At 66.9% G+C, this 57,671-nt stretch carries 44 protein-coding genes (2 of these 44 cut by a window edge); 20 read left to right on the top strand and 24 right to left on the bottom strand.

What is annotated here, in order from left to right:
• Positions 1 to 5,239, bottom strand: partial view of a translocation/assembly module TamB domain-containing protein gene (locus tag Q8T13_16840; GenBank protein MDP3719431.1) — the 5' portion only. 1,385 nt of this gene lie to the left of the window's left edge; only the first 5,239 of its 6,624 coding nucleotides appear in the window; its start codon is at positions 5,237 to 5,239; its stop codon lies off the left edge, out of view.
• A 160-nt stretch (positions 5,240 to 5,399) separates the two neighbouring features.
• Here Q8T13_16840 and Q8T13_16835 point away from each other — a divergent pair, with 160 nt between their 5' ends.
• The gene (locus tag Q8T13_16835; GenBank protein MDP3719430.1) at positions 5,400 to 5,843 is read left to right on the top strand and encodes a redoxin domain-containing protein; all 444 of its coding nucleotides are present in this window, start codon (positions 5,400 to 5,402) and stop codon (positions 5,841 to 5,843) included.
• Here the strand turns inward: Q8T13_16835 and Q8T13_16830 are convergent, their stop codons facing one another.
• On the bottom strand, positions 5,844 to 6,680 hold the full coding sequence (locus tag Q8T13_16830; GenBank protein MDP3719429.1) for a maleylpyruvate isomerase family mycothiol-dependent enzyme: 837 nt from the start codon (positions 6,678 to 6,680) through the stop codon (positions 5,844 to 5,846). It abuts the gene before it with no gap.
• Positions 6,681 to 6,841: 161 nt separating this feature from the next.
• Here Q8T13_16830 and Q8T13_16825 point away from each other — a divergent pair, with 161 nt between their 5' ends.
• Entirely contained in the window at positions 6,842 to 9,685 is a 2,844-nt protein-coding gene (locus Q8T13_16825) for a TonB-dependent receptor (GenBank protein MDP3719428.1), read from the top strand.
• 21 nt (positions 9,686 to 9,706) lie between these two features.
• On the opposite strand, the gene Q8T13_16820 is transcribed toward Q8T13_16825, so the two are convergent.
• Positions 9,707 to 10,312, bottom strand: coding sequence for a DUF1697 domain-containing protein (locus tag Q8T13_16820; protein MDP3719427.1), 606 nt, complete (start codon positions 10,310 to 10,312; stop codon positions 9,707 to 9,709).
• Between the two features lie 221 nt (positions 10,313 to 10,533).
• Between Q8T13_16820 and Q8T13_16815 the strand changes: the two genes are divergently transcribed.
• Positions 10,534 to 11,859, top strand: a complete 1,326-nt coding sequence (locus Q8T13_16815; GenBank protein ID MDP3719426.1) for a serine hydrolase domain-containing protein — start codon at positions 10,534 to 10,536, stop codon at positions 11,857 to 11,859.
• Positions 11,860 to 11,883: 24 nt separating this feature from the next.
• On the opposite strand, the gene Q8T13_16810 is transcribed toward Q8T13_16815, so the two are convergent.
• On the bottom strand, positions 11,884 to 12,072 hold the full coding sequence (locus Q8T13_16810) for a hypothetical protein (protein MDP3719425.1): 189 nt from the start codon (positions 12,070 to 12,072) through the stop codon (positions 11,884 to 11,886).
• 92 nt (positions 12,073 to 12,164) lie between these two features.
• On the opposite strand from Q8T13_16810, the gene Q8T13_16805 reads away from it, so the two are divergent.
• Positions 12,165 to 12,983, top strand: coding sequence for a GGDEF domain-containing protein (locus tag Q8T13_16805; GenBank protein MDP3719424.1), 819 nt, complete (start codon positions 12,165 to 12,167; stop codon positions 12,981 to 12,983).
• A gap of 2 nt (positions 12,984 to 12,985) precedes the next feature.
• Here the strand turns inward: Q8T13_16805 and Q8T13_16800 are convergent, their stop codons facing one another.
• The 4 genes from Q8T13_16800 to Q8T13_16785 form a co-directional block, all read right to left on the bottom strand.
• Positions 12,986 to 13,507 (bottom strand): pyridoxamine 5'-phosphate oxidase family protein, encoded by a 522-nt coding sequence (locus Q8T13_16800; protein ID MDP3719423.1) that lies wholly within the window; start codon positions 13,505 to 13,507, stop codon positions 12,986 to 12,988.
• A gap of 4 nt (positions 13,508 to 13,511) precedes the next feature.
• Complete coding sequence (locus Q8T13_16795) at positions 13,512 to 13,772, bottom strand: DUF4242 domain-containing protein (GenBank protein MDP3719422.1); 261 nt, start codon at positions 13,770 to 13,772, stop codon at positions 13,512 to 13,514.
• Between the two features lie 23 nt (positions 13,773 to 13,795).
• On the bottom strand, positions 13,796 to 16,087 hold the full coding sequence (locus Q8T13_16790; protein MDP3719421.1) for a DNA topoisomerase IV subunit A: 2,292 nt from the start codon (positions 16,085 to 16,087) through the stop codon (positions 13,796 to 13,798).
• A 224-nt stretch (positions 16,088 to 16,311) separates the two neighbouring features.
• On the bottom strand, positions 16,312 to 17,670 hold the full coding sequence (locus Q8T13_16785) for an FAD-linked oxidase C-terminal domain-containing protein (protein ID MDP3719420.1): 1,359 nt from the start codon (positions 17,668 to 17,670) through the stop codon (positions 16,312 to 16,314).
• Between the two features lie 22 nt (positions 17,671 to 17,692).
• On the opposite strand from Q8T13_16785, the gene Q8T13_16780 reads away from it, so the two are divergent.
• Complete coding sequence (locus Q8T13_16780) at positions 17,693 to 18,394, top strand: DUF2461 domain-containing protein (protein MDP3719419.1); 702 nt, start codon at positions 17,693 to 17,695, stop codon at positions 18,392 to 18,394.
• A gap of 24 nt (positions 18,395 to 18,418) precedes the next feature.
• Here the strand turns inward: Q8T13_16780 and Q8T13_16775 are convergent, their stop codons facing one another.
• Together Q8T13_16775 and Q8T13_16770 are read right to left on the bottom strand one after the other, a co-directional pair.
• Positions 18,419 to 19,756, bottom strand: coding sequence for an APC family permease (locus tag Q8T13_16775; protein MDP3719418.1), 1,338 nt, complete (start codon positions 19,754 to 19,756; stop codon positions 18,419 to 18,421).
• Entirely contained in the window at positions 19,740 to 22,712 is a 2,973-nt protein-coding gene (locus Q8T13_16770) for an ATP-binding protein (protein MDP3719417.1), read from the bottom strand. The genes Q8T13_16775 and Q8T13_16770 overlap by 17 nt, the downstream gene beginning before the upstream one ends.
• A 45-nt stretch (positions 22,713 to 22,757) precedes the next feature.
• On the opposite strand from Q8T13_16770, the gene Q8T13_16765 reads away from it, so the two are divergent.
• Positions 22,758 to 23,897, top strand: a complete 1,140-nt coding sequence (locus Q8T13_16765) for an aromatic ring-hydroxylating dioxygenase subunit alpha (protein MDP3719416.1) — start codon at positions 22,758 to 22,760, stop codon at positions 23,895 to 23,897.
• A gap of 15 nt (positions 23,898 to 23,912) precedes the next feature.
• Here Q8T13_16765 and Q8T13_16760 read toward each other — a convergent pair whose 3' ends face one another.
• On the bottom strand, positions 23,913 to 24,737 hold the full coding sequence (locus Q8T13_16760) for a nitrilase-related carbon-nitrogen hydrolase (GenBank protein MDP3719415.1): 825 nt from the start codon (positions 24,735 to 24,737) through the stop codon (positions 23,913 to 23,915).
• A gap of 113 nt (positions 24,738 to 24,850) precedes the next feature.
• On the opposite strand from Q8T13_16760, the gene Q8T13_16755 reads away from it, so the two are divergent.
• Entirely contained in the window at positions 24,851 to 25,213 is a 363-nt protein-coding gene (locus Q8T13_16755) for a hypothetical protein (protein ID MDP3719414.1), read from the top strand.
• A gap of 89 nt (positions 25,214 to 25,302) precedes the next feature.
• Here the strand turns inward: Q8T13_16755 and Q8T13_16750 are convergent, their stop codons facing one another.
• The gene (locus Q8T13_16750; GenBank protein MDP3719413.1) at positions 25,303 to 26,499 is read right to left on the bottom strand and encodes an aminomethyltransferase family protein; all 1,197 of its coding nucleotides are present in this window, start codon (positions 26,497 to 26,499) and stop codon (positions 25,303 to 25,305) included.
• Between the two features lie 78 nt (positions 26,500 to 26,577).
• Here Q8T13_16750 and Q8T13_16745 point away from each other — a divergent pair, with 78 nt between their 5' ends.
• The 5 genes from Q8T13_16745 (at position 26,578) to Q8T13_16725 (ending at position 33,661) form a co-directional block, all read left to right on the top strand.
• Entirely contained in the window at positions 26,578 to 28,158 is a 1,581-nt protein-coding gene (locus tag Q8T13_16745; protein MDP3719412.1) for an NAD(P)/FAD-dependent oxidoreductase, read from the top strand.
• The gene (locus Q8T13_16740; protein ID MDP3719411.1) at positions 28,155 to 29,735 is read left to right on the top strand and encodes an NAD(P)/FAD-dependent oxidoreductase; all 1,581 of its coding nucleotides are present in this window, start codon (positions 28,155 to 28,157) and stop codon (positions 29,733 to 29,735) included. The genes Q8T13_16745 and Q8T13_16740 overlap by 4 nt, the downstream gene beginning before the upstream one ends.
• Before the next feature lie 238 nt (positions 29,736 to 29,973).
• Positions 29,974 to 31,614: a carboxypeptidase-like regulatory domain-containing protein gene (locus Q8T13_16735; protein ID MDP3719410.1), complete on the top strand. Its 1,641-nt coding sequence runs from the start codon at positions 29,974 to 29,976 to the stop codon at positions 31,612 to 31,614.
• 93 nt (positions 31,615 to 31,707) lie between these two features.
• Positions 31,708 to 33,429: a carboxypeptidase-like regulatory domain-containing protein gene (locus Q8T13_16730; protein ID MDP3719409.1), complete on the top strand. Its 1,722-nt coding sequence runs from the start codon at positions 31,708 to 31,710 to the stop codon at positions 33,427 to 33,429.
• A 7-nt stretch (positions 33,430 to 33,436) separates the two neighbouring features.
• Complete coding sequence (locus Q8T13_16725) at positions 33,437 to 33,661, top strand: hypothetical protein (GenBank protein ID MDP3719408.1); 225 nt, start codon at positions 33,437 to 33,439, stop codon at positions 33,659 to 33,661.
• A gap of 23 nt (positions 33,662 to 33,684) precedes the next feature.
• Here the strand turns inward: Q8T13_16725 and Q8T13_16720 are convergent, their stop codons facing one another.
• On the bottom strand, positions 33,685 to 34,656 hold the full coding sequence (locus tag Q8T13_16720; GenBank protein ID MDP3719407.1) for a GNAT family N-acetyltransferase: 972 nt from the start codon (positions 34,654 to 34,656) through the stop codon (positions 33,685 to 33,687).
• Between the two features lie 119 nt (positions 34,657 to 34,775).
• On the opposite strand from Q8T13_16720, the gene Q8T13_16715 reads away from it, so the two are divergent.
• The 6 genes from Q8T13_16715 (at position 34,776) to Q8T13_16690 (ending at position 41,334) form a co-directional block, all read left to right on the top strand.
• On the top strand, positions 34,776 to 36,257 hold the full coding sequence (locus Q8T13_16715) for a DUF1800 domain-containing protein (protein MDP3719406.1): 1,482 nt from the start codon (positions 34,776 to 34,778) through the stop codon (positions 36,255 to 36,257).
• A gap of 61 nt (positions 36,258 to 36,318) precedes the next feature.
• Positions 36,319 to 37,569: a DUF1501 domain-containing protein gene (locus Q8T13_16710; protein ID MDP3719405.1), complete on the top strand. Its 1,251-nt coding sequence runs from the start codon at positions 36,319 to 36,321 to the stop codon at positions 37,567 to 37,569.
• 49 nt (positions 37,570 to 37,618) lie between these two features.
• Positions 37,619 to 38,482, top strand: coding sequence for a hypothetical protein (locus tag Q8T13_16705; GenBank protein ID MDP3719404.1), 864 nt, complete (start codon positions 37,619 to 37,621; stop codon positions 38,480 to 38,482).
• A complete protein-coding gene (locus Q8T13_16700) occupies positions 38,479 to 39,612 on the top strand; it encodes a hypothetical protein (protein ID MDP3719403.1) in 1,134 nt (377 codons plus the stop codon). The genes Q8T13_16705 and Q8T13_16700 overlap by 4 nt, the downstream gene beginning before the upstream one ends.
• Before the next feature lie 135 nt (positions 39,613 to 39,747).
• Positions 39,748 to 40,962 (top strand): alanine racemase, encoded by a 1,215-nt coding sequence (locus tag Q8T13_16695; protein MDP3719402.1) that lies wholly within the window; start codon positions 39,748 to 39,750, stop codon positions 40,960 to 40,962.
• A 105-nt stretch (positions 40,963 to 41,067) separates the two neighbouring features.
• Entirely contained in the window at positions 41,068 to 41,334 is a 267-nt protein-coding gene (locus Q8T13_16690) for a BMC domain-containing protein (GenBank protein ID MDP3719401.1), read from the top strand.
• Positions 41,335 to 41,667: 333 nt separating this feature from the next.
• On the opposite strand, the gene Q8T13_16685 is transcribed toward Q8T13_16690, so the two are convergent.
• From Q8T13_16685 to Q8T13_16650, 8 genes are all read right to left on the bottom strand, one after another.
• Complete coding sequence (locus Q8T13_16685; GenBank protein ID MDP3719400.1) at positions 41,668 to 42,090, bottom strand: PIN domain-containing protein; 423 nt, start codon at positions 42,088 to 42,090, stop codon at positions 41,668 to 41,670.
• Positions 42,090 to 42,383, bottom strand: coding sequence for a type II toxin-antitoxin system prevent-host-death family antitoxin (locus tag Q8T13_16680; protein MDP3719399.1), 294 nt, complete (start codon positions 42,381 to 42,383; stop codon positions 42,090 to 42,092). The genes Q8T13_16685 and Q8T13_16680 overlap by 1 nt, the downstream gene beginning before the upstream one ends.
• 31 nt (positions 42,384 to 42,414) lie before the next feature.
• Entirely contained in the window at positions 42,415 to 42,948 is a 534-nt protein-coding gene (locus Q8T13_16675) for a MerR family transcriptional regulator (GenBank protein MDP3719398.1), read from the bottom strand.
• A gap of 152 nt (positions 42,949 to 43,100) precedes the next feature.
• Positions 43,101 to 43,415, bottom strand: a complete 315-nt coding sequence (locus tag Q8T13_16670) for a 4a-hydroxytetrahydrobiopterin dehydratase (GenBank protein ID MDP3719397.1) — start codon at positions 43,413 to 43,415, stop codon at positions 43,101 to 43,103.
• Positions 43,416 to 43,436: 21 nt separating this feature from the next.
• Positions 43,437 to 44,552, bottom strand: coding sequence for a glycine oxidase ThiO (gene thiO / locus Q8T13_16665; GenBank protein ID MDP3719396.1), 1,116 nt, complete (start codon positions 44,550 to 44,552; stop codon positions 43,437 to 43,439).
• A gap of 148 nt (positions 44,553 to 44,700) precedes the next feature.
• Positions 44,701 to 47,385, bottom strand: a complete 2,685-nt coding sequence (locus tag Q8T13_16660) for a carboxypeptidase regulatory-like domain-containing protein (GenBank protein ID MDP3719395.1) — start codon at positions 47,383 to 47,385, stop codon at positions 44,701 to 44,703.
• A 47-nt stretch (positions 47,386 to 47,432) separates the two neighbouring features.
• On the bottom strand, positions 47,433 to 47,654 hold the full coding sequence (locus Q8T13_16655) for a hypothetical protein (GenBank protein ID MDP3719394.1): 222 nt from the start codon (positions 47,652 to 47,654) through the stop codon (positions 47,433 to 47,435).
• Positions 47,651 to 48,415: a hypothetical protein gene (locus Q8T13_16650; protein ID MDP3719393.1), complete on the bottom strand. Its 765-nt coding sequence runs from the start codon at positions 48,413 to 48,415 to the stop codon at positions 47,651 to 47,653. The genes Q8T13_16655 and Q8T13_16650 overlap by 4 nt, the downstream gene beginning before the upstream one ends.
• 190 nt (positions 48,416 to 48,605) lie before the next feature.
• Here Q8T13_16650 and Q8T13_16645 point away from each other — a divergent pair, with 190 nt between their 5' ends.
• Together Q8T13_16645 and Q8T13_16640 are read left to right on the top strand one after the other, a co-directional pair.
• Complete coding sequence (locus tag Q8T13_16645; protein MDP3719392.1) at positions 48,606 to 50,681, top strand: HAMP domain-containing sensor histidine kinase; 2,076 nt, start codon at positions 48,606 to 48,608, stop codon at positions 50,679 to 50,681.
• 3 nt (positions 50,682 to 50,684) lie between these two features.
• Positions 50,685 to 51,377: a response regulator transcription factor gene (locus tag Q8T13_16640; protein ID MDP3719391.1), complete on the top strand. Its 693-nt coding sequence runs from the start codon at positions 50,685 to 50,687 to the stop codon at positions 51,375 to 51,377.
• Positions 51,378 to 51,462: 85 nt separating this feature from the next.
• Here Q8T13_16640 and Q8T13_16635 read toward each other — a convergent pair whose 3' ends face one another.
• The 3 genes from Q8T13_16635 to Q8T13_16625 form a co-directional block, all read right to left on the bottom strand.
• A complete protein-coding gene (locus tag Q8T13_16635; GenBank protein ID MDP3719390.1) occupies positions 51,463 to 52,044 on the bottom strand; it encodes a TIGR00730 family Rossman fold protein in 582 nt (193 codons plus the stop codon).
• 148 nt (positions 52,045 to 52,192) lie between these two features.
• Positions 52,193 to 55,705, bottom strand: coding sequence for a UvrD-helicase domain-containing protein (locus Q8T13_16630; GenBank protein ID MDP3719389.1), 3,513 nt, complete (start codon positions 55,703 to 55,705; stop codon positions 52,193 to 52,195).
• Positions 55,702 to 57,671, bottom strand: partial view of an exodeoxyribonuclease V subunit gamma gene (locus tag Q8T13_16625; protein MDP3719388.1) — the 3' portion only. 1,288 nt of this gene lie beyond the right edge of the window; 1,970 of the gene's 3,258 nt are visible here — the last part of the coding sequence; its start codon lies off the right edge, out of view; the stop codon is at positions 55,702 to 55,704. Before Q8T13_16625 ends, Q8T13_16630 begins: the two co-directional genes overlap by 4 nt.

Genomic DNA, 57,671 nt, shown 5'->3' with positions numbered 1-57,671 from the left:
CGACCCGGAGGCGGGCGGCGCTGACCTCGGTGGCCACGTACGGCGCAGGTGTCTGCATAGCGGCGGCCTTCTGGATGGCCGCCAGCCGGCGCTCGGGCACGCCCTCGAACTGGACACTCGTCACCTGCGTCTGCGGGCCCTCGACAATGGTAATGGGCAGCACGCCGGTGTCGCCGTCGATGGTCAACGGGCCACCCGTCACCTGGGCCTTGAGGTACCCGGCCGCGTGGTAGGCGGTGACGAGCAGTTCCTCGACCGGCCTGCGGTTGAGCCACGCCTCTACGTCCAGCCCTTGCGCCTCGATCGCGTCCAGCAGCCGGTCCCCGTCCAGCGCCTGGTGACCGGTGACCCGAATCTCGCGGCCGCTGACCCGCACGCCCTCGGTCACCTCGATGGTCAGCCGCTTGGTATTCGGCAGCGGCCGATCGACCGTGCCCACCACGACGCTGCCCAACTCGTTGGTGCCGACCAGGTAGCGGCGAACCCGGTGCGTGAGATCGTCGATCAGGAACTGATCAAAGGCGTTGCGATGCCAGGCCTCCTCGAGGTCCTCGGTGAGGCTCGACGGCAGGGTCGCACCGATGACCTCGAGGACCGTGCGCGGGCCGCGGTCCACCGTGTACTCGACCACCACGGTGCCTGACTCAGGCACGTCGACGCGGCGGGTCCGCACGCGCGCCTCGAAATAGCCCTGTTTCTTGAAGCGATCGCGGACCCGGTCCACGTCGCGTTGCAACACCAGGAAATCGAAGTCGTCGCCGGGATCGAGCGAGATCTCGGCGCGCACCTCCCGCTCAACGGCGGGCTCGACGCCCGCGAACGTAATCGCCGACACCTTCTGCTTCACGCGCAGCTCCGTGGGCTTGCGGCCGACGCCGCCGCCGAACGTCACCTGATGGCGAATGCCGACGCTCGCGGTGTCGTCGTCACGCGACAACCCGCGAATCTCGATGGTCGGCGTCACGTAGTAGCTGATGACGAAGGTGGTGTTGCCGCTCTCGCGCAAGTTCTGCGACACCGTGAACTCGACCTTGCGGCTCAACCGCTTCGATAGCGTCAAGCGCGTGGTCGGGTCCGTTCGATCGTTGCCGATCAACGACGGGTCGTCGCGGAAGTCGGGATCCTCGAACTCGCCGCGCTCGACGCGGAAGGTGTCGAGGCCAATCGCCCGCCCGGTCACGCCCAGCAGGTCGGCCGACAGCAGCGTGAGCGCGGTGCCGGTGTTGGTCTGGCCCAGCAGTTGTGCCGCCAACTCGCCCGGCGTCCGCGACCCGTCTTCCGACGTCAGGTCGATCGACGGCCGTTCCAGCGTCCCGGTCAAGGTGAGGGTGGCCATGTCGCCACCACCGAGCGGCGCCTCGGCGACGATGTTGAACTCGGGCCGGATGCGGCGCAGATCGGTGAACGAAATGTCGCCGCGGGTGATGCGGAAGGTCCGGCCGGCCAGGAAGATCTCGCCACCTTCGCGCAGCGTGATGCGCCCGTCCATGCCGGGTGCCGCCGCGGTGCCGGTGACACGCACGTTGACGGCAGCCGCGAGCCGGCCGTAGTTGTTGTCGACGGTCATGTCATCGCTGGTCGTGACGTTCAGGTTCAGCCGCACGCGATCGAGATACGGCTGCTGCTGCGTTGGCGAGACCGGTAGCGTCGCGCGGCGGGCCAATGCCGCGAGCGTGATGGTTTCGGCGTAGGCGCTCTGCACCACCCGGATGTCGCCGGTGATGGTCGGCCCCTTGGGGTCGGGGCGAAACGTGATCAGCGCGTCCAGTTCGCTGCGCAGCCCGTCGATCAGTTCGATCGCGACGCCCTTGGCCTGGATGTTGACGACGCCGTCGATGGCGTCGACGCCCGACACCTGCAGCGATCCGTCAAGGCCCAGCGTGCCACCATTGGCCAGGCCGCTAATGCCGTCGAGCACTACGCGCTGGCCGTCGAGCAGGATCACTCCGTTGAGGTCCGACAGCACCAGGCGCGGTTCCGCGATCGCGATTTCGGCGTCCCGCAGGGCCACCTCGCCGTCGAACAGCGGGCGCGACACGGTGCCGCCGATCAAGGTGTTGAGGTTGGCGTTGCCGTCGAACGCCAGCGTGCTGACGAAGGCCGACAGCACGCGCAGGTCAATCAGGCCTTGCACCGACAGGTCGAGCGGCGGGTCCTCGGCGGCAAAGCCCACCGACCCGTCAATCACCAGCGGGTTGTTGGCCACCATCCACGAGATGTCGGCGACCGCCAGCGAACCGCGCGCGAACTCGACCCGCGACGGCCGCTGCTGCTCGACCGGGATCCCAGAGAACGTGAACTTGGCGGCATCGACGGTGAGCTCACCGACGATGGCCGACAGTTCGAGGACCGGGACCTCGGCTTGCGCGGTGGCGGCAAAGCTGCCCACCACGCCGCCGCTGGCCACATCGCCGGAGAGCCGCGACACGGTCAGCGACTCGCCCTGCAGCACGGCCTCGAGGTTCAGGTTCGTGACCGCTGGCGGACCCCCGCCCCAGTTGAAGGTGCCGGCCTTGAGCGACAGCGTCGCGAGGGTGCCGGCGCGGCTGCCGTTCGATCGGAGGTCCAACGACAGCGGGCCCGAGCCGTCGAAGGTGACCGGCACGCCCACGGCGCGGCCCATGCGGATGGCGTCCTGGAACTCGCCGATGAACTGTCCCTGGAACGCACCGTCGAGTTTCGTGTTCCACTCACCCGCCGCCGTCAACCGGCCCGCGCCGATGCGGACATTCAGGTCCTTGAGCGTCACATCGTCGCCGCGCAACACGACGTGGACCGGCGCGTTCAAGCTCACGGGCACGCCGCCAATCCCGGCGTCGAGCTCGGTCAGGTTGACAATGGCGACGCGGTCGCGGGCGTCGGCGAAGCGGCCCGACGCCGTCACCGTGCCGCTGGCGAAGCCAAGGATCTCGGATTCGACGGCGTCGAGGAACGGCGCCAGCCTCGCCAGTTCGAGGCGATCGAGGATGGCCGTCGCCTTGTAGTCGTAAGGCGAGGCGGTGGCCACGTCGGCGTTGACCAGTGCGCCAATCGAGGGCAACCGGACGACGACGCGCGCGTGATCGCCCATCAGGTCCGCCGTCATTTCACCCGCGCCGATCAGGGTGCCGGCGTCCCCGCCGGTCAACGAGAAGTCCACGCGCCCCTGCCCACGCGGCTGGGCAGTGGTGCCCTTGCCGTCGAACTGCATCGAGAACACGGCCTGCGTGTCGTTGGGCGCAAGCAGGGCGCCCTGCCACGACAGCCGGTCGCCCTTCAGGCTGGCGTCGTACGCGCCGGTCTCCCAGGCGTAGCGCACGCGGCCGTCGAGCAAGCCCACGCCCTGCCGCAGTTCGAGCGACGTCACGTCGATGGCATCGGGGGTCACCACGGCCTTTGCGTTCGCGGTGTCGATGGTCTGCCCGGCCCACGTCAGCGCCGAACCGGTGATGGTGGTGTCGAGCCTGTAAACGTCGAAGGTGCCGCCAAGCGTCGCGCCGACCGTCAGCGGACCAGCCACGCGCCACGCCTCGGGCACATCGGCCTGCAACTCTTCGGCGCGGGGGGCATCGACGTTGAACTGGCCGGTCCAGGTGCTCTCGGTGATGTTGGCGACCGCGTTGCCGGTGATGAGCGACGAGCCCTGGCGCACCTCGAGATTCGTAATGTCGGCGCGCGTGGTGTCAGCGACCAGGTGCGTCGTGAGACGGACGCGGCCCAGCAGCGGCACGTCCACGTCATCGCCCGACACCTGCGTCTCGATCTGCGGCAGCTTGTAGGAACCCGCCAGGGTCATGGGCACGTCGATCGCGCCATGCACGTCGGCGGCGATCTCGGGGACCGGAAACCCCAGCATCGCCAGGCCTTGCGCCGCTGTGGCGACGTCGCTCACCCGCGCATGCGCGGGGCCGGTCATGGTCGACAGCAACGCCGAATCGCGGTTGATGCGGCCCGCCATGCGGCCCTCGATTGCCGCACCTGGCAGCGTGTGATTGTGATCGAAGCGGTAGTCGTCGCCGACGATCGTCGCCCGGAGGGTGCCGGTCATGGCCACGTGGTTCCGCTTGGCGCGACCGGTGGCGCGGTTGGTGATCGCGAAGCGGCGCGGCTCGCCGAACTCGAACGTGCCGCTGCCGTCGAAACCGGCGGCAATCGCCTGCGGGGTGACGTTGGCCATGTCGAGCGCGGTTTGCGCGTCGAGCGCCCGCCACGAGGCGGTGGCCGTGCTGATCGCGGTGCCGCCCCAGGGCACGTTGAAGTCGGCGCGAATCTCGCCGCCCGATCGCGGGACGATGGCGAGCGCCGTGCCCGAGAACGATTCGAAGGTGACCAGCACGGGACCCGACAGGGTGAGCTCGCGCTCGCGCCCGACCGCGAGCGTGTTGCTCGACACGCGCAGCGTCGTCACGACGTCGCTGGTCGGTCCGGCGATGGTGCCGTCGATGGTGACCAGGCCGCCGACCGGCACGGGCGGCGGCGGGATCCATTTGGTGGCGTGCTCGAGAGCGACGGTGCCCTTGAGCGTGAGGGCCAGGCTTGGCGAATCCAGCACGCGGTGGATCGTGCCGCTCAGAAAGGCGTTCAGTTCCGACGAGACCAGCCGGGCGTCGGCCAACGTCACGTCGGAACCATCGAAGGTTATCACCGTGTCGAAGGGGGCCATGGTCAAGGTGCGCTCGCGCAGTCGCACGGCAAGCGGGCCCCGCACGGCGAACGCGCCCTCGGCGCCGAGCGCGCCGCTGGTGAGCGCTGACTCGATCTGCGGAATCTTGACGCCCCAGTCGCGGACCAGGTCGGCGTACTGCACGTCGAGGCCGCGCAGCGTCAGGCCGCGCAGGTCGAGGCGGCGCGCCGTCTCCGGCGTGGGCTGGTCAGAGCCCGGCGGCAGGTTGGTCACGCCGTTCTCGTCGCGAACGATGTCGACAATGCCGTTGTCGATGCTGAGATGATCGATGGCGAAGCGGCCGCGGAACACCATCCACGGCAGCGTGACTTCGACGCGTTGGGCGACCAGGAATGGCCGGTCGTCGTGGCCCTCGGCCGCGAGGCGCACGCCGGTGAGCGTAATGCGGCGGGTCAGCGCGTTGTAGCTCAGGGCGTCCGCGCTGAGTACCAGGTCGTAGCGGGCGACGAAATCGCCGGCCCAGGACAGGGCACGACTGCGCGCCCACGGGGTGTGAATGAGTAACAGGGCGCCCAACGTCATCCCCGCGGCTATCGCCGCCGGAATGACCAGCCCCCGTCGCACCCAAACTCTCACAGTATCGATTCTAGTCCCGCAATTGGGGTACCATTCGCCAGTGGAGGATCAGCTCATGCGTATGAAGTCATGGCTCAAGATTGGCGTCGGCGCCGCCTTGAGCCTGGTGACGAGCGCGGCGGGCATGGCCCAGGCACCAGCGGAATTGAAGGTTGGTGACATGGCCCCCGCGTTCTCGGCACCCGGATCGGATGGTAAGACCCACACGCTCGCCGAGTCGAAGGGCAAGCAGGCGGTGGTACTCGCGTGGTTCCCGAAAGCCTTTACCGGTGGTTGAACGGCCGAATGCAAGTCGCTCCGTGAGAGCGGCGATCTCATCCGGCAGTACAACGTCGCGTACTACATGATCAGCACGGACGCGATTGAGGACAACACGAAGTTCGCCCAGATGCACGAGGCGGACTATCCGATCCTGAGCGATGTCACCAAGGAGATCGGCGCCAAGTACGGCGTCCTCGGCGCCACCGGCATGGCGCGGCGGTGGACGTTCTACATCGACCCGGACGGAAAGATCCTCCACATCGACACCGCGGTGAAGGCCACGTCGGCTGGTCCCGATATGGTCGCCAAGCTCGGCGAACTGAAGATCGCAAAGAAGAAATAACTACACAATGACCGACCTGGCTCGCAGCAACGGCGCGGCCAGGTCGGCATCTCCCGCCACCGTCACGCGCCGCCGCAGTGCGTCTCCCGCCAGCGCGTTGTAGAACATCCGCCACACATCATCGGCCGCGATCGTGACCATCGCGTCTGGCGCCGCCGGCCGACCGCGCCAGATCTGCCAGCGGTCGTCGACGCGCACGAGCGTCCAGCTGCCGGTCGTTTCACCGGTGACCGCGAGCGTGATGGTGGTGCCGGGCGCCGCGCGCACGCCGGCATAGGCATAGGGCAACGCCCGCACGGAGATCGCGAGCAACGGCTCGAGCCATCGCGGCGCCAGCAACCGCGGGCGGCCGGTGGCGTCGCGGATTTGCATCTGGTGGTGCCAGTGCTCGGTGTATTCGCGCCCGGTGTCCATCCAGTTCTCGGACTGCTGCTCGCCGGCCCAGCTCACGGCGTAGATCGCCGGCCCATGGGGGTCGAGGCTGGTCACGAGGTCGGCCAGTTGCTCGCCGGCGTGCTGGAGCAGGTCGGTCAACACCGCGGTGCTCAGGCGCGCGCCAAAGGCCACGCCGGCGGCGTTGACCGCGTTGATGAACCGCGCGAGGTCCTGGTCCGACTGGATGGGGCGATCGGGCGGGGTGAGGTGGACGTCGCGCTGGGCCGAGAGCTTGCGTAGCTGGCCGTCAAGCAGGTGGGCCGCCACGTCGCGCACCCGCCAGGCGCCCGCGACCGTGGGCCGGAGCCAGTCGTCGGCCGGCAATGCCCGCAACAAGCCCACCAACTGCCGCGACAACGGACGGAAGAGAGGGGCGGTGTCACAGGACGTAAGGGGCGTCATGCCGGGCCATGATATTCCGGGCGGCGTGTATCCAATTGTCTTGACACCACGGCCAGTCCCCCTTAATGTCCGCGACTGATGCACGGCATCACTTCGTCAATCCATCGAACCCGAGGGAGTCGAACATGCGTCGAGTTGTGTTGTGCGCAGCAGTCCTCTGTGTGGCGTTGTTCATCACGTCCAGGGAGGCCAGTGCGCAGGCCTCAATCGCCGGCGTGGTCCGCGACGGATCCGGCGCCGTGTTGCCCGGGGTCACGGTCGAGGCGTCCAGCCCGGCGCTGATCGAAAAGGCCCGCACCGTGGTCACCGACGGGTCCGGGCAGTACCGGATCGTGGACCTCAGCCCAGGGCGCTATCAGGTCGTGTTCACCCTGCCGGGGTTCAAGACGGTGCGGCGCGAGGACGTGGTGCTCGAGGGCGCCTTCTCGGCGCAGATTAACGTTGGGCTCGAGGTCGGCGCGCTCGAAGAGTCGGTCACGGTCACCGGCGCGACGCCGACCGTTGACGTGACCAACAACCGGACCCAGTTCGTGGCCAACCGCGACATTCTCGATTCGATTCCCACGCCCATCCGCAACACGCCGGCCCGGGCGCTGCTGCTGCCGGGCACGACGGTGACGCCGTTCGTGCTGGGGCAATACAGCATGAGCGTGCACGGCTCGAACACCGCCGACATGGTGATCGCCATCGACGGCTTGCGCGTCAACAACCTGTGCGGCAGCGGCCAGTACAGCGGGTTCTACATGAACGACGCCAGCATCCAGGAAGTCACCTTTACCACCGGCGCCGAGTCGGCCGAGATGCAGAACGGCGGCTTGCGCATCAACAGCACGCCGAAGGACGGCGGCAACACCTTCTCCGGCACGTTCTTCGCCTACGGCATGAACGGTGGGTTGCAGGCCGACAACCGGTCGGACGAGGTGAGGGCGGCAGGCGTGCCGCAGCCCAGCATCGCCTATACCTACCAGATCAACCCGTCGTTCGGCGGCCCAATCAAACGCGACAAACTGTGGTTTTACTTCACCTACAAGTACGAGGACAACAAGACCTACGTCGCCAGCTCCGCGTTCGACGACGGCAGCCAGGCATATCGCCAGGCCATGGGGAACTACAGCGCGGTGACGAGGCTGACCTGGCAGGCGTCGCAGAAGGACAAGGTCCGCTTCTATCTCGACCGCCAGTACAACGGCGAGTTCTTCAACGGCTTCAACACCCTGCCGACCACATCGCCCGAAGCCTCGACCGACGCGTTCGGGTTGGGTTGGGTTCCGCAGCTCAAGTGGACGCAGACCACCACCAACAAGCTGCTGCTCGAGGCCGGCATCTCGTATTACACGCAGGACTACGAACAGAACTGCCGTGAAAGCGTCGGCCCCACAGACTTGCCCCGCCTGGAACAGACCACCGGCAGGTTGACGGTGGCCTGCGGCAACACGATTCCGCCGTATACGAGCTGGACCAAGAGCTACAATTCCGCGGCGTCGGCCAGCTACATCACCGGCTCGCACGCCTTCAAGACCGGCGTCACCATGCAGTGGGGCACCAACTCGAGGACGTTCTCGTCGAACGCCCAGATCAACACGCTGGTGTTCAACAACGGCCTCCTCGGCGCGCCCGCCAGCGCCACCAACCCGATCCCGTGCACCGCGCTGCCCTGCCCGATCGCCGTCGTCGTGCACAACGGCCCCACCACGGCCCAACAGAAAGTCAAGAACGACTTTGGCTTCTTCATCCAGGACACCTGGACGATCGACAAGCTCACGCTCAACCTCGGCGGCCGTTTCGACCACTTCAACGCGATGGTCCCCGCCCAGTCGGCGCCGGCGAGCACGTGGATCCAGGCGCGCAGCTTCGCCGAGATCAAGGACGTTCCCAACTGGAATGACTGGTCGGTGCGCATGGCCGCGGCGTACGACGTGTTCGGCAACGGCAAGACCGCCCTCAAGGTGAATGCGAGCAAGTACATCGCCTCAGCCGCGGCCGGCTACGCTGCGATCTTCAACGGCATGACCTATTCGACGCAGCCCCGCGCCTGGATCGACCTCGACCGCAACAAGTCCCTCTACGATGCCGCCGGCAACGTCCAGACGGGCGAGGTGTTCGGCGGCACGTCGAACTTCGGCGGCATCACCAGCCGGCCCGATCCGGATCTGCTGCGCGGCTACAACTGGGAATACAACGCGACCGTGCAGCACCAGCTGTTGGATCGCCTGTCGATGACCGCCGGCTTCTACCGGCGCCAGTTCTACAACCTGGATGTGACCGACAACACCAACCTGGCGGTCACCGACTGGTCGCCGTTCTCGATTGCCACCCCGACCGATCCGCGGTTGCCGGCCTCAGGCGCCGCCATCACCATGCACTCGCTGAACGCGAACAAGCTCGGCGTGGCCACCGACAACCTCCGGACGTTCTCGGACATCAACACCTCGGTCTACAACGGCTTCGAAGTGAGCGCCAACGCGCGGTTCACCAAGCTGTTGCTGTTTGGCGGCATCACCACCGACCGCCGGGCGACGACCTCGTGCGACGAGCGCGACAACCCGAACAGCGCGCGCTTCTGTGACGCGGTGCCGCCGTTCCGCACCACGTTCAAGATGTCGGCCGCGTATCAGCTGCCGTATGAGTTCCAGCTGAGCGGCTCGTTCCTGTCGCGGCCGGGGCCGAGCGTGGCCGCCAACTACACGGTGACCGCCGGCATCGCCGGCCGGCCGATCGTTGGCTCGACGGCCGGCGCGACCACGATCGGGGTCAACCTCGTTCAACCTAACACCGTGTTCTTGGACACCTTCAACCAACTCGACCTGCGTCTCGGCCGCACCTTCCGTGTCGGCAACCGCACCCGCATCCAGGGCTTCGCCGACTTCTTCAACATCCTGAACGCGGGCACCGTGACCAGGGTCAACGAAACGTATGGTGCCAACCCAGCGACCAACGCGTGGATGAGACCGACCGCCATCATGGACGCGCGCTATATCCGCTTCGGCATGCAGATGTCGTTCTGATCAGGGATCAGGGATCAGGGATCAGGGAACGGGGAACGGGGAACGCCCTGATCCCTGATCCCTGATCCCTGATCCCTGATCCCTGATCCCTGATCCCTGATCCCTGAGTTTGAGCACGGTGTTCCAGTTGCGGGCCGTGCCGGTCGTGCCGAGCTTCTTCTCAATCAGCGTCATCGTGACTTTCGACGTGCCGATGCCGTCAGGGTAGACGAAGTAGGCGTGCCGGCCCTTCGCCTTGACCACCTCCCGCCCCTTGATCGCCTCTTGCAGCGCCTTGACCGCGGCCGGCGGCGGCGCGTCTTTCAGGCACATCAACACCATGTGGCTCGGGTCGAGCTTCGCCTCTGTCGGGAACGGGTTGTCGGCGATGGCTTGCTGCCACTCGGCGCCGGTGCGTACGAAGAAGTCGGTTTGGAGACCAAGCTGCTTCGCGGCCGAGGTTTCCAGCAGCTTCTCGAGGGGACCGGTCGCACGCGAGGGGCTCTCGAATACCAGGTTCCCGCTTTGCAAAATGCTTTGCGGGTTCTTCATGCCGAGGTCCGCCAGCCAGGTCTTCAGGTCGGCCATCGAGACCTTGTTATGGGAGCCCAGGTTGATGGCGCGGAGCAGGCCGATGTAGATCGCCATGCCTAGCTCTGGCTGCGACCGGCCGGCGGCCAGTAGGAAAACTCGTAGCGCTTAATCGAGGCCTGGAGTTTCTTGGTGATCTCGGGCGACAGGTCAATAGCCATCATCTTGACTGGCGATTGTACTCAGCCGCGGCAGCACCCGTGTGAGCTGCCGCCTCTCTTGCGGGCCGGAGGCCAAGCGTCGATAATCACCTCGACTTGGAGGGCCAGTTGCGAATCATGCGCACTCGATTGCTTTCATCCCTTGCCGCCGCGGCCATCGTCGCAGCGGTGCTGGCGCCGGCCGCCGTCCACACCCAGCGCCGGACGGCGGTGGTCACCGTCCCGGCGCTGCCGGTGGCTGCCCCCGAAGCCGTCGGGTTCACTACCGGAGGCCTCGACCGGATGGACGCCGGCATGCAGGACATTGTCGACAAGAAGCAGCTGGCTGGCGTCGTGACCCTGGTGGCGCGCAAAGGCAAGGTCGTGCAGCACAAGTCGTACGGCTACCAGGATCTCGACACGCAGACGCCGATGCGCACCGACACCATTGCCCGCATCTACTCGATGACCAAGCCGGTGACCGGCGTCGCCATGATGATGCTGTACGAGGAAGGCAAGTGGAAGCCCACCGATCCGATCGCCCGGCACATCCCCGAGTTTGCGAACCTGAGGGTGTATGCCGGCGAGAAAGACGGCGCGATGATGCTCGAGGCTCCCGGACACGCACCGACGATGGGCGAGCTGATGTCGCACACGGCGGGATTCACCTATGGACTGTTCGGCAACTCGCCGGTAGACAAGCTGTACCAGGCGGCGAATCCCTTGGGACAGCCAAACCTCAAGGCGTTCATCGACACGATGGCGACGCTGCCGCTGCTCTATCAGCCCGGCACCCGCTGGGTTTACAGCGTGTCGGTCGACATCCAGGGATACCTGGTGGAGAAGCTCTCGGGCCAGTCGTTCCCCGAATTCCTGCGCACGCGGCTGTTCAATCCGCTGGGGATGATCGACACCGCCTTCTACGTCCCCCCGGACAAACTGTCGCGCGTCGCGACCCTCTACGCGTACGACAAGGCCACGGCCGCGCTCGCGCCGGCGCCTGGCGAGATGACCGCGACGAGCGCACCCGGCTTGCCGTCCGGAGGCGGCGGTCTTTATGGGACGGCGGCCGACTACTTCCGCTTTGCCCAGATGTTGCTCAACGGCGGCGAGTTCGATGGCAGGCGTTACCTGAAGAAGGACACCGTCGACATGATGCGTACGAACGTATTGAGCGACCAGGTGCTCAATTCGCAGTTCGGCATCGGCCAGGCGCAGTTCTCGCCAGCCCAAGGCTTTGGCTACGACTTCGCAGTGGTCCTCGATCCGGCGGCGGCGAAGCGTCAGGTCGGCAAGGGCAGCTACTGGTGGTGGGGCATTGCCGGCACCTGGTTCTGGATCGACCCCGCCAACGAGGTCGTCTTCGTCGGGATCATCCAGCGGCGCGGCGGCGTGCCGGGGGCAGCCAACCACGAGGACGTCTCGCGCCGCGTGATTGCCGAGGCGCTGGCGCCGGGCAAGTGAAGGGGCCTCGCCAAGCGCTCGGGGTCACTCGGAGCGGCTGCGCTTGTGGGCGGTCAGGCCAACGGCCAGCAACGCCCCGCCGAGACCCATGTAGACGGGTGATTGTCCGAAGGTCCCCAGGGCGAGGAACGCGGAACCCATCCCGATCCAGACCATGGGATGCGTGCGCTTGAACACGACCGCGCATCGCTGCAGCCACCCGGCGTTCGCCATGGCGTGATTGTGACACGTCTCGTGCAGACGAGTCGTCGGCCAAGGGCAAGTCGAGCCGCACGGGCCCTCGGCAACAGTTACTCTTGATTGCAATGAGCCGACCGGCCGCCCTCGGAATCATTCTGCTGAGCCTCCTGGTGATCGCCGTCGTTGACTTCCAGAGTGGCTTCGAGTTGCGCACCTTCCCGCTGTACTACGCGCCGATCGCTCTAGCCGCCTGGCATTTCGGGCGCGGCGGAGCCCTGGCGGCGGCCGTCCTGGCGTCGCTCGGCTGGTTTGTATCAAACCAGTTGGCCGGTCTCCAGTACACCAATCCGCTCTTCTGGGTCTTCAATACGCTGGTCCAAGGGTCGTCCTTCGCCATCGTCGGCTGGCTGGTCGCGACGCTGCGGCAATCGCAACTCCGCGAGCGCGAACTCGCTCGCATCGACTCGTTGACCGGGCTCGCCAACAGCCGCGCCTGGTATGAGGACGGCAGTCGGATGATCGAGCTGTGCCGCCGCACGCGGCGGCCGGTCACGCTGGCCTACATTGACCTGGACTACTTCAAGACAGTGAACGATCGCGACGGCCATGCGGCCGGCGATCGATTGCTGCAGGCCGTGGCGCAGGCGCTGCGATCCGCGACGCGGGCCGCCGACCTGCCGGCGCGGATGGGTGGCGACGAGTTCGCGGTGCTGTTTCCCGAACTGGGCGCGGAACAGGTCGGGCCCGCGATCACCCGGCTCTACGAGATGCTTACCCGGACGCTGGCCGACATGTCAGACGGCGTGACCGCCAGCGTGGGCGTCGTCACGTTCCTGACTCCACCCTCGGATCTGGAACCGATGGTGCAGGCGGCGGACGCCCTGATGTACCGGGCGAAGCAGCAGGGCAGGAATCAACTCTGCCGCGAGGTCCGCCCGGCGTAGCGTCAGGGAAAGGTTACCGCCAGCGGCAGCCAGGTCTTGGGATCGGGATTGAGTCCGCGCGACACGCCGACGACCTCGAGACGAGAGGGCGACAGGCGAACCAGCACCACGTCGCTGCCTTGGGCGCCGCCGGAGTAGAACGGCGTCCAGGCCGCTTTCCAATGGCGTGCCTTCTCCTCGGCATCGGTGACGATGGCCGCTTTGGCGAGCACGGTCGCATAACTCGCAGTCGCGGCGTCAAAGCACAGCAACGTGACCCGCGGATCGCGACGGATCTGCCCGACCTTCCGGGTCAGTGGATTGGTGGCGATCCAGAACGTGAAGTTGTCGTCCGGCCCGAGCGGATCAACGATACGCGCCTGCGGATGGCCGTCTTCGCCGGCCGTAATGAACGAGCAGTAGCGTGCTTTCTGGATGATGTCGCGGCCGCCGGCCAGGATCTGGCCGCGCGACGGCTGGCCCTGTGCCGCCGCAAGGGCCGGCAGCATCAGGGACAGCACGCTCCAGGCGCGCAGGGTCGTCATCGAGCTACTCGGCAGTAGTGGGATCGATCGTCGTCTTGATCTCCGAGATCTTGTCGGCCGGAAAGCCGCCCTGCTTCGCGTGCTCGCGCAGGATCTCCTCGTTTGGCGCACGGTAGACGCACATGATCTGGTTGTCGGTCACGTAGCTGTGCACCCACTGGATGGTCGGCCCGAGCGTGTTCAGCACGGCGCACGACTTCTGCGAGATGCCTTGGAGGTCAGCGGCGGTGAGCTTGCCGGCGCCCGGAATGTTGCGTTCGATCAATTACTGCGGCATCAATGTCTCCTCTAACTGGTTTCCAAGGTCGGCAGGGGCACCTCGTTCGGCACCACCCGGGTGAACTGGCCACGCTGCATCAGCTCGCGGCCTTTGCCGCCGCGGCCGACGATCTCATACTTCGTCGTGCTGATGGTCTGTTCGGCGCCGCGCGACGTTTCCACCGTCAGCAGATCGCGGTCGCCGGTTGAGACCAGCGCGCCGATCACCTTGTCTTCGGGGAAATCGATCTTGATCAGGATGACGCCGCGGCCGGGACCCGAGAGGAAGTTCACTTCCTCCACCGGGCACAGCATGGCGCGAGCGGCGCTGGTCGCCGCAATCACCGTCTCGGTGCCCGTCGTCAGCGCCACGGTCACGACCTCGGCGCCCTCGGCCGTGCGCGCGTAGCGGCGGCCCGACCGGGTGCTGGCCTCAACCAGGCCCTGCAGCGAGAAGCGCATGGCGTAACCATCGCTGGTGATCGCGACCGCGTGCACGGGCGGGACGTCGCCTTCCTTCTTGGCCTCGATCTTCTTCGCGACGCGCGAATCGAGGCTAACGGCAGCGATCACTTTCTCGCCATCCTTGAACTTGAACAGCTTCTGCACCGGTTCGCCGTAGCCGGTCGAGGCGGGAATGTCGACAATGCGGCTGGTATAGGCAACGCCGAAGTTGGTGAAAAACGCCATGGTGGCGCGGGTGCTGCCGACGACCGCCGCCAGCACGCTGTCGCCCTCGCGCAGGCGCGTCGTCGTGAGGTCTTTCACTTCCTTCTGCCGCTTCACCCAGCCATCGCGCGAGACAATGACGACGTTGTCTTCTTCGACGATGAAGGATTCGGCGGAGTACTCGATTTCTTCGGCTTCTTCAATCAGCGAGCGGCGCGGATCGATCTTCGGGTGGCCGTACTTGGCCTGGATCTCCTCCAGTTCCGACCGCACCAGCTTCCAACGGCCCTCTTCGTCCTTCAGCAAACCGGCGATCTGCCGCGAGCGCTTGCGCTTTTCGCCGAGCTCGGTCTGGATCACCTGGATCTCGAGGCGAGCCAGCCGGTACAGCTTCAGTTCCAGTATCGCATCGGTCTGCTCGGCATCGAGCGAGAACCGCGCCATGATCTTCTCCGCCGAATCGGCCTTGCCGTCCGACTTGCGGATGATCTTGATGATCTCGTCGAGCGCATCGAAGACCTTTTCGAAGCCCTCGAGAATGTGGATGCGGCGGCTCAGTTGCTCAAACTCGTGCTCGAGACGGTTCGTTACCACCTCCAGACGGAAGTGGAGGAAGTGCCACAGCATCTGCTTGAGGTCGAGCCGTTCCGGCCGGCCGGCCTCGGCGTTCTCGGTCGGCACCAGGCAGGTCATGTTCACGGCAAACGTCGTCTGCAACGAGGTGTGCTTGAACAGGTACGCCATCACCAGGTTGTCGTCGGCGCCGGCCTTGACGTCGAGCTCGATCCGCACGTCGTCGGTGGACACGTCGCGGACGTCCACCAGGTACGGCATCTTGCGGCTGAGCACCACGTCGCCGATCTGTTCAACCAGCTGGGACTTGTTCACGGCATAGGGAATGCTCGTGATGTAGAGCTTCTTCTCGGATCGCGACGCGGGACCCGCTTCCCAGGTCGAGCGCAGGCGAATGGAGCCCGAGCCGGTGCGGTAGATCTCCTTGAGCTCGTCGGGCGAGTTCAGGATCTGGCCGCCGGTCGGAAAGTCCGGCCCCTTCACCCAGCGGCACAACTGCAGCGTCGTCAGGTCAGGATTGTCGAGCAGCTTGACGAGCGCCGTGATGATCTCGTTCAGGTTGTGCGGCGGGATGTTGGTGGCCATGCCCACCGCGATGCCGGTGCTGCCGTTGATCAGCAGGTTGGGCACGCGCGACGGCAACACCACGGGCTCGACCTTGGTACCGTCATAGCTGGGACGGAACGGGACGGTTTTCTGTTCGATCTCCTGCAGCACCTCGTCCGACAGGCGAGCCAGGCGGCACTCGGTGTAGCGCATGGCCGCGGCGCCGTCGCCATCGAGCGAACCAAAATTACCCGAACCGTCGACCAGCGGATAGCGCAGCGAGAACGACTGCGCCATGCGAACCAGCGTTTCGTAGATCGCGCTGTCGCCGTGCGGATGGAAGTTACCCATCACGTCGCCGACCACCTTGGCGCACTTGCGGTGCTTGGCGTCGGCGGTCAGGTTCTGCTGCCACATGGTGAACAGGATGCGGCGCTGCACGGGCTTGAGCCCGTCGCGCACGTCCGGCAGCGCGCGCGAGGTGATCACCGACAACGCGTAGTTCAGGTATCGCGACTGCGCCGCTTCGTGCAACGAGACATTCGAGGTGCCATCGCCGCCAATGGGATTAAATCCCCCGCGCCCCGCCGGCGGGGGCGTTCCAGCGTCGTCGCTGTCGGGCAGATCGAATAGGGAAGGTTCTTTTCGCTTAGCCAAGCTGCTCCAGAATAACAAGAGATCCAGAGATCAGGAGCAACTCTTCAGTAGTCCATGAAAAGTATTCTCCTGGTCTCCTGACCTCCTGTGTCGCTTGAACTTCAGTCGGGGATCAGTTTACCCGGATTCATGAGGTGGTTTGGATCGAGAGCACGTTTGATCGCGCGCATGACGTCGAGTGACGCGCCGTGCTCTTTCGACAAGTACTTGAGCTTGCCGATGCCCACGCCGTGCTCGCCGCTGCAGGTGCCGCCAAACTTCAGCGACCGCTCGACCAGCCGGTCGTTCAGGCGCGAGATCTGCGCGAACTCTTTCGGGTCGTTGGCGTCGAGCATGAAGATCAGGTGGAAGTTGCCGTCGCCGGCGTGACCGACCAGGGGCGCGACCACGCCGGCCTCCTTCAGGTCGGCCTGGGTCTCGAGAATGCACTCGGCCAGGTGCGAGATCGGCACGCAGATGTCGGTGGTCCAGGCACGGGCGCCGGGGCGCGACGCCACCGTCGCGTAGTAGGCGTTGTGGCGCGCCGTCCACAGAGTATTGCGGTCCTCGAGGGTCGAGGCCCACTGGAAGCCCCTGGCGCCCTGCTCGCGGGCGATCTCTTCGACCGCCTTGATCTGCTCGTCAACCATCACGTCGCTGATGCCGTGGAACTCGAAGAACAGCGTCGGCCCAATTGGGTAGTTGGTCTTGGAGTAGGCGTTGACGACGCGCAGTTGCGCTTCGTCCACGATCTCGATGCGGGCGACCGGGATGCCAAGCTGGATGGTCTGGATCACGGTGGCGGCGGCCCCGGCCATCGACTCGAACGGGCACACGGCGGCGCGGACCGCCTCGGGCTTACCGTACAGCCTGAGCGTGACCTCGGTGATCACCCCCAGCGTGCCTTCGGAGCCGACCAACAGCCGCGTGAGGTCGTATCCGGACGACGACTTCCTGGCGCGGCCGCCGGTCGTGATGACCTGGCCATCGGCCAACACCACCGTCAATCCCAGCACGTTGTCGCGCATCGTCCCATAGCGGACCGCGGTCGTGCCGGAGGCGCGCGTCGCCGTCATGCCTCCGATGGTGGCATCGGCACCGGGGTCGATCGGAAACATCAGGCCGGTGTTCTTCAGGTGGGCGTCGAGCTTGAGCCGCGTCAGCCCCGCCTCGACGGTGATGTCGAGATCTTCCGGACTGAGCCGCAACACCCGTGTCATCCGCGTCATGTCGATCGAGACGCCGCCGTGAACAGCGTTGACGTGACCCTCGAGCGAGCTGCCCATGCCAAACGCCACGATCGGCGTGCCGTGCGCGGCGCAGATCCGGACGATCGCGCTGACCTCATCGGTCGAAGTGGGGAACACCACCGCCTCGGGCATGCCGGCGGCGTGCCACGACTCGCCGTGGCTGTGGTGTTCGCGCACCGCCTCGGCGGTCGAGACGCGGTCGCCAAGGAGACTTCTCAGTTCGTCAATCACTACGACATTATAGGTGCCTGCCATGTTTACGCCGAAGACGCTGTCGTTTCTCCGCTCACTCAAGCGCAATAACAAACGCGAGTGGTTTCACTCGCGCCGGGATCAGTTCGACGAGCACTGCCGCGCGCCCATGGTCGAAGTGGTCGAACGACTGGCCCTCGACCTGCCGGCCTTCGCGCCGGAGCTGATCGCGGGCGTGAGGGAGTCGCTGTTCCGGCAGTTTCGCGACACGCGGTTCAGCGACGACAAGACGCCCATGAAGACCAACGTCGCCGCAACGTTTCCTCATCGCGCGCTCGGCCGCATGAATGGCGCCAGCTTCTATTTCGAGGTGGGACCTGATTACGTCTGGATTGGCGGCGGCGTCTACCGGCCCGACACGTCGCAACTGCACCTGCTGCGCGAGCACATTGCCGCCCACTACCGCCGGCTCGACACCATCGTCAACGCACCGGCCTTCAAGAAGCTTGGCGGGCTGCGTGGCGACACCCTGACGCGGGTGCCGCGCGGGTTCGACAAGAACCACCCGGCCGCCCGCTACCTGGTGCACAAGCAGTTCATGACCTTCCGCGAAGAGTCGGGCACGTTCGCGACGTCGAAGGACTTCTACAAGAACCTGCTGGCGACGTTCAAGACACTCTCGCCGATGGTGAAGTTCATGAACGAGCCGCTGATCGCGGCGGAGACGCCTTCCCGTAAGGCGCACTTCCTCCTGGACGAGTAGAGTCGGTCCGGCTAAAGCCGGACACTACATCTTCAGGCGGGTGGCGACGAAGTAGAGCACCGCGCCGGCGGCGAGCGCGGCGGCGCCGGCCGACAGCTGCGCCTGGCTCGCGCCCGCCAGGATTCCCAGGGCCACGATCGACGCAACCACGGGGATCACCGGCCCGAGGGGCACGGTGAACTTTGCCGGGGCAACCGCTCCATCCAGGTCGCCGAAGTGTGAGCCCACCTGCGCGGCAATTTCTCGGTCGTGCTTCCTGAGCACCAGCGTCGAGGCGCACACCGCCAGGTACATCACCAGCCGGGCGATGGCCGACACCGCCGCCAGCGCCACGAACGATCCGGTCAGCGCCAGGGTGAGCGCGACCACGGCCGTGAACAGGATGGCGTTCGAGGGCGTGAGATACGCCGGGTGGACCTTCGCGAACCATTTCGGCAGGTCGCCGTTCTCGGCCAGCGCGAAAAGGGTGCGTGACCCGTTCAGGATCTGCCCCATGTTGTTGCCGGTCATCGACACCGCCGAGCCGATCGAGATCATCAGCGCGCCGGCCGCGCCGATGAAGATCGCCGCACCATCGGCCAGCGGCGTGCGGCTGGCGCCCAGGTCCGGCAGCACGCCGGTCGCCACGAGCGACGTCAGCGACATGACGACCGACACGGTGACGAGCGTGGCCACGAAGGCGAAGGGCACGTCGCGGCGCGGGTTGGCCGCTTCGCCGGCCAGCACACCGGTGACCTCGTAGCCGCCATACGCAAAGATCAGCAGGATCAGCGCGCTCGACAATTGCTGCTGCGTGACCGCGGGCATCTCCGCGAACCGCGCCGGGTCGATGTACCAAATGCCGACGATGATGAAGATGGCGAGCGGCGCCAGCTTGCCGATGGTCAGCGCGTTGACCACCCACGACGACTGCCTGATGCCGCGCACGTTGATCCAGGTGATCGCGATGGTCAGTCCGGCAATCAGCGCCATGCGCGGCAGGCCCGCTGCCAGGGCCGGCCAATAGAACGCCAGTGCCAGGGCGAGCCCATTGGCGACCGACGCCTGGCTGGTGACGCGCGTGAACCACATCATCCAGCCGACCTCGAATCCGACGAAGCGGCCAAAGGCCGCCCGCGCCGGCAGGTACGGGCCGCCGGTCTTCTCGAAGCGGCTGCCGACTTCCGCGAAGCACAGGGCGATCGACAACGACAGCAGGCCCACCGCCATGAACGCCAGCGGCCCCCACGGACCGACCAGCCTCGCCACGTCGGCCGGCAGCAGGAAGATGGCGCTGCCAATGACCTGGTTCACGCCAATCGCGGTCAGGTCCCAGCGCCCGAGCGCGCGCTTGAGCGCGGGTGTCTCAGCCGTTCCAGCCATCGGGCTCCTTCTTTCCGGACAGCGTGTCCTTGATGCGGGATGCGAGCGTGTCGGCCGTAAACGGCTTCATCAGCAGGTTGGTGACTCCGGTGGGATCCACGCCGGAGCCGGCGCGTTCGGGATGACCGGAGATGAACAGGAGCTTGGTGCCGGGGCGAATCCTCTCGACCTCCTTCGCCAGGTCGGCGCCGTTCATGCGCGGCATGACGACGTCGGTGACGACGATGTCGATGGTGTCCTGGTGCTGCAGGAACAGGTCGAGCGCGGCACGGCCATCCTCGGCTTCGAGCACCGTGAAGCCGCGGCGGCCCAGTTCCGTCACCACCAGCCGGCGCACCGGCCGGTCGTCTTCGGCCAGCAGCACGGTGCCCTCGCCCTTGACCGAGACCGAACTGACCGCCGCCGGTGGCGCAATGAGCGGCGCCGGCGCCTCATCGACCTGGCGGGGGAAGTACACGTGGAACGCACTGCCGGCGCCGGGCTGGCTCTCGACCACGATGTGCCCGCCGCTTTGCCGGACGATGCCCTGCACCAGCGACAGCCCCAGCCCGGTGCCCTGGCCCGATTCCTTGGTCGTGAAGAACGGCTCGAACAGGCGGTTGCGAACGTCGGCCGCCATGCCGACGCCGCTGTCGCGCACGCACAGGCTGACGTGAGGCCCGGGAATGACGTCGAGATGCTCGCTGCCAAGCTCGACATTCGCGGTCTCGATGGCCAGCACGCCGCCCTTGGGCATGGCGTCACGGGCGTTGACCACCAGGTTCATCACCACCTGACCGATCTGCGCGCCGTCGGCGCGAATGGTGGCCAGGTTCGGGTCGAGCGAGAACTCGAGGCGGATCTCGGGACCGAGCAACCGCCGGATCAGGTCCTCCATATTGGCCACGACCAGGTTCAGGTCCACGGTGTGGGCGACCGCCGCCTGCCGGCGACTGAACGACAGCAACTGCTGGGTCAGGCCCGAGGCGCGTTCGGCGGCGCGGCGAATCTCGATGGCCGAACGCTGCCAATCTGAACCTTCCGGCACCTGCTCGATCAACTCGTCGCTGTAGCCGAGCAACACCGTGATCAGGTTGTTGAAGTCGTGGGCGATGCCGGTGGCCAGGCGCCCGACGGCTTCCATCTTCTGCGCCTGCCGCAACTCGTTCTCGAGACGGTCGCGCTCGCTCAGGTCGCGGGCAATCGCGGTCACACCCACTACCTGGCCGTCGCCGACCAGTACCCTGGCGTGCACATCGATCGGCACACGGGTCCCGCGCCTCGGCACCAGCTCCGATCGAAACGCCCGTGGCGTGCTGTCGGTGCCCTCGGCGATCATCCGGGTAATCGCGTCGAGATAGTCGGCGCCGAAGATCCAGTTCGGGTCGAGCATCCGCAGCTCTTCGCGCGAGTAGCCGGTGGCCTGCTCGCCGGCGCGATTGAGCGTCGAGACCCGGCCCCGGCGGTCGTGCACGATCAGGATCTCGCTCGAGCGCTCGAACAGGTCGTCGAAGCGCGCCTTGAGGGCCGACTCACGCGCGAGCTGGCGGCGAATGGTCTGCTCCTTGGCCCGGCCGGCGCGATAGACGAAGCCCGCGGCGCCCGCCGCCACGGCGGCCAGGGCAATGCTGAGCCACGCCCACCAGGGGACGCGCGAGGCCAGCGGCATGGGCGGGCCCGGCGCCACGATGGCCACGTCCGCCGCATCGCGCAGCTGGAGCCGGAACGAGCGCGGCACGCGGTCGCTATCGACAATGACCGCGCAAATGCCGGTGAGTTGTACCCGCTGGCCGCGGCGCAGTCCGCCTGGCAGCCGCGACGCCTCGCCCAGTGGCACGTACGCATTGAAGACCAGGTCGCCGTCCTGGATGACCAGCGTGTGCTCGTCGCGCCCGCGTTCGCCCGTGAGAAAAGTGCCCTCGACCCGCACCAGTTCGGCGTCTCGCGAGCCATCACTCAACTCGCCGATCGTGGCCTCAACCGGCGCCGGCGCAGGGCCTGACTCCACGCGCCGGAACATCGCGTCGGCCATGAACGGGCTGAAGCCGTCGAGCTCAGGAAATCCCACCACGTCAACGCGGTCGCCTGGCGCCACCGCAGTGGCCTGCTCCGATTCGACGCGAATCGGCAGCGTCGCGGTCCGCACGTGCAGCGAGCGGCCGACGCGTTGGCGGGTGACCACGCCGCTGACACGTCCGCGCCGGATCAGCTGGTTTCCCGACAGCGGCCGGCGGAGGTCGGCCACCGCCAGCTCGGGTAGTTGAAACGGTTGGGACGGCGGTGCGCTCACCATGCCAACAGGCGAGGTCGCGATCAGCTCGCGGCGCTGCAGCGACCGGTCGCCGGCCATCACGTGCGACAACACGCCCTCGGCGCGGATCACCGCATCGACCGGCGTCTCGCCGGCTCCGGCCGGCGCCGGCAGCACCAGCGTCAGCGTGCCGTCGGCGGTGCGAATGGTGGCTTCAACGCCCTGGGCGGACGGCCGGACGGCGCGCACCACGCCCTCAATCGCGATCAGGCTGGCGTCGGCGGCCATCGCCCGTCCCGCTAGTGCCGACAGCGCTCGCGGCTCCGGCATCACACCAGGAGCCACGGGCTCGACGCGGGCGCCGACAATGGTGGGACCACGGCTCGTCATCACCGCCGTGCCGGTTACCGCCACGACATCGCTGCCGGCCCAGTTCCCCGCCGGGGCCGCGGGGTCCACAAACACGCCGCCGGTCGCATCCTGCACAAACAGCAACGCGCGGCGCCCGTCACTCAGGGTCACGACACCCTGCACGCGCACCACTTCTTTCGACGGCGTCCACGCCGCGCGCTCGCGGATGGCGGCGACGGTCTCGAGGGCGGGTGCTTGCGCGAACAGTTCGCGTGGTTGCGCGAGCAGGACGGCCTGTGCCGCGAGGGCCAGCATGATCACGCTACCGGCGAGACCGAGCGTCAGGTGTCCGTAGTGAAGGTTCGAACGTGGCACGGGCAAACTGGAAGGATCGAACGCCGGTTGTATCATGATTCCCGGATGAGCACCACTTCCCCGGGCCGCGCGCGCACCACGCTCGAGGCCCGCGCGTATACCGATCCGGCGTGGTTCCAGTCCGAGAGCGACCGGATCTTCGCGAGGATGTGGCTGGCCGTCGGCCGTGCGCCCGAGCTGGCGCAGCCAGGCGCGTTCATCACCCGCGACATTGCAGGCGCGAGCGTGATCGTGGTGCGCGGCGCCGATGGCCGGCTCGCGGCGTTTCATAACGTTTGCCGCCACCGTGGCACACGCCTGTGCGTGACCGACGAAGGGACGTTCGCCGGCAGCATCCAGTGTCCGTATCACGCCTGGACCTACGGACTCGACGGCGCGTTGCTGGCCGCGCCGCAAATGGACGCCGCCCCGGGGTTCGACAAGGCGGCCTACCCGCTGCGCCCGGCCGCGTGCGAAACGTGGGACGGGCACATCTTCATCAACCTGTCGGACGCGCCGCCGCCGCTTCACGATCAGATCCACGGCCTGCCCGAGCGCTTTGCATCGTACGGCATGCAGGACCTGCGGATGGTCCACCGCATCCAGTATGACGTGGCGACGAACTGGAAGCTGGTGGTGCAGAACTACAACGAGTGCCTGCACTGCCCGGTGATCCATCCGCTGCTGAACCGGATGCACCATTACCTCGGCGCCGAGAACGTGCCGTCAACCGAGACCTACTGCGGCGGGGCGATGGGTTTCAAGGACGGGGTCGAGACGCTCAGCACCGACGGCAAGCGCCGCCGCGCCGTGCTGCCGGGCCTCGGCGAGCGCGAGCGGGACCTGGTCAACTACTTTGCGATCTACCCGAACTTCCTGCTCACGCTGCATCCCGACTACATGATGACCATCACCATCTGGCCGCAGAGTCCCGGCCGGACCCGGCTGGTGGCCGAGTGGCACTTCCATCCTGACGAGATCGCGAAGCCGGGGTTCGTCTACGAGGACGCGATCGAGTTCTGGGACCGCACCAATCGCGAGGACTGGGCCATCTCGGAGCAGTCGTACCAGGGCATCAGCTCGCGCGGCTACCAGCCGGGCCCCTACTCGGCGCGCGAACAGCAACTGTGGGAGTTCGATCAGTTCGTGCTTAAAAAGATCAAAGGAGATCAAGAGATCAAGAGATCAGATATTCAAGATTTCTGATCTCTATATCTCCTGTTACTTTTCTTTGATCCAGCCGGCGTAGAGTTCGGGCCGGCGATGCTTGATGAATAGGCGCCGCGCGTTTGAGTCGGCCGTCTTGGCCAGATCGACCTCGGCATAGACGATGTCGTCGGCGCTTTTCGCGCCGCGCGCGAGCACTTCTCCGTCGGGGCCGCACACGAAGGACTCACCCGCAAAGTCCAGGCACTCCTCTTTCCCGACCCGGTTACAGAGCGCGGTGAAGTACCCGTTCTGGAAGGCGGCGACCCGCATCTCGGCTTCGTAGAGCCCCTCGGGCCATTCGTCCACGGCGCCGGCCTGCGGCACGATCACCAGGTCCGCGCCGTTCACGGCGAGGGCTCGCATGTACTCCGGGAAGTGACGGTCGTAGCAGATCGCCACGCCAACATTGCCAACCTTGGTCTTGAACACCGGCGCGCCCTTGTCGCCGGGGGTGTAGTAACCCTGTTCGTGGAAGCACGGGTACTCGGTGATGTGAATCATCCGGGTCACGCCGAGCAGTGTGCCATCGGCGTCGATCACCGGCGAGCTGTCAAAGGTCTGGTCGCCCTCACGCTCGTAGAGGTTAATCACCACCACCATGCCCAGCTCGCAGGCCTTCTGCTGGAACGCTTTCACGGTCGGTCCGTCGAGCGGCTCGGCCAGGTCGCGAAACCCGAGTTCGGCCGGGCGCTGCGGGTAGAACCACTCGAACGCCAGTTCGGCGAAGCACGCCAGTTGGGCGCCGTTCTGCGCGGCGGTGTCGAGCGCCGCGAGGCCGCGCGCGACGTTGGCGGTCTTGTCGGCGGTGGCGTGTTGCTGGATGAGTGCAAGCTTCATTTGATCACGATAGTTCAATCACGAGGGTTCAATCACGAAGGTTCAATCACGAAGGTTCAATCACGAGGGTTCAGTTCACAAGACGAACCGGGCGAGAGTATTATGTGACTGCCATGCCATCCACCACACGCCTGTTCGGCCTCATCCTGCTCGTGCTCGGCATCGCCAGTTACGTGGCGACCGGACGAACGAGCATGACCGCGCTCATCCCGGCGATTTTCGGCGCGATCTTCGTGATCTGCGCGCTCGTCGCCCGGACCGAGTCCATGCGCAAGCACGCCATGCACGTCGCGGTGGCGGTGGGCTTGATCGGCGCGCTGGCGTCGCTCGGGCGGGCCATTCCGGCGGTGATGGACGGCGGCGCGACCCGGCCGGCCGTGATGTCGCAGATCGTGATGGCGGCGCTGTTGATTGTCTACGTCTACCTGGGCGTGCAGTCTTTCATCGCCGCGCGCAAAGCTCGCCTAGGCAAGTAGTCCGGCTCGGCATAGTCCGGCTAAAGCCGGACGCTACAGATGTGGTGTCCGCCTTCAGGCAGACCCGGTCAGCAATGTAGCATCCGGCTTTAGCCGGATATTCCCGTCTTCCGAGGCGGGTTGAAGAAGGGCGTCGGCACGACCGACGCCTTCGCCCGATGCCGCACCGCATCCACCGTCATTTCCATTTCCAGGCGCGTTCCCATGGCGAAATGCGGCGCGTCGATGGTCGCCAGCGCAATCAGCTTCTTCAGGACCGGCGACCAGGTGGTGGAGGTTGCGCGGCCCACCTGCGTGCTGCCGTTGTAGACCGGTACGGCCACGCGTGACGTGCCGGCGGGTGCGGTCGGCGGCAGTCCAACCGCCTCGTAGAGCTTCTCCACATCCGTCCACTCGAGCTCGAGCCCGACGATCTGCCGCGCCTGCCCGCGACGGACCTCTTCGGCAATCGCCTTGCGGCCTATGAACGGACCTTTCTTCATGTCCACCAGCCGAGCCATGCCCAGTTCGAACGGCGTGTACTTCTGCGACTCGATCAGGGCCTTGCGGCTGCCGTGGAAGTCCACGTCGATCAGCAACAGTCCGGCCTCGATGCGCGCGATGTCGAGCGCGAGCATGCCGACCGGGTGCAGGTCGAACGTGGGACCGGCCGACACGATCGCGTCCCAGACCTGCAACGCCGCATCCCACGGCAGCCAGATTTCATAGCCAAGGTCGCCGGTATAACCCGTGCGCGAGATGTCCACCGGAATGCCGGCAATGGTGCCGCTGGTGGCGCGGAAGTAGCGCAGCGAATCGAGGTTGGCCGTACAGACGCGGCGCAGCAGTGCGGCCGAGGTTGGTCCCTGCAGTGCCAGGGCGGCCACCTGCTCCGACACGTCATCGACCTGGACGTCGAGGCCAGACGAGTTCTGCGTCAACCAGCGCAAGCTCGGGTCCGCGGCCGTCCACCGATACGACTGCTCCCCCACCCGCGTCACCGTCCCATCATCGATGACCTTCCCATCGTCATCGCACCAGGGGGTGTAATAGACCTGCCCGACGGCCATCTTCGCGGCATCGCGCGTGATGATGCGGTTCACCAGGCGGGTCGCATCCTTGCCCGACACGCGGTATTTGAACAGCGGGGAGATGTCGATCAGGCCGCAGGCATTGCGCAGGGCGTTGTATTCGTGCTCGTAGTGCGTCTCGTAGGCGCTGACGGCGTAATAGCCGGCCCAGTCGCGATAGCTGAGGCTTTCGCACAGTTCGCGGGTGCGGGCGTGGAAGGCGGAACCAACGGGCACGAGAGGAGTATAAGACGCCGGGTTCATTTTTCGTGTGGCTGTGACGGCAATCCGAGGAAAAATGAACCCGGCGTCCTGATGAAATACGATGCGATCGTTATCGGCGGCGGGCACAACGGCCTGACCTGTGCCGCCTATCTCGCCCGGGCCGGCCGCAAGGTCCTGGTGCTCGAGCGGCGGCACGTGCTCGGGGGCGCCGCCGTCACCGAGGAAGTGTTCCCGGGCTTCAAGTTCTCGGTCTGCTCGTACGTGGTGTCGCTGCTCCGGCCCGAGATCATCCGCGAGCTCGACCTGCCGCGCCACGGGATGGAACTGCTGCCGCTCGACGGCACCATGACGCCCATGCCGAACGGCGACTACTTGTGGCGGGTCAACGACCACGACAAGACCCGCCGCGAAATTGCCCGCCACTCGCGCCTCGACGCCGAGGCTTACGACGAGTACGGCAAGGCCATGGTCGAAATGGGCCGGTTCGCCAAGCCGATCATGGGCATGCTGCCGCCCGACCCGACCTCGCTCGACCCGCGCGGCCTGCTCGAGTTGCTGGGCATGGGCAAGCGCTTTCGCGACATGCGCTTCCACGACAAGGTGAACCAGGTCCAGTTGCTCACCATGAGCGCGGTGGACTTTCTCGATCAATGGTTCGAGACCGACGTGCTGAAAGCGACGATGTCGGCGTCGGGAATCATCGGGACCTTCCTGGGGGTCCGTTCGCCCGGCACGGCCTACGTGCTGCTGCATCACTACATGGGCGAAATCGACGGGGCCTTCCGGTCGTGGGGCCTGTCGCGCGGCGGCACCGGCGCGGTGTCGAACGCCATTGCCGCGGCGGCTCGCGAGTTCGGCGCCGAGATTCGCACCGAGGCCGCGGTGGCGCAGATTCTCAGCAAGAACGGCCGGGCCACCGGCGTCGCGCTGGCCAACGGTGACGAGATTCACGCGAAAGTGGTCGTGTCGAGCGTGGACCCCAACCTGACGTTCCTGAAGTTCATGAACGAACGGGACCTGCCGGGCGAGTTCGTCGAGGGCGTGAAGCGCTACAAGTACCGCGGCTCGTCGGGCAAGGTGAACCTCGCGCTCGACGCACTGCCCAACTTCACCTGCTTACCAGGCGCCGGTCCGCACCTGCGCGGCGCCATCTCGATTTCCCCCAGCATCGACTACATGGAGCGCGCCTACGACGATGCGAAGTACGGGAAGTTTTCGAGCCGCCCGTACATGGACATGGTGATTCCGTCGCTGACCGATCCGTCGGTTGCGCCTCCGGGCAAGCACGTGATGTCGTGCTTCGTGCAGTACGCGCCCTACCACCTGCGCGACGGCGTCTGGGACGATCGCCAGCGCGAGGCGTTTGGCGATGCCGTCATCGACACCATCGCCGAGTACGCGCCCAATATCAAAGACATCATTCTGCACCGGCAGGTGCTGACGCCGCTCGACATCGAGCGCGACTTCGGCCTCACCGAAGGCAACATCTTCCAGGGCGAGCTGACGCTCGAGCAGCTGTTCTTCCTGCGGCCGGTGCCCGGCTACGCGCAGTACGCCACGCCGATTGATCGCTTGTACATGTGCGGCTCGGCGACGCATCCCGGGGGCGGCATCATGGGCGCGCCTGGACGCAACGCCGCCACGCGCATCCTGAAGGAGATGCCGCGATGAGCGCACGCGCCCGCTACGACGCGATCGTCATCGGCGGCGGCGTGAACGGGCTCACCTGCGCCGCCATGCTCGGCAAGGCGGGCGTGCGCACGGTGCTAGTCGAGCAGCGCGACGAGGTCGGTGGCTGCGCCGCCGAAAGCGAGATCGCGCCGGGCTTTCGCGTGCCGACGCTGGCGCACGCGGCCGGGCCGGTGCGCCGCGATGTCGTCGAAGGCCTGCAGCTGTACCTGCATGGGCTGACGTTTCTCGACACGGCGGTGGACGTCAGCAGCCTGTCGCCCGACGGGCGCGCGCTGACCCTGTGGAACGACCCGCGCAAGACGGCGGAGGGATTAGCCGCGTGGTCGGCGAAGGACGCGCAGGCGTGGCCGGCGTTTCACCAGTCGCTCGGGCGACTCGGCGGGCTGATCGGCTCGCTGTTCCAGGCGGCGCCCCCCTCGATCGATGCGCCCAACGCGCGCGACCTGTTCGCGCTGATGCACACGCTGTCGGCCTTCCGCGGACTGCCCAAGGCCGACCAGTGGCGGCTGCTGCGATGGGGACCCATGGCGGTGGCCGACCTGGTGAGCGAGTCGGTGGAGAACGAACTGCTGCGGGCGACGCTGGCCGCCGACGGCATTTTCGGCGCGATGCTCGGCCCGTGGTCAGCCGGCAGCGGCCTGCAGTTGCTGCTGGCGGCGGCCAATCGCTCACTGGCGTGGCCGGGCGGCAAGGTGATCGCCGGCGGACCCGCCGCGTTCGCGCGCGCACTGCGCCGCGCGGCCGAGCGGCACGGCGTCGAGATCCGCACCGGCGCAGCCGTGGCGCGGATCGAGGCAAAGGACGACCGCGCCGCGGGCGTCACGCTCGCCAACGGTGAACACATCGAGGGACGCGCCGTGGTGTCGGGCCTCGACCCCAAGCGCACGTTCCTAGCGCTCTGCGAAGCCGACCACCTGCCGCCGGAGTTCGCGTGGCGCGTCTCGAACTACCGCTCGCGCGGGACGCTGGCCAAGGTCAACTTCGCGCTGTCGTCGCTGCCGGCGTTCACCGGCGCCACGCGCGACATGCTCGCGGCGCGGGTTCGCCTGGCGCCCGATCTCGATTACCTGGAACGCGCGTTCGATCACGCCAAGTACGGTCGCTATTCGACCCATCCGTGGATCGAGTTCACCATCCCGTCGATCGACGATCCTGCGCTCGCGCCGGCGGGGGCGCACGTGCTGTCGGCCTATGCGCAGTTTGCGCCCTATCAACTCAGGGATACCACGTGGGATGCCGAACGCGATCGCCTTGGCGACATCGTCACCACCACGCTCGAACAGTACGCGCCAGGTTTCTCCGCCTCCATCGTTGCGCGCCAGGTGCTTACGCCGCTGGACCTCGAACGTGGCTGGGGGCTGACCGGCGGGCAGATTTTCCATGGCGAGCTGTCGCTCGACCAGTTCTTCACCATGCGCCCGGTGCTGGGATTTGGGAGTCACCGCACGCCGATTCGCGATCTTTTTCTGTGCAGTTCAGGGTCCCACCCCGGCACCGGCCTCACTGGCGGCTCAGGCGCAAACGCCGCCGCGGTGGTTGCCCGCGAACTGACTTGACCCGGTCGCCGTACTTGGCGACCATCCAGACAAACGCGCTTACAACGTCGTCTTACTGAACCTGGGCGGGAGTCGGGAGTCGGGATCGGGAGAGTCGAGCATGCGTTTCCTTGCATTCGTCCTCACCTTCGGAATCACTGTCACAGTGCTTGGTCAGGCGCCGCAGCCGGGTGCTCCACCACCATCGCAGCCCGGCCAGGTCGCGCCGGCGCAGCCAGCGCCCGGACAACCCGAGCGAATGCCCACACGCCCGCTGCGTCCTGGTGAGACCCCACCCAAGGGCACGGCGGTGATGAGAGGAAAGGTCACGTCGGCCGTGACCGGCGGGCCGCTGCGCCGCGCGCAGGTGCGAGCCATGTCGATGGAAGCGCGCGGCGGCGGCGTGACGAGCACCGACGCCGAAGGCAACTTCGAGATCAAGGAGTTGCCCGCCGGCCGCTACAACATCACCGCGACCAAGGGTGGCTTCGTCACCGGGCAGTTCGGCCAGCGGCGGGCGGGCGACCCGGGCACGCCGATTGAACTGGTCGATGGCCAGACCGCCGACAAGGTGAACTTCGTGCTGGCGCGAGGCGGCGTGATCAGCGGCCGCATTCTGGACGATGGCGGCGAGCCGATCGCCGGCGCGCAGGTCTCGGCCCAGCGGTTCCAGTTCGTCGCCGGCACGCGCCGGCTGGTGCCGGGCGGCGGCGAGGGCAGCAACGACCGTACCGACGATCAGGGCGGCTTCCGGCTCTACGGTCTGCCCCCCGGCGAGTACTTCGTCAGCGCCAGCAGTCGGTCGAGCCTGACGATGGTTTCGGAAGCGACCATCAGCAACACCGAAGCCGACGGCTTCGCACCGACCTACTATCCCGGGACGGCGAACCTGGGCGAAGCCACGCGCATCCCCCTCAAGGCCGGCCAGGAAATGAGCGGCGCTAACTTCGCCCTAATCGCGGCGCGCATGGCCCGCCTCCGCGGGCGCGCACTGAACTCGCGCGGCGAACCGGTGGCGCGCGCCATGTTGCTGCTGACGCCGGCGGATCCGGTGATGGGCATGAACTTCAGCGTGAACATGAACAACGCCATGGTCGGCCCTGATGGCTCGTTCCAGTTCGCCAACGTCTCGCCAGGCCGCTACAACCTCAACGTCAGGCCGATGGGGATGCCGGGCGCCAACGAAGAGTTCGCGGTGATGCCGGTCACCGTGGGCAACGACGACATCGACAACCTGCTGGTCACCACCTCTCTCGGTGCGACGGCCAAGGGCATCGTGACGACGGATGATGGTTCGACGCCACCGTTCCGGCCCGAACAGGTGCAAATCTTCCCGCAGGCAGCCGAGATGACCATCAACATGGTGGGCGGCGGGCCCTCGCGCGTCAGCGACGACTACTCCTTCGAGATCACCGCGCTCAGCGATCGGCGGTTGATTCGCGCCTCGGCGGGCGCCGCCACGGGCTGGTATTTGAAGGCCGTCATGTTCGACGGCGAAGACGTCACCGACAAGGGCATCGAGTTCACGCCTGGCCGCGCGTACGAGGGAATCGAGGTGGTGTTCACGCAGAAGACCACCGACCTGTCGGGCCTCGTGACCGACGACCGCAACCGGCCCGTGCTGGATGCGACGGTGGTGGTGTTTCCCGCGAACCGTGAACTGTGGACGTTCCAATCCAGGTACCTGCGCACGGCGCGGCCCGACACCAACGGCCGCTATAACATCAAGTCGCTGCCACCGTCGGACGACTACCTGATCATCGTGGTCCAGAACTTGGAATCGGGTCAGGGCGCCGACCCGGAGTTCCTCGCGCGCGCTCGCGAAGAGGCGAAGCCGGTGACTCTAACCGAGGGTGAAACCAAGGCGGTGGACGTGAAACTCTCGAGGCTGGATCCTTAGACTACCGGTGCCTAAGGTGCCTAGGGTGCCAGGGTGCCAGGGTGCCAGGGTGCGGGTAAGCGAACGGGCAGCTGCTGACCGTATGCTGTGAGCGTGAAGCAGCACTTGCTCGTCGTTGGCGTCGTGGCCCTGTTTGCAACCGCCGGGGCGCTGGCCCAGGTGCCCGGTGGCGGCCAGGGGCCGCTGCGAGGACAGGCGCGCGCGACGCCGCTGCGCGACGACGCGCCACGGGGCACTGCCGTCATTCGGGGACAGATCGTCGCCGCCGACACCGGCGCGCCGATTCGCCGGGCGCAGGTCCGCGTGTCATCGCCCGAGGCCCGCGAGAGCCGCGTGGCGGCCACCGACGCGCAGGGCCGCTTCGAGGTCAAGGAACTGCCCGCGGGCCGCTACACCATCAATGCCAGCAAGGGCGGCTTCGTCACACTGCAGTACGGCCAGCGGCGCCCGTCAGAATCCGGCACACCGATCGAGCTGGGCGATGGGCAGACGCTCGACAAGCTGACCATCGCGTTGCCGCGCGGCAGCGTGCTTGGCGGCCGCATCACCGACGAGTTCGGCGAGCCGGTGGCCAATGCGAGCGTGATCGCGATGCGCTACAGCTATGCCGGCGGCGGCCGGCGCCTGACCGCCGCGCCGGGATCCAACTCGCGCGACACCACCGACGACCAGGGTCACTATCGCCTGTTCGGCCTGCCGCCCGGTGAGTACTTCGTGAGCGCGACGTTGCGCTCGGGGCCGGAAGCCGCCGACCCGACCGGTGAAGTCTCGGGCTACGCCGCCACCTACTTTCCCGGCACCCCGAACCTGAGCGAGGCGGCGCGCGTGACGCTGGCGGTGTCGCAAGAGAACACCACCGTGTCGTTCGGTCTGATTGCCACCAGGCTGGTGCGGGTCTCGGGCCAGGTGCTCACGTCGACTGGCGAGCCCGCAGCTGGCGGCAACGTCATGTTGCTGTCGGGCGGCAGCGCCACCGGCCGGGGCATCCAGCTGCAACAGGGCGGCGGCGGCGGCGGACGGATCGACCGGACCGGCGCCTTCACCATTGCCAACGTCGCGCCGGGCCGTTACCAGGTCCAGGCCCGCAGCGGCGGCCGCGGCGGCGATGGCGAACTGGCCAAGATGGACCTCGTCGTCGGCACCGAAGACGTCGGCGGCGTGACGTTGGTGACCGCGCCCGGCGCCATCGTCACCGGCCTCGTGGTCAGCGACACCGGCGAGCCGTTCGACTTCCCCACCCAGCAGCTGCAAGTGGGCGCCCGCGCCGCCAATCCCGATGCGCCGGGTGCAGGCGGCGGCATCAGCCGGGTCGGGGCCAATTTCACGTTCGAGCTGCGCGGCCTGACCGACGCCCGCCTGTTCCGCGTCAGCGCGCCGCAAGGGTGGACGCTGAAGTCGGTCGCGCTTGGCGGCCAGGACATCACCGACGTGCCCACGGAACTGCCGCCGGGCCAATCGGTGGCGGGCATGCAGATCGTGCTGACGAAAAAGACAACGACCCTGTCGGGCGTGGTGTCAGACGCGGCCGGCCGGCCGCTGCTCGACGCGACCGTCGTGGTGTTTCCCGCGAACCAGCAGTTGTGGACGTTCCAGTCCCGGTTCATCAAGGCGGCGCGGCCCGATCAGGACGGCACGTACCGCGTGGCGGGCCTGCCCGCGTCAGAGGATTACCTGATCGTCGCGGTGCAGGGCCTTGAAGACGGGCAGGCCGGCGACCCCGAGTTCCTGGCAGCGGTGAAGGAGGCGGCCGCGAAATTCGCGTTGGCCGACGGTGAAACCAAGGCCGTTGACGTTAAACTCTCGGCACCGAAGTGAGGTCTGAATGAGCATGCGATGCAAGCAGTGCACGGAGTCGTTTCCGAAGGGTCAACCGTACGACATGTGGGAAGTGCGGCGCATGCACGTCGTGCCGATCGACGTGGATAGCATGACGAACAACTTCAACATGGAAGACGCGGGCGTCTTCTGCTCGCGAAAATGCCTGGGTGATTACTTGAAGGTGGGCGATCGTTCCGGCGTGTTCGACCTGGGCACGCGCAAAGCCTGACGCTTCCCGACTCCCGGCAAGGATCAGAAATAGTCGCCGTGCCAATAGATGACCTCGGCCGCGGCCAGTGGCGGCAGCGGCAACATCCGGTCGCGCAGCGGGCGGATCATCAGCACTTCCTGGGTCGGCATCGTCGCCGCGACCCTGAGCTGCGGCGGCACCAGCGCCTGCGGCCACCAGCCGCGGATCTCCGGCAACCGTTCGCTCGGATAACGCGCCAGCATCACTTGGAGCATGGCGCCCAGCCGCGCGCCGGCCGGATCGCGATCGCCGGCCTCCTCGATCATCCACCGGCCGTCCTGTTCGGTGGCGACCAGGTAGGCCACCGCCTGCTGACCCTCTTCCGCCACGAGGAACTCGGTCGTCCGTACACCCGCCGGTGACAGGCCCGAGAGCAGGCGCTTGCGGGTGATGCCGAAGCGAATGAAGTCTTCGCTGCGATCGAGCGCCAACCGCGCCCCGGCCGAACGAATGGCCGACATCTCGACAATGCTCGGCAGATCGCGCTCGTCGCCGCTTCGCACCAGGATTGCCGGCGCCCCGCCGCGCTTCTGATCGACTTCTATGACCCACTCGGTTAGCGGAACCGGAACGAACTCCAGGCGCTCGTAAAACGCCGGGGCAATCTCCGAGAAGAGCATCGCGAACTCTTGCCCTTCGGTCACGGCGGTCTCGAGCATGCGGGCGATGAGCTCGCGCGCGGCGCCGCGGCCGCGATACGCCGCAGGGGTGAACACGGCGCCAATGCCCAGCACCCGACGGATGCGGCCGCCGAGACGCAACGACAGGTCGTAGCGCTTGGCGCTCGACACGACGTGAGGACCGTCAACGAGCGCCACGCGATCGAGGTGTGCGGATCCCCACGGCGTCTTGACCTGCGCCGCCCAGCTCTTGCCGTAGTGCGCTCGGGTCAATCCGTCGTTCCAGAGGGGAAACGTGTCGTCGAGCACGCGCTCGAGGACATCACCGGCGGCAGGAATTACTCGAAAAGACATGACGGGAACACACCTCTTGTCGGGAGGGCACTCCTGGTCGGGAGGGAACCTCTTGTCGGGACCGGCATTAAACGATCGTCAGACGCGGCGGGTCGAATCAGGCAGTAAGAGGTTAACTCATGTGGACCCGTTCCTTCGCTGTGTTGTCGCTGATCGCCGTCGTTGCCGGCCACCCGCAAGCGGGTGGGCCCGATCCGCTGCCCTCTGGTGATGACGCCGTCACCCATGCGCTCAATCGACTGACCTTCGGTCCGCGACCGGACGACGTGGCACGCGTGAAGGCCATGGGCCTGCAGCAGTGGATCGACCAACAGCTCGACCCGTCGCGAATCGATGACAGGGCGCTTACGGCAACACTGGCCCGGCTGGCAACGCTGTCGCTCGATTCGCAAACCATCCAGCGCGAGTACTCGGGCCCGGCCATGGTGGAGCGACGGGAGCGGCAGCAACAGGCAGGTCAGGCGGGTGGGGCTGGTGGGGCGGGTAGGGGAAGGGAACCCAGCGAGGCGCAGCGAAAGGACCGGCAGGTGATCGCCGACCTCGAAGAGGCGAAGCTGCTGCGCGCGATCCGGGGCGAACGGCAACTGCAGGAAGTGCTGGCGGACTTCTGGTTCAACCACTTCAACGTGTTCGCCGGCAAGGGTGCGACCCGCAACTACCTGAACGAGTACGAGCGCGAAGCCATTGGCCCGCATGTGCTGGGCAACTTCCGCGACATGCTCGAAGCCAGCGCCAAGAGCCCCGCCATGCTCTTCTATCTTGATAACTGGCAGAATGTAAGTGAGAACCCGTCGGCCCCACGAAGGCGCGTAGCGCCGAGCCCGACAAGCGGCGCAGCCGCGAGCCCCACGGGCCTTCGGCCCGCCAGGGGCATCAACGAAAACTACGCGCGGGAGCTCATGGAGCTTCATACGCTGGGCGTTGACGGCGGCTACACGCAGGCCGACGTCCAGAATGTCGCGCGAGCGCTGACCGGTTGGACGATCACGCCGCGCCAAGGGTCGAGCACGATGTTCGTGCCGCGCCTCCACGACGACAGCGCCAAGACCGTGCTGGGACATGCCTTCAAGGCTGGCGGCGGCGAAGACGACCTCGAACGGGTCCTCGACATTTTGGCCGCGCATCCCTCGACGGCGAGGCACATTGCCACCAAGCTTGCGATCCGGTTTGTCAGCGACACACCGCCAGCCGCGCTCGTGGATCGCGCTGCGGCGCGGTTCACGGCGACCAACGGCAACCTGCGCGAGGTGGTGCGGACCATCATCACCTCGCCGGAATTCTTCGCGCCCGAGGCCTATCGCGCCAAGGTGAAGACGCCGCTGGAGTTCGTGGCCAGCGCGCTGCGTGCCACCGGTGCCGAGGTGCGCACGGCGCTGCCGCTGGCACGCGAACTGCGCGACATGGGCATGCCGCTCTATTCCTGCCAGCCACCGACCGGCTACGACGACACGGCGACGACCTGGGTGTCGGCCGGGGCGCTGGTCAGCCGCATGAACTTCGCCGTGGCGCTCGGCAAGAACCAGGTCCGCGGCGTCTGGATTGCCAATCCTCCTGCCGATCTCGGTCAGCAAATCGGTTCACCAGGGTTTCAACGACGGTAGTTCAATCACGACGGTTCAATCACGACGGTTCAATCACGACGGTTCGACCAAAGAGGTTCGCATGACATCCCGACGGGTATTTCTGAAGAGCGGCGCGATGGCGATGGTGACCATGGGGTTTGCGCCGTCGTTTCTGGCGCGAACGGCGTCGGCGGCCGGCACGCGCAAGAAGCTGCTGATCACGGTGTTCCAGCGCGGCGCGGTTGACGGCCTCAACATGGTGGTGCCGTACGGCGAGGCCGACTACTACCGGTCGCGGCCCTCCATTGCCATCGCCAGGCCCGGCGCCGATGGTGGTGCCATCGATCTCAATGGGTTCTTCGGCCTGCATCCACGGATGTCGGCGTTCAAGCCACTATGGGATCGCGGTGAGCTCGCCGTCGTGCAGGCGTCGGGATCCCATGACACCACGCGATCGCATTTCGACGCGCAGGACTACATGGAGTCGGCGACGCCCGGCGTCAAGAGCACGAAGGACGGATGGCTCAATCGCTACCTGGCCGCCTCGGCCGCGCACGATGCCGCGGTCGCCGCGGGGCGCAACCCGTTGCGGGCGGTGGCACTCACGGGACAGATGCCGCGGACGTTGCAGGGCGCGGCGCCAGCGCTCGCAGTCGGCAAGACTGCCGACTTCGCTGTGGCCGACATGAGCGCGCGCACGACGTTCGAAGAGATCTACCAGGCTACACAGGACCGATCGTTGCACGGCACTGGCGGCGAGGCCTTCGACGCCATGCGCATGCTCGCCGCGAAAACGGCGGGGCCGTACCGGCCGGCCAACGGCGCCGTGTATCCGCGCTCGCCATTCGGGCAGGCGTTGCAGGAGATTGCGCGACTGGCCAAGTCGGACGTCGGACTGGAGATCGCCTTCGCCGAAAGCACGCAGTGGGACCATCACGTGAACCAGGGCGCGGCGACCGGCCAGATGGCCGACCGGCTGGACGACTTCTCGCGCGGCATCGCGGCGCTCGCCGAGGACCTGGGCGAGCGCATGGCCGACACGATCATTCTCACGATGTCGGAGTTCGGACGGGCGGTGGCCGAGAACGGCAGCCGCGGCACCGATCATGGCCACGGCAACGCCATGTTCGTGATCGGCGGCGGCGTGAAGGGCGGCGAAGTGTACGGCCAGTGGCCGGGCCTGAAAGCCGACCAGCGATTCGAGGGCCGCGACCTGGCGGTGACCACCGACTTCCGCGACGTCTTCGCCGAGGTGGTGGTGAAACACCTCGGGGCCACGACTCAGATGGCGGCGCCGGTATTCCCGGGCTACGCCGTCAAGGCCGCGGCATTCCGCGGGATCGTCCAGTAGGGATACGGCACAAACCTCGTATAATCCGCCCTTCAGGGGGTGAGTGCTTATGCGCTGGGTGTCGGTCTTGAAAGCAGCGGCGGTCGCCGGTGTGGTCGCGGTAGCGGTAACAATCACGGCCATGCCGTCGGTGACCGGGCAAACCCGGACCTCCGGGATACCGCGTTTGAACGGCAAGCCGGACATGAACGGCCTCTGGCAAACCATCAACACCGCCAACTGGGATATCCAGGCACACTCGGCCAAACCGGCCCTGGCCATGCGCCCCGGACCGGTTGTACCGGTGCCGGCCAAGGAAGTGCTGGCCTTCGGCGCGGTCGGCGCCGTGCCGGCCGGGCTGGGCGTGGTCGACGGCAACGACCTGCCGTACCTGCCTGAAGCGCTCAAGAAGAAGGAAGAAAACCAGGCCAACTGGCTGACGCGCGACCCGGAGATCAAGTGCTACCTGCCGGGCGTGCCGCGCGCCACCTACATGCCGTTTCCATTCCAGATCTTCCAGGGCGATGGCACGTTCTTCATCGCCTACGAATACGCGGGCGCGGTGCGCAACATCTACATGAAGGATCCCGGACCGGCCGCGATCGACAGCTGGATGGGCCAGTCGTACGGCCGCTGGGAAGGCGACACGTTCGTGGTGGAAGTGACGGGCTTCAACGATCAGTCGTGGTTCGATCGCGCCGGCAACCACCACACCGAACAGCTGAAGGTCACCGAGCGCTACACGATGACCGGTCGTGACCACATCAACTACCAGGCCACCATCACCGATCCGGGAACGTTCTCGAAGCCCTGGACGATGAGCATGCCGCTGTACCGCCGCGTGGAGCCGGGCGCGCGGCTCGGCCAGTTCAAGTGCGTCGAGTTCGTCACCGAGTTGATGTACGGCCACCTGCGAAAGGAGCCGATCAAGTGAAAGCCGTCGGCCTCACCTTGACCGCCGCGATACTCGGGCTCGTCGCGGCCGGCGCGCAAGCGCCCGCGGCCAAACCCGCGGCCGGCCAAAAGCCCGCCGCCCAGAAACCCGCGGCGCCTCGGGCGGGCGCCATTCCACGCACCAGCGACGGCCGTCCCAGCCTCCAGGGCAACTGGACCAACGCCACCATCACGCCGCTCGAACGCATGGGCGCGAACCTGCCGCTCGTGCTCACCGAGGAAGCGGCCGCGGACGAAGAACGCAAGACACAAAACGCGATCGATGCCCGCGAAGCCGACAGCGATCCGAATCGCAGCGCCCCGCCGGTGGGCGGCGAAACGCGCAAGAGCCCTAACGCCGAACCGACCTACCTCGAGCGCGTGTGGCAGGCCGGCGCCGGCGTGGTCGGCGGCTACAACTCGTTCTGGGTCGATCCCGGCGATCGCGTGCTACGCGTCGATGGCCAGCCGCGCAGCTCGATCCTGATCGATCCGCCGAACGGCCGCGTCCCCGCGCTGACGGCTGAAGGGCGGGCGCGCCTGGCCGAAGCAGCGGCCGCGCGCAAGAAAGCCGGCGGCGAGTTCGACCATCCCGAACTGCGGCCGCTCGCCGAGCGCTGCATCACGTCGTTTGGTAACAACCTGGGGCCGCCCATGCTGCCCAACTACTTCTACAACAACAGCTACACCATCGTGCAGACGAAGGACCACGTGATGATCCTCACGGAGATGGTGCACGACGTGCGGACCGTCCGGATGGGCGGCACGCATCCGCCCGCGAGCTTCCGCCAGTGGTTCGGCGACTCGATCGGCCGCTGGGAAGGCGACACGCTCGTCGTCGAGACCACCAATTTCCACCCGGACCACGGCTTTCGCGGCTCGTGGGAGAACCTGAAGGTCACCGAACGCTTCACGCGCAAGGATGCCACCACCCTGAAGTACCGGTTTACCGTCGAGGATCCGACCACGTTCACGGCGCCGTTTACCGGCGAGTTGGAGTTCCGCGCAATGCGACCCGACGAGCAGGTCTACGAGTACGCCTGCCACGAGGCCAACTACGGCCTCGAAGGCGTGATGAGCGGCGCCCGCGCGCAGGAGCGAGAAGCCGCAAAGAAGAAGTCGCAGCAGTGATCGCGGTGGCCGGGGCGGGAGCCTAGTGGAGCGTCTCAGCTGGATCAGTAATATCGCCACCTGGCTCCGCGACCCCCAAAGGGTCGTTCCTACGGAACGACCCGGTAGTAATTGGTCGACTACAGGCGACGAGTCATGAACATTAATGGGCTCGCCACTCCGGCTGTCCTGATCGATCGCGCCCGCGCCGAGCGCAACCTGGATCGCATGCAGGCCGCGGCGGATGCGCGCGGCGTCAGGCTGCGGCCCCACACCAAGACCCACAAGAGTCCCATCGTCGCAGGCTGGCAGATCGCGCGCGGCGCCATCGGCATTTGTTGCGCGAAGCTCGGCGAGGCTGAAGTGTTTGCCCCTCGACTTCGCTCAGGGCAAGCTGCCAAACCAGACATCCGGATCCCCTATCCGCTCAATCCGGCCAATGCCGATCGCGTAGTCGCGCTGCTCGATCGCACTCACCTGTCGTTTATCGTCGATCACCCCGTGGTAGCGCGGCAGTGGTCCGACGCCATGATGCGCGCGGGCCGGCAGGTCGACGTGCTCGTGAAAGTAGATGTTGGGTTTCACCGCTGCGGCATCGACCCGGCAGCCGCGGGTGCGGTGGACATGATCAAGGGCGTCGCCGCGCTTCCCGGTCTGCGGCTGCGCGGATTGCTGGCCCACGCGGGCCACGCGTATCACGCGCATTCGGAAGACGAATTGCGCCAGATGGCCGAGGGCGAGGCACGGACGCTGCGCGATCTGGTGGCACGGTGCCGCGCGGCGGGAGTCGCCATCGCTGAAGTGAGCGCTGGCGCCACGCCGCCGGCGCGCTTCTCGCTGCAACAGGACGGCTTCACCGAGTACCGGCCCGGCAACTACGTCTACTTCGACCGCACCCAGGTAGCGCTCGGCGCCGCAACGCTCGACGACTGCGCCCTCACGGTGCTGGCGCGCGTGGTGAGCAAGCCGGCCGCGGACCGGATCATCCTCGACGCTGGCTCAAAGACCCTGACCAATGACGGGGCTCGCGGATTTCAGCTCGCCCCCGGTTACGGGACGGTGCTTCACTCGCTGGCGGGAGGGCACGCCTTGTCGGGAGGGCACGCCTTGTCGGGAGGGAACTACTCGTCGGGAGAAGGGCTCTGGTCGGGACCGCAGGTCGCCGACACCACGCTGCTGATCGAGCGGCTGTCAGAAGAGCACGCGACGGTGAAAGCCACGGCCGGCTCGACCACGCTCGAGCCCGGCGACCTCGTCCGGATCGTGCCAAATCACTCGTGTGTCGTATCGAACCTGGTCGACCAGGCCTGGCTGGTGGACGGCGACACGGTCGAACCGCTGCCCATCGCCGCCCGCGGGCGCATTACCTAACCCCAGCACCTTAGGCACCTGAGGCACCCTAGGCACCCTAGGCACCTTCCGTTAGCGTAGAATGCATTCGTGGCGAGCAAACCTGACGGCACCGAAGCAGTTGGCATGGTGGAAACCCGCGGCCTGATCGGGATGATCGAGGCGGCCGACGCCATGGTCAAGACCGCCAACGTGGTGTTTGTCGGCTGGCAGAAAGTCGACGCCGGCCTCGTCACCGCCATCGTCCGTGGTGACGTCGGGTCGGTGAAGGCTGCGACCGACGCGGGTGCCGCGGCGGCACGCCGGGTTGGCGAGCTGGTCGGCGTGCACGTGATTCCACGCCCGGCGGAAGATCTCGAGAAGATCTTCCCGATGCTCCGGCAGAAGATCTAGTCCGCGACCTTCGCCAGGCGGGCATGGCCCGAAGGGGCGTTGGCGTACGGCGCGCTCCTGCGCAACGCAGTGCAGAACGAGTTTGCGTCCATCTTCGTGGCCGAGGGCTACGCGCTCATGGGACACCATGACGAGGCCGTCCGGTGGGTGCGAACGGCTGTCGATTCGGGCTTTCGTGAACTATCCGTTCCTCAGCGAGCACAGTCGGCACTTCGCGTCTCTCCGCGACCATCCGCCGTTCCGGGCGTTGCTCGAGGAGATACATCCGCGTTGGCAACAGCTGATCGCCTGGGAAGAGCAGCACCGGCCTGCGGGCGCGTGACGCGCGCACGTCTACGCCGGCAGCACCGTAAACCCCTCCTTGAGCGCGGCCTCGCGCAGCCTGACGTCCAGCGAGACGAACCCCTCGGCGTGCGGCTGCTCCTCGCACCACAAGAGCGCTGCCGCGAGTTGAAGCGCGTCGGCAGCCCTCAGTGGATGAACGGCGAGCAGACGCGCCGCGCGGCGACGCAGCTCATCAGACGGCGAGACGGTGTCGGTGTGTTCGACCAGGGTCCGAATGCGTTCGATGGCACTGGTCATGGCCGGCTGGGGCAGCGGGTGCTCGCGATGGCGGCGGTGCAGCGCCGAATGACATTCGAGGGGAGTGGCCCACCAGATCGTCGCTTCCTTGTCGTCGGCAATCAGGGCGGCCAGCACGACTGACTGCGACTCGGGCACGAGCAGCGGGACCAGCGCCGAACTGTCCCAGAACATCAGCGGTCACCGGCCTCGCGACGTTCCTCCAGCAAAGCTTCGAGCACCCCCGACGGCTCGCCAGCCGGTGCCTGCAGGAACCACTTGGGCAGTTTTCCCCGGCCCGCCTTGAGGAGGCCGGCGCGAGCCAGCCTGGCGCGACGCGTCGATTTGCGCTCCGCCTCATCGAGCGGCACCACCCGGGCCACCGGCACGCCACGTTCCGTGATCACGAGTTCGTGACCCGCCTTGACGATCCGCAGGTACTCCGACAATCGCGCCTTGAGCTGGACGACGCTGGTGGTCCGCTTCATGTGACTACTATGGTCTGATGAACGAGCGGCGTCAAGCCGGCCTGGGGGTGGCCGCCCTGCCCTTGGCGCGCTTGCGCGCCGGCCGCTCACGCGCAATCAGCTGTCGCAGCTTGATGTCCTCGCCCAGCATCAGCAGCGGCTGCGCGGCATCATCCAGCAGGTTGAACAGGTCGCCGGCGTCGTTCCTGGCGTAGATGTTCTCGCCGTCTCCCCTCGACTTCGCTCGGGGCGGCCCGGAGCCTGCCGAAGGGCCGATGAACAGCGTGACGGAGCCGCCGCCTTCGATGGCGTCGTAGAGGCGCGTCTTGAATCGCGACTTCAGCACCTGCAGCAGCTTGCGAATTTTCTGAACGGTGAAGCCCTTGCGGCGCAGGTCCGCCAGCACCATCAGCTCGAGCAATTCAATCGGGGTGTAGCGACGTTCGGTAAAGCCGCCGGACTCGGTCTTGTGTGAGGCGACCGCAGGCAGAAAGATCTTCCGCTGCGCCCACCACTGAAGCTGTCGCGCGCTGAGCCCGGTGAGCTGGGCCACTTCGCGCGATGAATACAGCTTCTTGAGTTTCATGACGGGAGCCTGCTCCATGTCGGGAGGGCAACTTCCGTCGGGAAGGCGTTGCTGGTCGGGAACGTTCGCCGCGAAGAAGACCGTCCCGACGGGAAAAGCCCTCCCGACAAGAAGTGCCGTCCCGACAAGAAGTGCCGTCCCGCCATGATCAGTTAGCCGTCGCCGAATTCCTCGAGGTGCGGCAGGCTGGCGGCCACGGCGTCGGCCATGGCGGCGCCGTCAATGTCCTTGGCGGTGACGCCGCCCTCCGAGTGCGTCGAGTACGTCAGGACGACCCGCTTGTAGTGGATCTCGATATCGGGATGATGATCGGCGTCTTCGGCGCCGGGCACGAGCGCGCTCACGAACAGCACGGCCTCAGGAAAATCCTGGAACGTGAACTCCTTGCGGATGGCGTCGCCGGCCACGCCCCAGCCGTCCAGGGCCTTCAGCTGCTCGGTGAGATCGGTTGGGGTCAGTACAGCCATGTTGAACCGATGATATGTCACTCAGAGGCGGCCATGGCGCGCAGGGTCCAGGTCGCGAAGCGCAGGATCGCCGGCCCGGTGGAAGACCAGGTCGTCAACCAGCTGCACCGTAAGGGGCGTCAGCATCACCCCGTTTCGGTAGTGGGCGGTGGCGTAGATCAAGCCCGGCACTACCGCCGAATGGCCGAGAATGGGCAGGTCGTCGGGTCCGCGCGGGCGAAGGCCCGTGCGCACGGCGGTCATGGGCGCATCGGCCAGGCTCGGCGCCAGGGCCGCGGCCGTCGCCAGCAGGCTTTGAACGCCCGCTTCCGTGTGACGTTCATCGAAGCCGACATCCTCGACCGTGGAGCCCACGAGCACGGTGCCGTCGGGCCACGGCACCAGGTAGCCGGTGGGACCCCACATCACCCGTCGCAGGGCACCCGGCTCGGCCTTGAGCTGGATGAGCTGCCCGCGAATGGGCTTCACGGGCACATGCTCGGCGCCCTCCACGCTGATCTGCGACGACCAGCTACCGGCAGCCAGCACCACGCGATCGGCATCCCAGCTGACACCAGCCGACTCGACGCCAACGCGTCCCGCCGCCAGCGAATGGATCCGGATCGCCCCTGTTTCAGTGGTGATTGTCGCACCCAGCCGCTCGGCCGCCGCGGCCGCGGCGAGGGTCACCGAGGTAACGCCCACGAACCCGTGCGTCGCGATGAACAAGGCACCGCGCGCGGCGCCTGACGCCAGCGGCTCGTAGTCGCCAAACGCCTGCGGGGGGACCCATTTGTTGTCGATACCGCCGCTCGACAGCATTGCCGACAATGCTGTAAGGCGACCGACATCCGCATCATCGAACGCCAGCTCGAACGTGCCGTTGCGCTGGTAAACCACATTGTGGCCGCTGCCGGCGCGCAACCCGGTGATGAACGAATCGAACTGGTCGAGACTACGGCGGCCGAGCGCCCGCAATACCGCGGACTCGTGGCCTTCGATGTATGGCGCAAGGATGCCGGCCGATGCGCGCGTCGCGCCCTGGCCCGGCTGGCGGGTTTCGATCACCCTGACGTGCGCCCCGGACCGGGCGAGTTGATGGGCGATGGTGCAGCCGACAATGCCGGCGCCGATCACGATCACCGACGGCGAGTTCACGGGGATAAGTATGAACAGGAGATCAAGAGATCAGGAAAATATTATCTCCTGACCTTCTGAACGCCTGTTGACAGGCATGAACAGGAGATCGAGAGATCAGGAGAAAAATTGTCTCCTGACCTCCTGGTCTCCTGTTGACCTGCCCGGATCAGAATCCGAAAGACGCGCCGATCTCGACGCGCCGCGCCGGGCCCGCCGAGGTCGGGGTGCCGAAGAACGACGACTGCTGGTTGCCGATGAAGGCGTTGTAGTTCACGCGGTTGAACGCGTTCTGCAGGTTCACGAAGAGGTCGAGGCGATACTTCTGGTTACCGCCTTCCATCACCATGATCTGCGGGCCGTCGCCACCACCACCGGGGCCGCCCATGCCGCCGGGACCACGCTGCGCGGCCACGCCCTGGCCGCGCTGCGCGGCGGCGGCGCCGCCGGGCGGGGGCATCGGCATGCCGCCTGGGAAACCGGCGCCGCCGGCGCGAGCGCCGCCCAGACCGATCGACTTGTTCAGGCGCACGTTCGCGGTCCACTGCGACGCGCCGCGGGCGCTGTTGCGCGCAACGCCTTCCGGGCGATCGTTGAACACCGTGTCGCCGTTGGCGTCGAAGCCGGTGGTGATGGTGTAGGGCAGCGCCGACGACCCCTGCATGCCAAGGCTCAGGCGCACGCCGCGGCCCACCGGCGAGTTGAAGTTAAAGAAGACGCGGTGCCGCACGTCTTGCGCTGCCGGGCCCCAATCCGCATCGGGATTGTTGCTGTCGGACGGCAGCGACAGGGCATTGTCGGCGTAGTTGCGCTGGCTGCCGAACTGATACATCACCATGCCGAGAATGCGGCGCGGCGCATAGCGCATGTTCAGCGCCATGGTCGCGCGGTCGGACGCGCGTCTGCCGGTCGACTGGATTTCCGAGATATTGCCCACCGTGGGGTCCGGCCGCACGCCGTTGACGGGCGCATTCACGTTGATCGACCGCAGCGTGTTGTAACCGCGGGTCCACATGTAATCGGCGCGCAGGTCGGCCCACGACGTGAGCGGGCGCTCGAACCCGACCGAGGCCTGGTTGATGATCGGCTGGCCCAGGTTGGCCGAGCGAATCACGCTGGCCGGCAGCCGCGTGCCGCCACCGTTGCCCACCGGGAAGCCCGGGTTCTGGATCACGACGTCGATCTGGTGGTTGCCATCGACGCGAATCGTCTGCTCCAACAGGTTCGACTCGTACCAGTCGTAGAAAATGCCGTAACCGCCGCGCACCGTGGTCTTCCTGGTGGCGTTCCACGTGAAGGCCGCGCGCGGCGCCAGGTTGAATCGCGAATCCACCTGCGTCTGGATCTCCTGCCGCACGCCAAAGCTGAGCTGCAACGTGCGCGACGGACGGAAGTCGTCCTGCAGGAACCACCCGGCCTTGACCTGCGAGTAGTCCACCACCGGGTCGCCGGTGCGGATGGTGTAGGTGGCCGGCGTCCCGGCCCGGTACGCGTCGAGACTGGTAAAGGTGTAGGTGCCGAAGGCATTCGACCGCTGGTCGCTGTTCCACCAGCCAGCCTCGAGCTGCATGCCGGCCCGCAACGAGTGCTTGCGGCCAATGGTGAAGTCGAAGTTCTGGGCAATCTCCAGCTCCCTGGCCTTGCGCTCGCCCAACTGGCCGGCGCCGCCACCGGTGAACGCCTCGTTCACGCGTACGGTCGGCTCGACCGAGTTCGAGTGGGTCGCGTTGGTCGAGCTGTTGAACTCGACGCGAGACTCGCTGAACACCTTCTTGCCGATCACGCTGGTCGAGCGCAGACGGAAGGTGTCGGTGTTCATGTCGGTGGCAAAGGCACGTTCCGGCAGGTCGAAATCGCCGACGCCGAGGTTGCCGCGCTCGTTCTGCCGGCGTGAGTATTCCGCCCGCAGCTGTGCGCTGCCGCCGATCAGGTGCTCGACCCGGGCGGTGAAATTCATGGCGTCGGTCGGCGAGACCGCCAGCGAGTTGAGCGCGGCGCCGGTCGGCGACTGCGCGACGATGGTGCGCGAGTCGTAGGCGCTGTTGCCGTCGAACGACAGCGACAGGCCGGTGCGGCCTTTCGCGATCGGTCCTGAGAAGTTCACCATGTAGCGGCGCATCTGCTCGGGACCCTTTTCGTCGGCAAACGCATTGGTCGCGTTCAGCGATTCGTCGCGGAAGCCGAAGTTCGAACTGCCGCGCCAGTTGCCCATGCCCGGCTTGGTGATCACTTCCACCCGAATCATGCCGGCTTCGTGGTACTCGGCCGAGAACGAGTTGGTGTGGAAGCGAATTTGCTGGATCTGGTCCTTGGGCGGCATGCGGCCGCCGCGGAACCCGTCGACGAAAATCTGCGCGCCGGGACCGGCCATGCGCGCCAGTTCGTCGGCCATCTCGTCCGGATCGTCGGGCAGCGAGTCAATCTCGTCCTGCGTCAGCGTTTGCGTGAACCCGTTGTCGCGGCGGTCGGCCGCGCTCTGGTCCTGCACCACCACGGTCTGCTCGATCGCCGCCACCGCCAGCCGCAGGGTCGTGCGGTTCTCACCGCGGCGCACGCTGACCGGCATGGCGATGGGCCGGAAGCTGTCGGCCGCGGCGGTGACCTGGTATGTGCCGGGGTTGAGGCCCTCGAACACCGCCACGCCACGCTCGTCGACCGCCGCCGTGAGCGCGACGCCGGCCCCATCCGTCACCGTGACCTGGGCGATGATCAGCGCGGCTTCCGTCTGATCGAGCACGGTGACCCGCAGCGTGCCACCGACGCCGGTGCCCTGCACCACCTGTGCGGCGGCAATCGACGCGATCGCGAGCAGGAACGAGGCGGCGACCGACAAGCTTCCGATGATTCGATTCATAACAATTACTGCTCGGCAACACTGAAGTGCCGCCCTCCTGGCAACTCTTACTTTTTTTCCCAGGTGTCGGCCTTGATGGTCGGATTCACCTTGTATTTCTCGACCGTCCATTCCTCGTTCGGCTGGCCGTCGAGCGAGATGTCGATCTTGTGCGGCAGCATGATGCCGTCGACTTTCTTGTAGTCGCCGAGATGCATGGCGTAGGTGCCGAGGGCGGGCGGGTTCTTGCGCATTTCTTCGACGCGCTTCTGCATTTCCTCGGGCGTCATCTGCGGGGGGGACCACCAGGGCCGCCAGGGCCTCGGCCCGGACCACCACGGCCGGGGCCGCCCGGACCGCCGTTGATCATCACCATGGGCTTGGGATCCTGGTACTGCACCATCAGCGGCAGATGCGTCTGCTGGTCGATGAACAATCGCAGCATGCGACCCGTTTCCTCTTTGGTCTCGAGAATGTCGGCCTTGCCGTCGGGCGACTCGGCAATACCGGCGTCGGTCCAGGCCGCGGGGCCTTCGGCCACGAGCGCCGCCATCCAGCGATGCAACTGCACGCGCGCGCGACGCACGCGGGCTTCGTTCATTTGTTCTTCGGTCATGGCCGGGGCACCGCCGGGGCCGGGGCCGTCGCCGGGTCCCCGCATGACGATCTGCATCCCACCGCCCATGCCGCCACGGTTGGCCATGTCATCCCATGCGACGTTGCCAGCCAGCACCGAGGTGCGCTCGATCATCGGGCCGCCCACCATGCCGCCCATGGAGATCTCTTCAACCCGGCGCATCTTGTCGGGACGCACAATGGTCAGTGCCATCATGCCTTCCATGTCGCGGCCGCCCATGGAGCGGCGGAACGGCCCCTCGGCGGTCAGCCCCTTGAGCGCGGCCACCTTGTCTTCTCCACCCAGCGCCTTCTTCGCCTCGGCCAGCACGCCGGCCACGCGGTCTTGCGCCGTCAGCGGCAGAATCGAAATGCGGTCGACTTGGACGAACGTGGCAGCCATCAAGAGGGCTACCGTTGCAATCACGCTTCGCATGTTGGCTCCTGTATTTCCGTATCCCGTCCCGTGGTGCAATCCCGTCAAGGAGTGCCCGGCAACGCCTTCCGTTTGATATTACGAGGAAGGCGTGCGGTAAGACGTTAAGGCTGGGCAAAGGGATTGTTAAGGATGTTAAATGCTTGATTTCGTGGGATTTATGGCATTTTCTGCGTGCTAGACTTCGCCCATGGCGTACGGAACGAACCAGCCGAAGGGCATGTTCCTGAGGGGGGGCCGCGTCTCAGCCGTTACGGTGCTCGTGGGCCTCGTCATGCTGCTGGTGCCGGCGCTCGCCTACATGCAATACCAGTGGCTCGGCCAGCTGAGCACGGCCGAACGCGAACGCATGCAGCGCACCCTGCGGACGGCGGCGGCGCAGTTTGCCACCGAGTTCGACACCGAGCTGTCACGGGCCCTCGTCGGCCTGCAGGTCGACGGCGCCACCATCCGCGACGAGAACTGGACCGGCTACGCGCAACGCCATTCCGCCTGGACCAACAGCGCCCCGGAACCGCGCCTCGTGCGCGAGGTCCTGCTCGTGGATACCCTCCCCGGCACGGAACTCCCGGCGATTGGTTCGCAGGAGGCCGTGCCCATCGAGCGCCTTCGCGTGCGGCGCTGGAATGCGCAGACCCTGGTTTTTGATGCCGCCGGGTGGACCGACGACCTCGCCACCATTCGCGCGTCGCTCGCCACGCACTTCATCGGATTTCAGATCGAGCGCACTCGCACTGGCGGTCCCAATAGCGGCGCGCCTGGCGAACACCGTCGCGAGGGCTCCATCTCGCTGTCGCTCGGCGACGACAACACGCTGGTGTCGCCGGTGACATTGTTCGAGCTGCCCGACAACCGCCGCGGGCCGCCCAAAATCACCATTCTCGGCTTCACCGTGGTCCGGCTCGACCCGGTGGTGGTTCGCGACACGCTGCTCGCATCGCTCGCCGCCCGCCATTTCCATGGTGACGATGACGAGGTCGACTACCGCGTCGCCGTGGTTCACAGGGACGAAGTGACCAACGTGGTGTGGGAGTCGGAGCCGGGCGTGGCCGAGCGCATCGCCGACTCGCCCGACGTGTCGCAGAACTTCATGGCGCCAAGGCCGGATCAGATGTTCGTCTTTGCCCGTGGCGGTTCGGCCTCTGGGCCGCCGCCACCCCCGCCGCCGGCGCCGCCGGCGGGCGGCTCGGCGCCACCGCAGCTGGCCGTGCAAGACGCCGCCAAGGTCGTGGTGTCGATGGTCGAGCGCGAAACCCGCGGCGCGGGCGGCGGCCGCGTCATCACCCGTTCAGCGTTCAACCCGTTTGATGGCCGATGGGTGCTCCTGGCGAAGCATCGCGCCGGCTCGCTCGAGGCGGCGGTCGCCGCGGTTCGCCAGCGCAATTTGCTGGTCAGCTCGAGCGTGCTGCTGCTGTTGACGCTGGCGATTGGGTTGATCGTGGTGTCGGCGCGGCGGGCGCAGGAACTGGCGCGGCAGCAGATGGAGTTTGTGGCGGCGGTGTCGCACGAGCTGCGCACGCCGGTGTCGGTGATTGGCGCCGCGGCCGGCAACCTGGCCGACGGCGTGGTCGGCGATCCCGCCCGCGTGCGCAAGTACGGCGAGACCATCCAGGGCGAGGCGCGGCGGCTGGCGGAAACCGTCGAGCGCGTCCTGCAGCTGGCCGGCATTGCCGCGGGCCGTGCCGCGGCGGCGCCGGTGCCGGTGTCGCCGTCGGACTTGATCCACGACTCGATCGGCGCTTGCCGGAACGAAATCGAGAACGCCGGCGCCCAGGTCGAGATCGCGGTGGCGCCCGACCTGCCGCCCGTGATGGGCGACGTCACGGCCCTGCGCTCGGCGCTGCAGAACCTGATCAGCAACGCCGTGAAGTACGGGGGAGACGCCCGTTGGGTTCGCGTCTCCGCATCGCGGTCGGGAGTCGGGAGCCCTTCGACTGCGCTCAGGGCAGGTCGGGAGTCGGGAGTCGGGGGCAAGACCGTCGTCTTCACGGTCGAAGATCACGGCCTTGGCATCGACGCCGACGACCGCAAGCACATCTTCGAGCCGTTTTATCGAGGACGCGAGGCCGTGTCGAAACAGATCCAGGGCAGCGGTCTGGGCCTCAACCTGGTGGCCCGCATTGCCGAGGCGCACGGCGGCAAGGTGAACGTAACGAGCGAGCCGGGCAAGGGCAGCGTGTTCACGCTCACGTTGCCGGCGGTCACCGACCGCGGGGCGGCGGAGTCGCAGGCCTTTGCGACGGGCCTCGAAACTTCCAGGTACTGATCCGTGTCCGAAAAGCGACTGCTCCTCGTCGAAGACGAGCCCGGCCTGCAACTGGCGCTGAGCGATCGGCTGTCGGCTGAAGGCTATTCGGTGGAGACGGCCGGCGACGGCAACCTCGCCGTGACGCGGGCCACGGGCGAACCGTGGGACATCATCGTGCTCGACGTGATGCTGCCGGGCCGCGACGGCTTCGACGTGGCGAAGACCATTCGCCAGCAGGGCATTCAAACGCCGATTCTCATGCTCACCGCCCGCAGCCAGGTCGTCGACCGCGTCGTCGGCCTGAAGCTCGGCGCGGATGACTACCTGACCAAGCCGTTCGAGACCATCGAGCTGCTCGCGCGCCTCGAGGCGTTGCTGCGCCGCGCGCCGAGCGGATCGCCCGGGCTGTCGCTCGAGCGGTACAGCTTCGGCGACATCACGGTTGACGTGCGCAAGGCCGAGGTCACGAGCAAAGGGCAGCCGCTGGATCTGTCGGCGAAGGAGTTCCAGTTGCTCAAGTACTTCATCGAGCACCGTGGCGCGACGCTGTCGCGCGAAGAGCTGCTGCAGGAGGTGTGGGGCTACAGCGCCATGCCGTCCACGCGCACAGTGGACGTTCACGTGGCGTGGCTGCGGCAGAAACTCGAGACCAACCCGCGCGTCCCACAGTTCATCCTCACCGTTCACGGGCTCGGTTATAAATTCGCCGGGTGAACCTCGAGGCGGCACTGAAGTGCCGCCCCTTCTGGCGAAAGAGATCAGGATTAACTCATTAACTCCTGATCTCCTGTTTGTCTTTTTACGTTTCGTCTCGACGGATCCACTTCGGGGCGTCCGGGACCTCGATCGTCGACAGCGTATCCAGTAACCGCTCCGGATTGTCATCCACGACGATAGCGGCCCGGTGCACGGGCTTGATGAAACCGTCGGTCACTGCCTGGTCGATGAAGATGGCCAGCGGGGTGTAGAAGCCCGCGATATTCAGCAGGCCGCAGGCCTTGCGGTGCAGACCAAGCTGCGTCCAGGTGATGGCTTCGAAGAATTCCTCGAACGTGCCGACGCCGCCCGGCATGGCCATGAACGCGTCCGACAGGTCGGCCATCATCGCCTTGCGGGTGTGCATGGAGTCGACAATCCGCAACTCGGTCACGCCGTGGTGGGCCACCTCGCGCTCGGCGAGGGCGCTGGGAATGACCCCGATTACCTCCCCGCCGGCCGCGAGCGCCGCATCGGCGATCACGCCCATCAAGCCGACATTGCCGCCGCCGTAGACCAGCCCAATTCCTCGCTTGGCGAGCAACGTCCCCATGGTCGTCGCCGCCTCGGCATAGGCAGGGTTCGTGCCAGCGCTCGAACCGCAGAACACACACAAACGCTTCATCTCACGATCCTGACACAGACGGGGTTGCGATTCTGGACGGGGGGACACTCCGTGACGGGGACGCACTACGGGACGGGGGCAGCCCCGTCAGGTGGCAACGCCCCCGTCAGGAAGTGTCGCCCCGTCGCGGAGTGCCGCCCCGCCTATTTCAGATCTTGAGAATCAGGCCGGTCGCCGGCTGTCCCGTGGCGCGGGTGACCGCGTCCAGGTAGATCGACACCTGGCGGACGTACGCGTCCTCGGCCGTGGCGATCTCGATGTCGGTCTTGAAGTCGATCACCATCCAGCCGGCATCGGTTTCGTAGGCCAGGTCGATCTGGCCGTCCACGATCTGCGGCGTTCCAGTGCCGTCATCGGTCCGCAGCGCCATGGGCACTTCGCGCCACACGCGCCGGCCGGCGGCCTCGGCCGCGCGCGCGTCTGCCAGGCGCGGATGCTTGAGGGCGTTGACCACCATGACGCGTGCCGCTGCCTGTTCTTCGCCGGTGGCGCCGAGCAGCTTAGCGTGCAGGGCGGCAAGCTCTTCAACTTCGCCGGCGTTGGCGGATAGCGGAACCGACGCCAGCAGCGCGTGGACCAGCGTGCCAAAGCGCTTGCCCGAAGGACGTGGCGAGCGCACCGACGCATCCTCAACCGCGACCGCCGACACTGGGCGCCCGTCATCGCCCGACTCCTTCAATTGCGTCGGCGTCGTGACGATCATCGACGGCGCTGATCCTTGCGCCTGCACCAGGGCACGCTGCGCCTTCCATTCGTCGTAGCGCGCGCGGTCGGCGGCGACGTCCAGGGGGTTCGCATCCTTCGAGATCAGATCGTCGCGACGCAGCCCAAGCGCCACGTCGCCCGAGCCTTCCAGCAGCAGCGGGTCCCACCACACGACCGAATAGCTTTGGCCGGACTCGTCGGTGAGCTGGTAGGTGCCCGGGCGCACGGTATCGTCAACCGGCTGCCCGTCGGCGCGGGCATCGGCCATGATCGTCTGTTTCCCCTTGAACAACGGGACGCCGCGGGCGGGCGACGGCGATTGCCACTGGTCGCGCGGCGGATAGAGCGCGCGATTGAGCGGGCGCAGCCATCCCTTGTGGTACGGCCCGTCACCAACGGCGGGCACGATCAGCACGTCGCGCGCGCGGGTGGCCGCCACATAGGCCAGCCGGATCCCTTCGGCTTCATCGCGCTTCGCCTCCTGGTCGTTGTGTTCCAGCAGCTCAACCGGCGACCAGCCGCCAATGCGCATGGCACACAGCTTGTTCGCCGGATCGAGATAGCGCGAGGCGTCCTCGAGGCTCAGCTTGCAGGCGATGTCGGCCAGCACGACCACCGGAAACTCGAGGCCCTTGGCCTTGTGCACGGTCATCATGCGCACGCCGTCGCTACCCTCTTCGAGGATCGGCGCCTCGGGTGAGTCGGCCCGGCCAGAGGCATCGTGCAACGTATCGACGAAGCCACGGAACGACAGACCGCCCTCCGCTTCGTAACGACGTGCCAGATCCGAGATGTGCAGGACATTGGCCAGCACCTGCTCACCGCCGCGCCACAGGATGAACCCCGCATGCGCACGCGTGATCGCAATCAGCCGGCCAATGGTGTCGGCCACCGGCCGGTGGTTGCGCGCGGCATGCAGTTCCCGCAGCGTGGTCAGCGCCTTCGCCACCGGCTGCAACCGCTCCGACAGCTCCTTCGGCACGCGGTACGGATGAAAGGCGCGCGCGATTGAGTGGTACTCGAGCAGCTCTTCCTCACCGATCGCGAACAACGGGCCATGCAGCGACGCATACACCGACAGTTCGTCCTCGGGCCACTCGACGGCGGTCAAGGCGGTCCGAATGGCATCCACCTCCTCGCGCTCGTGAAAGGTCTTGCCGCCGACCAGCAGGTGGGGAATGCCCGCGCCTTCGAGGGCCTCGACGTACTCGCGGGTAATGTCTTTGCCGAAATGAAGGAATCGCCTGAACAGCAGGCAGACATCGCTGGCCACGATCCGTCGGCGCTGCTCACCTGCCCCACCCGCCCCACCAGCCCCAACCGTCCATGTGCATTCCGGTGACAGCAGCCAGCCCAGGAACGCCGCAATCGCCGGCGGCTGCGATTGGTTGAGGGCCGTCTGGGTCACTTGCGGCGGTCCGTACATCTGCCGGCCGTACGGGCGCGGCACCGGCAGCGCGACGATCGCCGGCTGCTCGGGGGTATCTTCCCGGTGACGCAGCAGCGGCACGTAGTCGGCTTGCAGCGAGTCCTCGTCGCCATCCATCTCGGGCTGGAACGCGGCGTTTACGAAATGCTGGATCGCGGGCACGCTGCGAAAGGATGTCTGCAGCGTCACGGCCATGGCGCCACTAGTGGCCAGGCCGCTGGCAATGCGGCGATAGGCGCCGACGTCGGCGCGGCGGAAACGATAGATCGATTGCTTGGGGTCGCCAACAATGAACAACGCGCCGGGACGGAGTACGCCCCGATCGTCGCCGGCGAGACGCAGCAGCAACTCCGCCTGCAGCGAGTCGGTGTCCTGGAACTCATCGACCAGGATCACGCGGAAGCGCTCGCGGAACTCGCGGCACACCTCGGCGTTGTCGCACACCAGGTCGCGCGCCTTGATCAGCAAGTCGAGAAAGTCGAGGGCGCCGGCCTCCTGCTTGCGCTCCTCATAACGCCGCAGGCAATCGCGCATCTCCTCGTGCAGCAGGGCCGCGAGGTCGGCATCGGCCAGGTCGCGAAACGCCTGCAGGTCGCGCACGAGCTCGGCGTGCGCCGCCAGTGCCTGCTCGCGGGTCACGCCAATCGCAAACGCCGCGCCGGTGCCCTTCTTCGGATGCAGGAAGTCGCGATGGTCCGCCAGCGCGACGAGCGCCGCCTCCCAGCCATCCCAGGTTCCCTCCGGCACCATGTCGCCAACCCGCCGGCGCTGGCGCTCGATGTCCTGGCTCGTGGTGAGGGCCACACCCACGGACGCCGAGAATTTGTCGTCCCGCTTGATCGGCTTGCCAGCCATCTCGGCAAACCCGCGCAGCTTTCCGGTCAGCAGCTTGATCGCTGCCAGGCGGTCGTACGACGGCCGGCGCCACGGCGCCGAGTAGTCGCGCCACTCGCGCAGGCTGCGCGCCGCCACCCGCAAACGCTCAATCGGGCCGTCCTCGCTGTCATCGTCAAACCGCCACCTGACGGGCCGCCGCAGCGACCGGCGGACACCCTCCTCGGCATTGCCCAGCTGCTCGTGCAGCCAGGCCGTGAACGCCTCTTCGAACAGGCGCTCGGCCTGCGCGTCGGCCAACACCGTGAACGCCGGATCGACCCGCGCCTCGACCGGCCGCTCGCGCAGCAGCTCGGCGCAGAAGCCGTGAATGGTGGTGACGTGGGCTTCTTCGAAGTCGTGCACGGCGGCATCGAGGCGCTGCCCGGTGTCGGTCTCGGGCGAAGTCCGCGCGCGGGCGCGTTCCAGCTCTTCGCGCAACCGGAGCTTCAATTCGCCGGCCGCCTTCTCGCTGAACGTCACGGCGACGATCTGGCCGATGGTCGCCCGCTGATGCTCGATCAGCGCGACGATGCGACCGACGAGTTCGGTGGTCTTGCCGGTGCCGGCGGCGGCCTCGACGATCAGCGTCTGGTCGAGCTCGCGGGCAATGAGCTGTCGGTTCTCCTGGACGGCCTTCTTGCCTCCCGTCATGGGATCTTCCTCAGCGCGTCGAGGTCGCTGAACAACTTCGCGTCCTTGCGTCGGGTACGCTGCTCTTCGCCGCGCCCGCACACCACCTGGAAATCACACCATTTGCACGCCTCGTGGGCTGGGCGCGCTGCGAGCGCGCCGTGCTCGATCGCGCGATCGACGATTTCGAGCACCTCGAGACCCCGCTTCGGCGCATCACCCATCAACGGGATCTCGTACGGCTGGAACCCGCCCGCCGTGGTGCAGAAGAACAGCCGGCCCGAGAACACCGTTTCTTCCGGGAAGAGCGCCTTCAGCGCAAGGCCGTAGATCACCGGCTGCAGCACCTTCCCGCCATCGACGACGGTCTGGCCGGAGCGGGTGCGGTTCTTGCCGGTCTTGTGATCGGTGACGCGCAGGAAGCCGGTCGTGCGGTGACGCTCAATCATGTCCATCGAGCCACGCAACTTGAAGCGGCCATCGACGAGCGCCGGCTCGGCCACGCTGTGCGGGTCGCGCCCGTCCATGTCGGGCAGGCCGAAGCTGAACTCGAACCGCTCCGGCGTCCAGTGCACGCCCTCGTCCGCCAGCTTCTCGAGCCAGGTGTGCAGGTCCTGCGTCATCAACGCGACCTCGTCGCGCCAGACGCGGTCGATCGCCGGATTGAGCCGGTCGTACTCGCGGTCGTGCACTTCGCGAATCGCTTTCGTTAACCACTGTTGCGCGGCCGGCAGGTTGCCGTCCGACAGCGGTAATAGGCCCTCGGCCTGCAGCCGGCGGAGTGCCGCGGCCTGCATCTGGTGAAACAGGTCGCCGCGCGTCAGCGGATCCATCTTCTGCAGCGGCGCGGGCGTGTCGAGCGGGGCCAGGCGATAGACCGCGGCCATCAGGAACTGGTAGGGACAGGCCGAGTAACGCTGTAGCGCGGTCAGCGAGTAGGGGCGCGCGGCCAGCCGCTGTGCCGCCAGCGCGTCGCGGGTCGACTCGGCCGATCGGACAATTCCGTCGGCGGGCTCCCACTGCTTCCGGTGATGCCGCAGCCAACGTGACGTGAGCGATCGCTGCAGCTCGGGGCTGAGTTCGTAGAGGTACCGGGCGCGGCCCTTCGCGGCGGCCGACTTGGTGCCGAGCAGCGCGGCCAGCATCGACAGGTCGTGCTCGAAGTCGTCGATCGCGGTCGTGGGGTCGACCGGCGCGGGACGGGCCAGGGCGGAACCGCCGGCCTGCAACGCCCGCGCGGCGATGATCTGCGCCGGCGGAATATGACCTTCGATCGCGCGCGCGATGTCGAGCACGTAGAACGACGGCACCCGCGGGCGAGACTCGTTCAACTCGATTCGCGGGAACGACACGTACAGCCGCTCGGCCGCGGCGCCGACCGCCAGCGACAGCTGGAGGCGCTCGTCGGCCGCCCGCCGCGCCTGGGTCGCGAGCGCCGAATCGGTGGCCTCCCGCCGGCGATCGGGCAACAGCGAATCTTCGCGAATGCGCTGGGGAAACATCCGCTCCGCCAGCCCCGGTACGAACACGACCTTGAACGAGCGGCCGCGGGCCGCACTCGGCGTGCCGACGAACACGCGGCCGTGCCGGCGGCGCGGCGGCTCGTGGGTCAGCGACGACAGGCGCGGCGTCAGCACGTCGCGCACTTCCCGCAGGCTGACCGGCCCGACCGCCGACAGCGGCGCGAGCTCGCGCAGCACCCTGACCACGCGCTCGGGTTTGGCGAGCACCCGTGGCGCCAGCCGCTTGATGGCCGACAGCCACGCACCCCAGGACTGCGAGGGGAGCCACTCGGCCATCTCGGCGAGAATCGGCTCCGCAAACGACCGCAAGGCGCGCAACTGCTCGCGATCGCGGACGAGCGCGCGCACGCGCGAGGCATCTGGGTCCTCGGAGCCGGCCTCACGGACGCGGCGATCGTATTCGTGCTCGAGCCCGGCGAGGCGCCGCTGCCAGCGATCGAACTTGCCGATTACCGCCGCTTCGA

Source organism: Acidobacteriota bacterium, from assembly GCA_030697165.1.
Taxonomy (GTDB): Bacteria; Acidobacteriota; Vicinamibacteria; order Vicinamibacterales; family UBA2999; genus 12-FULL-67-14b.
The sequence above is the reverse complement of the archived record's forward strand: the minus strand, read 5'-3'. Positions and strand labels throughout refer to the sequence as shown.

Bases quoted from the DNA above. Each gene is read 5' to 3' on its own strand.
- Q8T13_16830 (MDP3719429.1), bottom strand. From the start codon at position 6,680: ATGACGCCCCTTACGTCCTGTGACACCGCCCCTCTCTTCCGTCCGTTG.
- Q8T13_16820 (MDP3719427.1), bottom strand. From the start codon at position 10,312: ATGGCGATCTACATCGGCCTGCTCCGCGCCATCAACCTGGGCTCCCAT.
- Q8T13_16815 (MDP3719426.1), top strand. From the start codon at position 10,534: ATGCGCACTCGATTGCTTTCATCCCTTGCCGCCGCGGCCATCGTCGCA.
- Q8T13_16810 (MDP3719425.1), bottom strand. From the start codon at position 12,072: ATGGCGAACGCCGGGTGGCTGCAGCGATGCGCGGTCGTGTTCAAGCGC.
- Q8T13_16805 (MDP3719424.1), top strand. From the start codon at position 12,165: ATGAGCCGACCGGCCGCCCTCGGAATCATTCTGCTGAGCCTCCTGGTG.
- Q8T13_16800 (MDP3719423.1), bottom strand. From the start codon at position 13,507: ATGACGACCCTGCGCGCCTGGAGCGTGCTGTCCCTGATGCTGCCGGCC.
- Q8T13_16780 (MDP3719419.1), top strand. From the start codon at position 17,693: ATGTTTACGCCGAAGACGCTGTCGTTTCTCCGCTCACTCAAGCGCAAT.
- Q8T13_16775 (MDP3719418.1), bottom strand. From the start codon at position 19,756: ATGGCTGGAACGGCTGAGACACCCGCGCTCAAGCGCGCGCTCGGGCGC.
- Q8T13_16765 (MDP3719416.1), top strand. From the start codon at position 22,758: ATGAGCACCACTTCCCCGGGCCGCGCGCGCACCACGCTCGAGGCCCGC.
- Q8T13_16760 (MDP3719415.1), bottom strand. From the start codon at position 24,737: ATGAAGCTTGCACTCATCCAGCAACACGCCACCGCCGACAAGACCGCC.
- Q8T13_16755 (MDP3719414.1), top strand. From the start codon at position 24,851: ATGCCATCCACCACACGCCTGTTCGGCCTCATCCTGCTCGTGCTCGGC.
- Q8T13_16745 (MDP3719412.1), top strand. From the start codon at position 26,578: ATGAAATACGATGCGATCGTTATCGGCGGCGGGCACAACGGCCTGACC.
- Q8T13_16740 (MDP3719411.1), top strand. From the start codon at position 28,155: ATGAGCGCACGCGCCCGCTACGACGCGATCGTCATCGGCGGCGGCGTG.
- Q8T13_16735 (MDP3719410.1), top strand. From the start codon at position 29,974: ATGCCCACACGCCCGCTGCGTCCTGGTGAGACCCCACCCAAGGGCACG.
- Q8T13_16725 (MDP3719408.1), top strand. From the start codon at position 33,437: ATGAGCATGCGATGCAAGCAGTGCACGGAGTCGTTTCCGAAGGGTCAA.
- Q8T13_16720 (MDP3719407.1), bottom strand. From the start codon at position 34,656: ATGTCTTTTCGAGTAATTCCTGCCGCCGGTGATGTCCTCGAGCGCGTG.
- Q8T13_16715 (MDP3719406.1), top strand. From the start codon at position 34,776: ATGTGGACCCGTTCCTTCGCTGTGTTGTCGCTGATCGCCGTCGTTGCC.
- Q8T13_16710 (MDP3719405.1), top strand. From the start codon at position 36,319: ATGACATCCCGACGGGTATTTCTGAAGAGCGGCGCGATGGCGATGGTG.
- Q8T13_16705 (MDP3719404.1), top strand. From the start codon at position 37,619: ATGCGCTGGGTGTCGGTCTTGAAAGCAGCGGCGGTCGCCGGTGTGGTC.
- Q8T13_16695 (MDP3719402.1), top strand. From the start codon at position 39,748: ATGAACATTAATGGGCTCGCCACTCCGGCTGTCCTGATCGATCGCGCC.
- Q8T13_16690 (MDP3719401.1), top strand. From the start codon at position 41,068: ATGGTGGAAACCCGCGGCCTGATCGGGATGATCGAGGCGGCCGACGCC.
- Q8T13_16685 (MDP3719400.1), bottom strand. From the start codon at position 42,090: ATGTTCTGGGACAGTTCGGCGCTGGTCCCGCTGCTCGTGCCCGAGTCG.
- Q8T13_16680 (MDP3719399.1), bottom strand. From the start codon at position 42,383: ATGAAGCGGACCACCAGCGTCGTCCAGCTCAAGGCGCGATTGTCGGAG.
- Q8T13_16675 (MDP3719398.1), bottom strand. From the start codon at position 42,948: ATGAAACTCAAGAAGCTGTATTCATCGCGCGAAGTGGCCCAGCTCACC.
- Q8T13_16670 (MDP3719397.1), bottom strand. From the start codon at position 43,415: ATGGCTGTACTGACCCCAACCGATCTCACCGAGCAGCTGAAGGCCCTG.
- Q8T13_16660 (MDP3719395.1), bottom strand. From the start codon at position 47,385: ATGAATCGAATCATCGGAAGCTTGTCGGTCGCCGCCTCGTTCCTGCTC.
- Q8T13_16655 (MDP3719394.1), bottom strand. From the start codon at position 47,654: ATGACGCCCGAGGAAATGCAGAAGCGCGTCGAAGAAATGCGCAAGAAC.
- Q8T13_16650 (MDP3719393.1), bottom strand. From the start codon at position 48,415: ATGCGAAGCGTGATTGCAACGGTAGCCCTCTTGATGGCTGCCACGTTC.
- Q8T13_16645 (MDP3719392.1), top strand. From the start codon at position 48,606: ATGGCGTACGGAACGAACCAGCCGAAGGGCATGTTCCTGAGGGGGGGC.
- Q8T13_16635 (MDP3719390.1), bottom strand. From the start codon at position 52,044: ATGAAGCGTTTGTGTGTGTTCTGCGGTTCGAGCGCTGGCACGAACCCT.
- Q8T13_16630 (MDP3719389.1), bottom strand. From the start codon at position 55,705: ATGACGGGAGGCAAGAAGGCCGTCCAGGAGAACCGACAGCTCATTGCC.